Here is a 57,671-nt window from a genome sequence, read left to right on the forward strand (position 1 = left end):
ACTCAACTTACGTACTCTCGCCGTCCGTTTAAATCGCTGCCAACCATTATGTCTTTTCGCCAACATATAACATGACTAAGGCCCTCGTCACCGGTGCCTGCGGTTTTATCGGCGCGCACCTATGCCAAGCCTTGGTCAATCAGGGTTATACGATCAGAACATGTAGTCGCACGGGGAATGATGAGAACAACATCGCTTTGGATTTGGCAGCACCGGGAGCTTGCCCCCCGGAGTTGTGCGCCGGAATAGACGTAATATTTCATCTGGCCGGCAAAGCCCACGCCTTGGCGGAAAGTCGGCAGGATGAGGCCGAATACCGGCAAATCAACACCGAAGGCACGCGCAAACTGCTGGAAGCCGCACAACAGGCCGGAGTGAAAACCTTTGTGTTCTTCAGCAGCGTCAAAGCCGTCAGCCAGACTAGCCGACAAGCCATGGATGAAACGGTTAACGCCCCGGCCTCAGATCCCTACGGTTTGTCCAAATACGAAGCCGAACAACTGGTGCTGAACGGCGGCTACGTCCCGCATCCCGTGGTGTTGCGACTCAGCATGGTCTATGGCGATACCGGGAAAGGCAATCTGCCGCGCATGATCCACGCAATTCGCCGCGGCATATTCCCGCCGCTACCGGAATCCGGTAACCAGCGCTCCATGGTGCATGTCGATGATGTGGTGACATCGGCATTGTTGGCCGCAGAAAATCCCGAAGCAGCCGGGCAGGTTTATATCGTGACGGATCAACAAAGCTATTCTACCCGGCAGATTTACGACGCGATCAGAGCCGCGCTCGGCAAGCCGCCTGCTGCCTGGTCGATACCGATGCCGTTGTTAACCAGTTTAGCTAAATTGGGCGATGGCTTTGGCCGGCTGACGGGGCGACGCTTTCCTATCGATAGTGATAGCCTGGAAAAATTAACCGGTTCGGCGTGGTATTCGTCTGCTAAAATCGCCCGCGAATTGGGTTTTCAACCTCGCCAAACTCTCTGGAAAGCCCTGCCCGATATTATTCGCCATCTAAGTTAATCTAGCGTGCTACTGCTTTCTACTGTTACCTTGCTGCTCGCCGCCGTATTGACCGGCCTGATTCGCCGTTACGCCTTAACTTACAAGGTGCTGGACATTCCCAACCAACGCAGCTCACACAGCGTGCCAACCCCGCGCGGCGGCGGCTTGGCTATCGTGCTGGCCTTCAGCGTGGCGATGCTCTGGTTGTTTTTTGACCGGCAACTGACTGGCACTTCCCTGGCCTTGCTGGGCTCCACGCTATTGGTAGCCGCTATCGGCTTTTGTGACGATCACGGCGAAGTGGCCGCGCGCTGGCGTTTCTTGACGCATTTGCTGGCGGCGATCATCGCCCTGGAATTGTTGGGCGGCCTTCCCGTGGTATTGGTCCCCGCGCCATTCGACGCCCTCTTCGGGCGCTTAAGCGTCAATCCAGGCTGGTTGGGCTACCCCTTGGGCGCACTGTTTTTGGTTTGGGCCCTAAACCTGTTCAATTTCATGGACGGTACCGACGGCATTGCCGCGTCGGAAGCGCTGTTTGTATCCTCGGCATTGGCGGGCTATCTGTTTTTTATCGACCAAAGCTTATGCGGTGTTGCCTTGAGTTTGGCGGCGGCTTGCAGCGGCTTTTTGCTGTGGAATTGGCCAAAAGCGAAAATCTTCATGGGCGATGTCGGCAGTGGCTTTATCGGGCTACTACTGGGTTTGTTGATTCTACTGGCCGCACAACAGGCCGCCGTGCTGCTGTATTGCGGGCTGATTTTATTCGGTGCGTTTATCGTGGATGCCAGCTATACCCTGGCGGTTAGAATGTTCAGCAGACAAAAATGGTACGCGGCGCATTGCTCGCATACCTATCAGCATGCAGCCAAGCGTTTCGGGCATTTACCGGTGTTATTGGCAAGCTGGGCAATTAATTGCGGTTGGCTGCTGCCTGTCTCCCTATGGATATTCAAGCATCCCAGCCATGCTTTGGCCGGCGTTATCGTGGCTTATCTGCCCTTAATCTATCTGGCTTACCGGTTTAAGGCCGGCCAATCCGAGTTGGTTGTTTCGTGACTTTAATATTCCGCTCCCGCACCACCATCTTTTTGCACGATCTAGCCATGATCCCGTTGGCCTGGTTCGGCGCTTACTGGCTACGCTTTAATCTGCAAAACATCCCGGACGAATTTTTTTATTCGGCCTTATTGTTCCTGCCTTGGGTCATAGCCATCCAAGTCAGTTTATTCTGGGTGTATGGTTTATACCGCGGCGTTTGGCGGTTTTCCTCGCTGCCGGACCTGATCCGCATCGGCAAAGCGGTGTTGACCGGGATTTTTTTTATTGCCTCCGCCTTGTTTTTATACGACCGCCTGCACGGTGTACCGCGTTCGGTCGTACCGTTGTATGTGCTGATCCTGTTTTCCTTGCTCAGCATTCCGCGTCTGGTTTATCGCTTTTGGAAGGAACAGACGTTTGCGGAGCGCGTGGGTAAGCGCGCATTGATCGTCGGTGCCGGTTCCGCCGGCGAAATGCTGGTGAGGGATTTATTGACCAATGTCGATAGCGATTATGTGCCGATAGTGTTCGTCGACGACAACCATGGCAAATACAAGCGCGAAATTCGCGGCATCCGCGTTGCCGGCACGGTCGAGCAAATTCCCGAATTAATCGAACGCTGGAATATCGAAACTGTGCTGATTGCCGTGCCGTCGGCCAGCGATCAGCAAATGCGTCGTATCGTGGAAATCTGCGAAAACTGCTCGGTGGATTTTCAGACCCTACCCTCGGTTAAAGAATTGCTAAGCGGCGCGGTCACCACCGCCAATCTGCGTAGCGTTTCCATCGAAGATATTTTGGGCCGCACACCGGTAAAGCTGGATTGGCCCGGCATAAAAAACCATCTGCGCGACAAAGTTATTTTAGTCACGGGCGGTGGCGGCTCCATAGGCTCCGAACTTTGCAAGCAACTGGCCAGAGCCCAACCGCGCAAGCTGATCGTATTCGATCAGTGCGAGTTTAATTTGTACAAAGTCAATGCCGACTTGAATCGGCTGTTTCCGGAGTTATCGCACCAAGCCGTGTTGGGCGATGTCGCCGATCCCGTTGCGGTGCAGCAATTAATTGCCGGGCAAAAACCGGAAATCGTGTTTCACGCCGCCGCTTATAAACATGTGCCTTTGCTGGAAAATCAGATCCGCGAAGCGGTGCATAACAACCTGATCGGCACCAAGATCCTAGCGGAAGCGGCGATTGCCGCCGGCGTGGCGCGCTTTGTATTAATTTCCACCGATAAAGCCGTCAATCCGACCAACGTGATGGGCGCCACCAAGCGGGCGGCGGAAATCCTGTGTCAAAACCTGAATCAGACCGGCAACACCCGCTTCACCACGGTACGTTTCGGCAACGTGCTCGATTCGGCCGGCAGCGTGGTGCCGCTGTTCAGGGAACAAATCAAGGCCGGTGGCCCTATCACGGTAACGCATCCGGATATTACCCGCTACTTCATGACGATTCCGGAGGCCTGCCAGCTCATCATGCAAGCGGAAACCATAGGCCAGGGCGGCGAAGTGTTTGTATTGGATATGGGCGAACCGGTCAAAATTACTTACCTGGCGGAGCAGATGATCCGCCTGAGCGGCAAAGTCCCGAATAAAGACATTGCCATTAAGATTGTCGGCTTGCGGCCCGGCGAAAAACTCTACGAAGAATTATTCCACGATCAGGAACAATTAATGGCAACCAGCCATGCGAAATTGCGCCTGGCCAAAGCCCGACTCTACGACTCGGTGGAATGGGCTAAACAGATTGAGGATTTGCAGAAGGAGTGCAGGAGCTACGATAACCAACAGCTGTTGGCCGGTTTGAAGCAGTTGGTCCCCGAATTTACGAATACGCCGGCGGCTTAATAATAGCGCTAAGACTCACTCCCCCCCAGGCAATGTCATTGAGCTAAGCCCCCTCCTGCTGAAAAAAGCTATAGGGTTCTTAACTTTTCAGAGATCCGCCTATCCGATAGCAATACAGCTTAGTTTTGCGGCTATCGTTCAGTTCGAGCACCGATTCGGGGTGGCTATCCGGTATCGGAAAAGAGGACGAGATGAATAAGCAGCCGTCCCGCATTTCCCGCCGGACTTTTTCGCCGATTTTCGCCATCACCAGCGGCGACAGAAAGGCGAACACCACATCGAACCCGCGTAAATCCTGCTTCCAAAAACTGGATCTGCCGACCCGGACATTAGCCAGATTGCGGCAACGCCATCTTGCCAGCAGCCAGGGCAGCGGCGCTCGCTCCAAGGCCACCACAGCCATGTCCGGCCGGGCTTTTGCAAGCGGCACGACAACGGTAGCCAGACCGGCGCCAATATCGATAAACGCTTGCGCCCGTTCGCGGCTTACTATTTCGATCAGCGCCTGACTGACAGCGGAAGACGATAAGAACAACGGCACATCACCTTTCACTGTCCCCCAAAATAATAGGGTTAGCAGCAGCAACATCAGCAGATACAGCCATGCAGGTACTTGCCAGCTCAGCCCCAGTAATACGGTCGGTATAAATAGCAAATGAATCGGCAGCCACCAGACAGGCTGGCGAAAACCGCGAGAGAACAGTGCGGCCAAGCCGGCCTGAATGGCGACAGCTTGCCAAACGCTAATAGGCAGGGGGATAATTGCGCGCAAGCCCAACACAGCGGCACAGGCCATTAGCTGACTCAGCAGAGCCTTGAATAACTGCATCAGATCCTTACCGTACGTTCAGCCTAGTACTGACCGGGCCAAATCAATGCGCAGCGCCTTCCGCCCCTGTAATTTTGGTATTTTGCTGAATCGCGGGCGACATGGCCGGCAAACCGGGCACAGAGGTATCGCTGCTGCCGGGCTTATCTTCGGCGCCATCGTGCAGCACCTGATTTTCGGTCTTTTTATTCATCACTACGATGGAAATCCGCCGATTCATCGGATCGTTAGGCACGTCGCCCTTGTAAGGAATACTCGATGCCAAGCCGACCACGCGCAGCACCTTGTCTTCACTGAGTCCGCCTTGGGTTAACTCGCGGCGCGCCACATTGGCCCGGTCGCTGGATAGCTCCCAGTTGGAATAACCGGTGCGATTGCTGGGAAACGGCAATGCGTCGGTATGGCCGTTGATGGTGACTTTGTTGGGTAATTCGTTGATCACCGGCGCCAACTCGCGCAGGATGGCTTGCGCATAGGTTTCGATACCGGAACTGGCCAGTTTGAACATCGGCCGATTTTGCGCATCGATAATCTGGATTTTCAAACCTTCCGGGGTGGTTTCCAGCTTGATCTGATCTTTATATTCCGCCAACTTGTCATTGGCTTTCAGCATGTCCTCGATTTTTTCCTGCAATTTTTCCAGCTTGAGTTTTTCCTGCTCTTCCGCCAGTTTTTCAATATCCTCAGGCGTTGGCTCGGCCGGGGTATTTTCCCCTTGATGCACTTGCCCCTCGTCTTGCGATTTCAAGTCCTGGCCGCCGGCCTGAATGATGCTGGTCCGGTCGCCGGAGCCCTCACCGGGGTTACTGACAATCGCGACGCCAAACGGGTTTTGGAAGTATTCGGAAATGCCTTTTTTAGTTTTCTCGTCGGTGGAACCGAGTAACCACATCAACAGAAAGAAAGCCATCATCGCAGTCACGAAGTCGGCATAGGCAATTTTCCAGGCCCCGCCGTGGTGCCCACCGTGCCCACCCTTCTTGATTTTCTTGATGATTATAGGTTGTTCGGCCATTGTCGTTTACCTTATTTGCCGGCTTTCAATTGTTCTTCCAGCTCGGTAAAGGTCGGCCTGGCATGATGAGGAATCGCGGTACGCATGAATTCCACCGTCATGGCCGGCGAAGTACCTTTCGCGCAATTCAGCAGGCCTTTTTGCGTGCATTTATAGGCGTTGCTTTCTTCTTCCAGCCGCGCTTCCATGACCGACGCTACCGGGCCGATAAAGCCGTAAGACACCAAAATACCCAGGAAGGTACCGACCAGCGCCGCCGCGATCAGTTTGCCCAGTTCCGCCGGCGGAATACCCACCGATTCCATCGTATGTACCACCCCCATTACCGCCGCGACGATACCGAAAGCCGGCATGCCGTCACCGACTTTTTGCACGGCTTTGATCGGCTCGTTGCCTTCGGCGTGGTGTACTTCGATTTCCGCGTCCATGATGTCTTCCAGTTGGTTGACATCAACCCCGGTCAGGATCAGCCTGAGCTTGTCGCAAATGAACTCCATCAGATGGTGATCGTGGACGATTTTTTCACCGAATATCGAGCTACCCTCCGGATCGTCCACCACTTTTTCCAGGGACAACAAACCTTCCTTGCGGGCCTTCTGACTCAGCGCGTTAAAGCTCATCAGCAGCTCCATGTAGTACTCCTTGGTGTAGGTACTACCTTTCAGCGTGGCGGTTCCGCCGGCCATCGCCGCTTTACTGGTGGCCAGCGAGTTACTGGCCAGGAAGGAACCGAAGGCGGCACCGACGATGATCAGCACCTCAACCGGCTGCCAAAGCACGCCCAGATGGCCGCCGGCCATCAAAAAGCCGCCCAATACACAGCCTAAAATAATCACATAACCAATGATTACAAACATGGTTGCCTCTAAAAAACTAAAAGTTAATTATAAAAATCAAACTTACCCTGGGTTCGCTACCTTTACCGGCCGCCATGTAAGTTGCCGGATAAGTCTAGGCTATGGTTTTCAAACTCTCAGGCTAAATGCTCAGTTTTTTTTAAAACCAGCTTGCTGATAGCCGGCAGCACCACAAAAGTACACGTCATGATCCAGAAAATGCCGATAGTGATGACCAAACCCATGCTGGAGATGCCCTGATGCGGGGAAAATGCCAAACCAACAAAGCTGGAAATGGTGGTCAACGCGCCGTAGAACATGCCGCGCGCGGTACTGGATTGATAAATATTCTGATCCTCGGACAACGAATGATGCAATTTTTCAACCATATGGATGCCGTTATCGACACCCAGCCCCATTAATAAAGGCAAGGCGATAATATTGGCAAAATTGATCGGCGTGCCGGTAAACACTGTAGTTGCCATTGTGAACAAACCGGCCAACACTAAGGGTGTCATCACCAACACAGTGTCGACGATACTGCGGCGTATGAACATCAACAGCAAGGCAATCGCCACCAGGGCAATGATGATGGCTTCCTGGAAGGCACCGATCACCGCTTTCATGGATTCCCAATACATGACCGGCAAATCGGTGGCATTGGGCGCTACGGCCTGTACGTCGGTGATGAAAGCCTGCAAGTTACCGAGATCGTTCAAATCTTCCTTGGGAAAAATCTGGATACGGTATAAACCGTCTTTACTCAACCAGCGTTCCTTGATTTCCGCCGGGATACTGGTCGGTACAATTTCCTCGGCATGGAAACCGACCAGAAGCTGGTTCATGACAGTGGGCAAGGTGCCGAGCAACGAGGTTTGAATCTTCTCGATAAACACGCCGCGGTCCGGCTGGAATCTGGCTTCCAATTCCACCATCACGTCTTGCAACTGCTGTTTAAAGGTTTGCAGGGATTTGATGTCTGCCGGATTGGTTTTTTTCGGCAGATTGGCATCAATCGCGGCGATCATGCGCTTGATGGCCGGCAAGGGATCAGTACCGGTTTTCAATTGCGGGAAAAACTGGCTCTGCGGACCCAGCGTCAGCACCATATCGTCGATGATACCCAATTTGCTTTCTTGATCGTCAGGCACAAAGTCGAACAAGCTGACGGTTTTATCGACGGTTTTCAGACTCTCCAGCTTTTTCTGCGCCGCTCTGGCTTCGTCTTCGTTTTTCACCAAAACCGTCAAGGTCATCGGCGAAGTTTCGCGCTCTTTCATCAAGTCCTTGAAGGCAATCACCGACTCGGTATGCGGATCGCGCAGATTCAAGGGATTGAAATCGGTTTGCACCTGAAACACAAAGTACACGGCAACCACCGCGCCAAGCAAAGTCAACAAGGAAATCGGTTTGGCATAGTGCAACGTATAGTGAGCCAACACGTGGGTAAACTTCGATTCGCCGGGTTGTTCGCCATGTAATTGATGCACGGGCGGATTCGGCAACACCTTAAGCAGCACCGGCAGCACAGTCAGCGTAATGAATAAGCAAATGAACAAGCTGGTACCGGCCAGCAAACCCAACTCGGAAATGCCTTGGTAGTCGGTGGGAATAAAGGCATACAAACCGATGGAGGTAGTGCCGGCGCACAGAATTAAAGACGGACTGGTTGCCAACAAGGCCGAACGGATTGCCTTGCCTTTGTCGCTGCCGTAGAGGTCCAGATTGTCGCGATAACGCAGGCAAAAATGGATCGCATACTCCACGCCCAAACCAATATTGGATACCGCGAAGGCCACAGAAATCAGATTGAGTTGTTTCACCGCCACGGAGGCGAACAATCCGCAAAACACCATGCCCAAAGCCAATGTCAGCAAGGTAGCCAGCATCAACAGCCAGGAACGGTAAGCAACCAGCAAAATGCCGCAGACCAATACGATGGAAAAAATGCTGGCGGTAAAAGTACCCTCACTCATGCCAGCCATTTCATCGTGTTCCAAACCGACTTCGCCGGTCACCCAGACCTTGACGGCCGGCATGTTGGGGTCTTGAATTTTGTCAGCAGCGTGCCGGATGACATTAATCGCCGGCTCTACCGGCAAAATTTGGGTGTAGTCGAATTTCGGCGTGACGAAGATAAAGGCTTTGTCCGATTGCTCTTCGCTGATCTTGTTTTCGGCAATCAGTTTTTGCCAGGAGAGTAGGTCGGTTTCACCGTTCAGGGTCTTATGCAGCGAGTTGCTGACCTTGTCGATTAAAGACATCAGATCGATGGGCACTTCTTCGGTTTTGGTTTCTGCATTCAGCGCATCTTCGAAGATCGAGAAAAAGCCATTCAGGCTGGGGTCCTGGGAGATGCGGCCGATAAACGGCTGGGCTTGCGCCAGCGTCACCGAAAAATCCTGCAACTTATCGGTATCCAGATACAGCAGGCCATTGCGCTGAAAAAACGCATTTTCATCCGGCCGATAGACTTTGGTGAAATGTTCGGTATCCGCTCTAAGCTCCCGGCTCAAGCGTTGGGCAGCGGCCTTGGTCAACTCCGGACTGGAAGACTCGATCACCAGCAGCAAGGTATGGACTTCCTGGCCGAACTGCTGTTCGAATTTGCGGCGGTTTTGCTGAAACGGCGCTTCCGGAGCGATCAGTTCCGCCGTATCGGTGTTGACGGTTAGATGGTTGCCGGTGTATTGCGCGGCCAGATAAGCCAAGATTACCGAAGCCAGTAACACTAACCCCGGCGAATACAGCAACCAGTTGCCCCATCGAAAGGCAATATTTCCCAAACGTTTTTCCAAGGACATGCTTAAGCGCTCACGACGGTGTTAATCAAGTACACGGTGTAACTGGCGTAAATGGCCAACAAGATGCCGCCTTCAACCCGATTGATGCGGCCTTGCTCGCCTTTTCTGGCGTATCCTAAAAAGAACAGCGACACCGTTAACAAGGCCATCAGCGGCCAATCGCGATTAACGATTTCCAGTGGAATCGACATCGGCTGAATCACCCCGGCCAAACCCACCACCGCCAACGTGTTGAATAAATTGGAACCGATGATATTGCCCAAGGCCAGATCGTGCTCGCCTTTACGGGCGGCGGCAATCGACGACGCCAATTCAGGCAAGGAGGTACCGATGGCGACGATGGTCAAACCAATCACCAAATCGCTGACGCCCAAATCCTGGGCAATCGATACCGCACCCCAAACCAATAAGCGGGAGCTGATCACCAATAACAGCAAACCGGAAACCAGCCAGATGACAGCCTGAGCGCAGGACATCGCATGCTCTTCCAATTCTTCAGCAACTTCTTCGCCTAACACGTCGGTCGTCTCGGCTGTTTTACTCATCCCTTGCCGGACCATCCAGGTCATCACGCCAACGAATACCGCCAGTTCCAGCACCGCATCCATCCGCGACAGATCGCCGTCGTATACCTGACCTAGCACGAACAAAGTCACCGCGAACAGCACCGGCAGTTCTTTTTTAACGATTTGCGAATGGACGGTAATGGGACTGATCAAGGCCACCATCCCCAGAATCAAGGCAATATTGGTGATATTCGACCCGTAAGCATTGCCCAGCGCTATACCCGGATTGCCCTGCCAGGCCGACAAGACGGACACGGACAACTCCGGCGCGGAGGTGCCGAAACCGATCACCACCATACCTATTAACAACGGCGACATGCCCAGAAAACGCGCTATCGCCGCAGCTCCTTCGACAAAAATATCGGCACTCCAAACCAACACAATCAGACCGATGACTATCATCAACAGTGGCAAAGCCATAACCTACCCTTAATTTTAAAGATCAAAAAACCGAAATACTGCCCTACGTGACGCCGAATACTAATCCACCGTCCATTGCACCAGACCGCTGTAAGCACTGGCAATCACCACCACGCCAAACACAATCCGATACCAGGCAAAAATGATGAAATCGTGATGACTGATGTAACGCAGCAAACCTTTAACCGCCAGCAAGGCACTGATAAACGCCGCGACTAATCCCACCGCGAACGACAGCGCATCGCTCTCGATGTGCAGTAAGTCGCGGTGCTTGTATAAGTCGTACAGACTGGCGACGACCAAGGTGGGAATCGCCAAAAAGAAAGAAAACTCGGTAGACGCCTTACGCGACAAACCGAACAGCAAGCCGCCGATAATGGTCGCGCCGGAACGGGAGGTGCCGGGGATCAAGGCAAAAGCTTGGGCGATACCCAATTTCAAGGCATCCAGCGGACTGAGATCGTCAACATTATCGACCCGGATTTTGTGCTCGCGTTTTTCCGCCCAGATAATCACAAACGCACCAATGATAAACGCCAAGGCTACCGGCATCGGCTTGAACAGCGCGGCCTTGATATGTTTGCCAAACAACAAGCCCAGCGTCGCCAGCGGCATAAACGCAATCGCCAGATTCAACACAAATTTTTGCGCCTGCCTGTCGCTGGTCAATCCGCTCAATACCGAGCCGATCTTGGCCCGGTATTCCCAGCAAATCGCCAGGATCGCGCCGACCTGAATGACGATAGTAAACAGTTTGGCCTTGTCGTCATTAAAATTGAGCAAATCGCCGGCTAGAATTAAATGGCCGGTGCTGGAAATGGGGAGAAATTCGGTTAATCCTTCAACTACGCCGAGTATCAGGGATTTAATGATGAGGGTAATGTCCATTTTTTATCAGGCTCCGTACCAGTCAGGTACCAGGGTCGAAATCAGCATGTCGATGAAGTTGATGTAAACCAGTCGAATTTGGTAAGCCTATGAAAAAGCCATATAAGCGGGGCGGGATTATAGTCGAAATCTCAACCGTTACGTAACTTTACGCTGTAAGGCACGGCAAATCCTGGCATTTATGACCGACATGCCTGGCAGCAATTTAGGTTTGGGCGTGCTTTGCACAGCACTCGCCGGTCTGCCAGAATCGCCGGCGGCACAGGCACTGCCGTTGCAGTATTAATCCCGCTCAGTCTGGGAAGGTGTTTAATCATGGCCATTGCATATCCTCCACTGATAAGCGCTCTTTGCGATCCGGCCTGTTTCCCGCACCCGGTCAAACGGGTCACCGTACTGGAAACCCATATTTCCTGGGTGTTGCTGGCTGGCCGCTATGCTTACAAGATTAAAAAACCGGTCGATTTGGGCTTTTTGGATTTCAGCCAACTTAGCCAGCGCCACTTTTACTGTCAGGAAGAAATTCGCTTGAATCGGCGTCTGGCGCCCGGCATTTATTTGCAGGTGGCGGCTATTGGCGGGAGCCCCAAACAACCCCGAATCAACGTGGAGCCGGCGTTTGAATATGCGGTAAAAATGCGCCGCTTTGCAGCCGATAAGTTGATGGATACGTTACTGACCCAAGCGGAAGTTACGCCAACGCATATCGACAGCTTGGCCGACACTATCGCCCGGTTTCATAGGGGCTTGGCGCCGGCGAGTCCGGACTCGAACTACGGCTCTCCGGCCACCATTGAAGCGCCGGCCCGGCAAAATTTTCAGCAATTGCTTGAGTTGATGAAACCCGAAGATGCCGCATTGATCAAGCCAATGCAAGATAACTGTCGGCAGGCATTTTTGGCGGCCGAAAACCTGTTTTCGCAGCGGCAACAAGCCGGTTTTATTCGTGAATGTCACGGAGACCTGCATCTGGGCAATATCGTGCTGTTAAGAGGTCGGCCGGTCGCATTCGACGGTATCGATTTTTCGCCGGAATTGCGCTGGATAGATACGATCAGCGATGCGGCATTCCTGATCATGGACTTGCTCCATCGCGGGCGCACCGATCTGGCGTACCGGTTTTTGAACACCTATTTGCAAATCAGCGGCGATTACGCTGGCCTCGGCGTGTTGCGCTTTTATCTCAGTTACCGGGCCGCCGTGCGCGCGAAGATCGCCGGCTTTAGGTTCGCGCAAACCGGCGCAGAAACGGCCAGACAAGCATGCCTAAGTTATTTAAATTTGGCCGACAGCAGTTTAAGCCCGCGCAAACCGGCATTGCTTCTGACCCATGGCCTGCCAGGTTGCGGTAAAAGCGCGGTATCGCAATTACTATTGGAAAAACATCAGCTGATCCGCTTGCGTTCGGATGTCGAGAGAAAACGGCTGTTTGGGTTAAGCGCCCTGCAAAAAAGCAGTTCGGCAATCGATGGAGGCATATACCATCCACAAGCCGGCCAAAAAACCTACCAACATTTGCTAGACCTAGCACAAACTCTGCTTAAATTCGGGTTCCCGGTTATTGTCGATGCCGCATTTTTGCAACACGCCCAACGCCGCCCGTTCCAGTTACTGGCACAAAGCCTGGGAATTCCTTTCGTCATTGTTTCGATACAGGCTAAGGACAAGGTGCTGCAGCAACGCATACAGCGTAGACAAGAACAAGGCGGCGACCCATCGGAAGCCGACTTGAGCGTATTGGACAAAGCCAAGACAGGCGCCGAAGCATTGCAAACCGAAGAGCTGCCGTACAAACTCTTATTGACCAACAATAGCGACGGTCTGGACGAAATCGATCAACAAGCAGCTTGGCACGAGCTGGCGCGAACATTGGAATAAGCCAAGCCAGACCGGCTTTTGCCGAAACGGACGTGGTAAAACTGCGCGCTTGGACAATATTAAATTCACGGTAAATTAGGCGGAAAGGGTTGGCATTTCCTACTGTCCACGATCTTTGTTAGAATCGCGGGTGATCGCTAGATAATTAAACCAATAAAAACCACCATTTGAGCCATGAATAAAAAGAAAATTATAATATTTGCCGTCTGTTTGGCAGGCCTGCTAGCCATTCAGATTAAGTTTTTCCTGCCGTTTATGTACGACATCGCCGCTTCCGATTTATTTTTGGTGGAAAGCAAGGACGCGGCCAACCCTATGTCCATTAGCACAGACATGACCGCTATGGCGTTCGCCCACTGCAACACCTACATCAAAAACGAAGCCGACGAAGATCAAAGCCTGTCATTTGCCAGCCAACCGACCAATGCCTGGACTCTCGGCAACTACGAATATATTGTCAATGCCGACGTGGAAATCAGCGGGAAAGACAGCCCCAACGTGATGCGTCACTACGCTTGCCGGATCCAATACGGCAAAGGCGACGACACCTCCGGAGCAAGTGATTTCGAAAATTGGTCTGTCGAAGGTGTAAGCGGATTGACCGATTAAGCCGCATTCATTTCGCTAACACACCCCTCCGGCAACCGGAGGGTTTGTCTAAAACCGCTCTAAATCACGTCACCGTTTAATACTTTGTGCTGCTGCAGACTTCTTTGGCAAACAGCTTGTCTGCAATGTAACCCCTCTTTCAGGTTTTCCCGCTGCCACAAAGCCGCATGGCGGCAAGCAGATGACTTACGCTAGACGCCCTGAATCAACAAACTTATAAACCTAAGCCACTGCGCAGCACGCAGAATACCTGCCCTGAGTAAGCACATTTATCAAGAATTGAGATAAGCTTATCGCCAGCAGATAAACCGTGCACCCGCACACGCAAAGCCGCGCTGACCGTGACGCCGTTCGTTTCAAATCAAGTTCTTCGGTACCAACACATGCAAAAAACTCACTTAGCCCTGCTGTTCACCGGCCTTACGCTGACATCGTTCGCAATTGAAGCAGGCCCCGTGCAAGACGATTTCAGCACCTGGATCAGCAGTACCTATCAAACCGATTTCGGCGGCAGCCCCTATTTAGCTTTTCTGGAATTGGCACCGCGCACCAAAACCGACAATACCTTGTTTAATCAAATTATTGTCCGTCCGCTGCTCGGCTATAAGCTAACCAACAAATTGCAGCTCTGGCTAGGTTATACCTGGCAAGGCGAATACAACGAGCAAACCGACTTTGAAATGGCCACTAACGATGCGATGCAGCAGGTGCAGTGGATAGACAACTGGACGTCGCAATTGAATTTTCAGTACCGGTTTCGTCTCGAGCAACGCTTCTTTGCCCACGAAGGCGACGTCGGTCATCGTATGCGGCACCGCTTCCGTTTAGTCTATTCGATACCGGACAGCCAAGCTTATCTAATTGCGCTTGATGAGCTGTTTGTGTATTTCAATTCCATAGACGAGGGCCGGCTGGCGCGATCCGTGCAAACCGGTATCAACCAAAATCGCAGTTATGTCGGGGTGGGCTACAAAGTAACCAAAAATTTGAATGTCGATACCGGCTATCAATTGCAATACATCCATAACTACGGCTCGCCCGATGTCACCAATCACGTTTGGCTAACCAATATCAATGTCAATTTCTAAGCCAGAGAAATGCGGGGATTTTTCGCTACCACCAGCGAGGCACTGAGACCAAGCTTTGGGCTGACTCTATATGCAGCCCGACTGGGCTGCATATAGAATCCTCGGCTCTCAGCTAAAAAAGCTCAACCGGTTTTTCACTTCCACAGCAACCAAGGCATCGTAATGACGCCGCAATACCGAGTCCGTAGGACGCGGAAATAAAGTGGCTTCAATTTCGCTTTGCAGTTGCTCCAGGAAACTGGAGCTTGGCTCCGTGCTGTCAGTAGCGAGAGACTGGCCGGTCGAAGTCGCTGGCGTTTGGCCTTTAGCGGAACGAAATAGTTTGCCGAAAAAGGAAAGTTCGCAACCCTGTGACGAGTATGCGCACGCAGCGACCAGGCCGCTCAGTATGAACAATACAATGGCTTCGAACATATCAACACCTCATGACTAATAAAGAATACCGGCCAAACCAGGTTGCAAAGTCAACCAGGCCTGTGCCGGCGACTCTTGCTTAGCAATTAGAATGCCACCACCAAAAACACATAAGCCATTGTTAAATAATTAAAAAATAATTTATCAGCACCTAAAACCCTGCCGTTTTCCCAACAATTTGTCGGTAATACACCAACACGCATGACAGGCGAAGCGGCAAGCCGCGGTGCGGAATTAGATGTTTCCGGCAAAAGCCGGAATCCATGGTAACAATAATACTCTCGACTGCCCGAAAGCAGCGAGATTCGACGGCCGGATTAGTGGTTGGCTAACGCGGAGGCAAAACAGTGAAAATGTTAGGCTTGAAATATCTCCCGACGTTTGGATGTTGGTTAACGGCAATCGCGCTGTTGGTTTTTATCGAGCGCTTCAGTGTGCATTGGCACCCGTGGGATCGCGTTCTAATGAGTACCGCGCACGGCATTAGAAGTATCTTGCTGGATCGTTTTTTTGCAGCCATCACCTGGGCTGGTTCGCTGTTCATTCTGGCCCCGATAACCGCAGTGCTAAGCGGTGTTCTGGTGAGAAACAGTCGTATCAAAGAGGCAGGGTTGATGGTCTTGAGCCTAACGGGTGTTGCCCTGTTCAGCCGTATCGCCAAGCTTTGGTTCGCTCGCCCGCGGCCCGACTTTTTCCCCGTTGTGGGTGAAATCCCCTTGGACGCCTCATTCCCAAGCGCCCACACCGCGCAAATCGTTGCCTTTGCTACGGCCTTATGCTGGATGTGCAACCCCGACAAACTGGGGCTTAACTTTTACGCTTTGACCGGGTTTACGCTATTGACGGTATCCCTGGTTGCCGTCTCACGAGTCTATCTGCAAGTTCATTTCCCCTCGGATGTAATAGCTGGCGCCTTGCTGGGACTATTGTGGGTGCTGGGTTTAATTAATCTGCTGCAAAACGGCGGCATCTTCATCAGGTGAGTCATGCGAAACAAATTTCTTAATACCGGACAGAGCGGTTATCACCCGTTAAGAAAACTGAAGGTCTGTTTGTCAGGTCTGCGCTACGCGGTTGTTTATGATTTTAGTGTGGCCTATAAGGTCGTACTGTCCGTGTTGATTTTGGCCGTATGCTTTTATTTTCGCCAATGGGTGGATTTCATCTCGGTACTTACCGCCACCGGGCTGATGCTGATATGCGAAATGTTTAACACCACGATAGAGGCGCTGTGCGATTTCGTGGAAACTCGGCAAAACGAAAAAATCCGCGTCATCAAGGATATTGCCGCAGCCGCGGCCGGCATCAGCATTCTGATTTGGGCAGTGGTCATGCTCTCGGAGCTCAGCTACTTAGGGTCGTTAATCGCTTGATCCGCCGCTGATAAAGATTTCCCCGGCACCATCAAACAAATAGCTACAAGAGGCAAACGGCGCAGTGCCTTAAAAGCAAAAACCGGAGATTGCTCAATTTCACCAGCTTTAGCCCGGCTGGGGATAAATCGCCCCCACGCTAGATAAGCATGACGAATGTTAAGATACATAAATCCCTTCATATCCCTGGGTGCGGAGGGAGAGAATTTTCTGTGATGTTTATCAAGTCCCTTAACTGGGATGAAGGCGGGAGGATAATATGGGACGATTGGTTTTTATGCTGTGGCTACTGCTTGGGCTGGCACCGTTGCAAACGGCAAGGGCGTTGGACATGCAAGACGTTCCGGAGCCGTTAAAACCCTGGATCAGCTGGGTGTTGGCGGATGAAACCCAGTATCGTTGCCCGTTTATCTTCAACGATTTTCAACAAAAGCATTGCGCTTGGCCGGGCGCTCTGCACCTGAATTTACAAGCTAAGCACGGCAACTTCGTTGCCGATTGGACCGTGTATCGCCAGGATTGGATTAGCTTGCCGGGCGACACGCAACATTGGCCGCAAGTGGTCACCGTCAACAAACAAACCCAGCCGGTCGTGGAAAAAGACGGTAAGCCGGCCCTTTACTTGCCCGCCGGCCACTACCAGATCAGCGGCGAATTTTTCTGGGAAAACTTGCCGGAACAATTAGCCTTACCCGAAGCCAGCGGCTTGATTCAGCTCAGCGTCAACGATAAGCCGGTCGCGTATCCCCCCATCAAGCAAGGTGCCTTGTGGCTGAATACCGAGAACGCCGACACTGCCGACCGGGAGCAGGATAGGCTGGACCTGCAAGTATTCCGGCAGGTGCAGGACGAGGTGCCGCTGCAAGTCATTACCCGGCTGGATTTGGAAGTCTCCGGCAAGGCCCGCGAGATTGAGTTTCCTTATGCTTTACTGCCTAACTTTATCCCGGTGGCGTTGAATAGCTCGTTGCCGGCTCGCCTGGACGGTAACGGGCGGTTATTGGTGCAAGTACGGCCGGGGCGTTGGAGTATCGAAATTCATGGCCGCCACCCGCAAGCCTTGACGCAACTGGATTTGACCGTAAAGGACGAGAACTGGCCGGCGCAAGAGTTGTGGGCGTTCCAGGCCGTGCCGGTCTTGCGATTGGTGGAGATCGAGAATTTGACCGCGATAGACGGCAGTCAAACCAATCTACCCGCCGAATGGCAGCATTTGCCTACTTATCAACTCAAGCAAGGCGAGAGCATGGCATTTAAAGTCGTGCGCAGAGGTGATCCGGAGCCCGAACCGAATCAACTCAAGTTGAAGCGCACGTTGTGGTTGGATTTCGAAGGCGGCGGTTACACGGTCAGCGATAACATTACCGGTACGATGAGTCGTGATTGGCGTTTGAATGCGGTGCCCGAGCTGAGTCTGGGCCAAGTGCAACTGGACGGGCAGAGTCAATTGATTACCCAATTGGCGGATGGCAGCCAGGGGATGGAAGTGCGGCGCGGCGCCATCCAACTGAATGCCGACAGCCGGATCGAAGCCGATTTGGGTTCGATCAATGCCAGCGGCTGGCAGCAGCGATTTCAACAAGTACAGGCTGAACTGAACATTCCACCCGGCTGGCGCTTGCTGGCGGTCAGTGGCGTGGATAATGTGCCGAATAGCTGGTTGAGCTGCTGGACTTTGCTGGATTTGTTCTTGGTCTTGATCGCCGGATTGGCGGTGGGGCGCATCTGGTCGCCGCAATGGGGCGCATTTGCCTTGTTGAGTTTGACGTTGATTTGGCATGAGGCAGACGCGCCGCGCCTGATCTGGTTGAACGTGCTGGCGGTACTGGCTCTGTTACGGGTATTGCCGGTAGGTGGTTTCGCGCAATGGCTGCGATGGTATCGCAACGCCAGTTGGCTGGCGCTGCTGATGCTGACTATTCCGTTCATGATAGAGCAGATTCGTATCGGTATTTACCCGCAGCTGGAGTTGTCGGAGCAGTCTATTCAACGCCTGCATTCGATGGCGAGTGCAGCGGCACCGATGGCGATGCAAGTTGAGCAGATGACGGATTCGGCGATGGCGCCGGAACGGAGTGATTCGGGCGAAGCTGAGCGCGGAGTTTATTTTAAAAAATCGGTTGTACCTGTCTCCCCTTACGGCGGCAGCTCGGCCATTTTGCAACGGGTCGATCCGGAAGCCAATTTGCAAACCGGTCCTGGTCTGCCACACTGGGGCTGGCAGAAGGTGGATTTGAGCTGGAACGGCGCGGTTGATAGCGACCAACAAATCCGGCTGTGGTATTTGTCGCCATTTATGCTGATGTTGCTGCATTTTGCCCAGGCCCTGTTGGTGGCGGTGTTGGTGTTAAAAATGCTGGGAGCCATCGCCGCCAACTGGCGCTTGTCCCTGCCGACTTTGACCTGCCTGTTGCTGCTGCCGTTGTTGATGGCGCCCAGTGAAAAGGCCTATGCCGATCTGCCCGACGCGCCAATGCTGGAGCAACTGAAAGCCCGCCTGCTGCAAGCACCGCAATGCCTGCCCAACTGCGCGCAGATCGCCGACATGCAATTAATGGTAAAGCCGGAGATGTTGCGCATCGAACTGCAATTGCACGCTCAGCAAGATTTGGCAGTACCGTTGCCGGCCCAGCTTGAGCAATGGTTTCCGGAGCAGGTCAGCGTCGATGGCGGCGAGGCGCAAGCCTTGATCAGACAGGATGACGGCAGCTTGTGGCTGGCCGTGTCGCCTGGAGTACACAAAGTGACGATGCAGGGCCGCTATACCGCGCAGGATAAATTTAGTTTGCCGCTGCCATTGCCGCCGCAACACGCTGGTATCATTGCCGACGGCTGGCGGGTGGATGGTTTATACGAGGACGGCAAGGTGGGTCCACAACTGGAGTTCAGCCGATTGCAACCCGATAGCGGGCCGAGAAATAAATTGCAGCAAACTGCCTTGCCGGCATTCGTGCGGGTGGAAAGAACCCTGCATTTGGGCTTGGACTGGCGGGTGACCACCCGCGTCGAGCAATTGGCCGGCGCACTCAGTCCGGTGTTACTGGAGCTACCGTTGTTGCCGGGCGAAGCGGTCACCAGTCCGCAAGTGCGAATCAAGGACGGTAAAGTATTGGTGAACATGGCCGCCGGTCAAGCCACTTTGGAATGGGAGTCGGCACTGGCGAAAACCGAGCAATTGACCTTGCAAGCCGCCGACACGCCACAATGGACCGAGGTGTGGCGCGCCGATGTCAGCCCCATCTGGCATTTGCAAGCCGACGGTATTGCGGTGGTGCATCACCAGGACGGACAGGGACAGTGGCTACCAGAATGGCGGCCCTGGCCGGGCGAAAAGGTCAATCTGACTATCAGCCGACCGCAAGCGGTGGCCGGCTCAACCCTGACTATCGATAGAAGCGAATTGGCAGTCAAGCCGGGGCAACGCAGCGAAACAATCGAACTGATTTTGAGCATCCGCAGCTCCAAAGGCGGACAACACCTCGTAAAACTACCGGAGCAGGCGGAACTGCAAAGCGTGACGATAGATGGTGTCAGTCAGCCGATTCGTCAGCAAGGCGCGACGGTCAGTTTGCCGATACATCCCGGCACCCAGCAAATTGTGCTTAATTGGCAAACGGCTAAAGAACCGGGCGTACTGTTGCGCACGCCGCTGGTCGATCTTGGTGTTGCCAGCGTCAACAGCCGTATTCAATTACTGATGCCGCAGCAGCGTTGGTTGTTGTGGACCTTCGGCCCAAAATTTGGTCCCGCTGTGTTGATTTGGGGTTTGCTGATCGTACTGGCCTTATTGGCATTAGGATTGGGTAAGTTCAGCATTACTCCGTTGCGGCATTGGCAGTGGTTTTTATTATTGATCGGTCTGAGCCAACTGCATATTGCTGCCGCATTTTTAGTGGTGGGCTGGTTGTTTGCGTTGGGATTGCGCGCCGGCCATGCGCCGCAGCGGCCGCGTTGGTTCAATCTGGCGCAAATTGGCTTGGCCGGTTTGACGCTGTTGTCGCTCTTGTTAATAGCGATTGCCGTTGAGCAGGGCCTGCTGGGCGAACCGGATATGCAAATTGCCGGAAATCAATCCTCTGCAACTTTGCTGAACTGGTATCAGGATCGCAATGGCCCGCAGTTGGCTGTTGCCACCGTCGTAAGCCTGCCTTTGCTGGCCTACCGTATTCTGATGCTGGCTTGGTCTTTGTGGATGGCCGCAACGTTGTTGAATTGGCTGCGCTGGGGCTGGAACTGTTTTATCGGTGGTGGGCTTTGGAAAAAATCACAGCCCCCAGTGGCCGTGCCGAAATCAGAAGCTTGACATAGCAGATACCCCCGGCACAGCCGGGGGCTTTATTACGCGCAATGACCCTCAAAGCTTTCTCTAACCGGCTACGCTTCAACGCAATGCTTTCGCCACGCCTTGTATAAGTTCCAAGGGCGAGACTGTGTAATAAAGCCGCGTCACCAAGCTTCTAAAACCACCACTTTCCAGCCCCGATTCTCCGCCGGCCGTAAACTTACCCAGGCGGCGATCTGTCTTGACGGCTCAGATTGCCCCGCTGACTGGCTTTGGTAATAGCCCACTCCGGCGTCTTGATCGGCGATTTCAGCCGCGAGTTGGCGCAATTCCGGTATCTGATTGAAGCGTTCTTCACGGAACAAATTACGGCCAATCTCCTGTGGATCGGTATCGTAAAGCAGCAGGCCATCATCTTGCACGACCCATACTGTGCGTTTTTGGGTCTGAGTATCCTCGGCCAGCAAACCACCCAGAAAATCGGCCGGTTTGATGCGCATGGAAATAAAGCCCGGGATGGTTTTACCTTGTTTGATCGGCACCACTAACGTGATGGCGGGAAAGCCTTCCGGGGCTTGATAAATCCGGCTCAGAATCGGCACGCCCCGCTCCAAAACCATCCGGTTGTGCTCAAGTTGCGAGGTATCCGCACCCAGCGCTTGGCGATATTTGGCCGGCGCCACCGCAACGATAGTGCCGGGCGCACGGGTCGTGGCAAAACTTTCACCGCGCGGATAACGTTGCAGCAAGCTCTCCAGTAAGCCGCTGGATGCGGCTAAATCGGCGTTGCCGTGTAAGGACTCGGCGGTTTGCTGCATGCCCATGCGCATTTCGTTCAGGTTACCCAAGATGCGGTCCGCGATCTGATTGGCGGCCGTCAGGTTCTGGTTGGAAATACGGGTGACATCGGCTAGCGCACGCTCCACCTGCTGCTTTTCCTGCTTGACGAGTTCACCTTCAGCCACCGCTAAATTTCGGGCTTTATGCGCCTCCACGCCAAATTTAAAGGCCAGCCCGGCGCCGATCAAAATCGCCAGTAATACCGCCAGACTGGCCGCCAGCACGACTTTGTTGCGGGCGATGAAGCGGCGGAGCAGTTCGCCGCGCGAATAGGCATAGGCACTCACCAAGCGGCCGTCGCGATAGGCGCGCAATTCGTCGGCTAACGCAGCCGCATTCGGAAACCGTAGGGATTTGTCCTTGGATAATGCCTTGTCGCAGATGGCGATCAATTCCGGCGGCATGGGCAGCTTCGGCTCCCGCGCCGAGGGCATAGGCGCCAGCGAACTGAGTTGCGCCAATATCTCATCGGCGCTACCGCTTAGCGGCGGATGGCCGGCCAATAAATAATAGAGAATACAGCCAAGCGCAAACACATCGGAGCGCGTATCCACGACACCGAAATCGGGATTGGCTTGTTCCGGCGCCATATAGGCCGGTGTGCCGAGAATGTCGCCGATTCGGGTCAAATCGGCATCGTCGTCCGCCTGTTGTGGCAGGGCAGACGTTGGTGGCGCCAAATCGGCTTCGTTTTCCACCTTGGCCAAGCCCCAGTCCAAAACAATCGTTTCACCGAACGGGCCCAGCACGATATTGCCTGGTTTGATGTCGCGATGAATCACGCCTTTAGAGTGGGCATAAGCCACCGCTTCGCAAACGTCGATTAATCTGTCCAACAAGCCCAGGCGCCGCGACAGCGCATGCTCGGCCAACACCTCGTCATTACAGGCTTTTAGGGCTTTGGCCAGTGTATCCCCACGCACCAAGCGCATCACATAATAGGGCGCGCCGCTTTGCTTCGTTCCCAGATCGTAAACCGGCACAATCCCCGGATGTTCCAGGCGGCCGGTAATGCGAGCTTCGCGCAGAAAACGTGCGCTTAACTCGACATCATCATTCGCTGCCTGATCCAGTAATTCCTTGATCGCCACTTCGCGGCCGATGCGCTCGTCAAACCCCAACAACACCTGACCGCCGCCGCCCACGCCCACGGCGCCGCGCAAAGAATAATCATCGTTGAATTTACCGTCCTGCCCAGGGCTGTCATTCAACACCTGAGGATAGGGACGAGGCTTGATCCGGGTCAGATCGTCGTCTTTAGGTTTGATGAGGGTGGCGTCGTCTTCCGGGAACATCATCTCAGACAGCTTGGCCGTATTGTATGTCAGTGCAGAAAAATCAAGACTGCGGCGCGGGCTTGCGGTCGACATGCCCCAGATCGCGCTCGGGGGCAATTTGATCGCGCACCAATTGCTTTAACTCGGTAATTTCCGGAAACCGGCCTTGCTGCTTGCGGGACCAAACTAATTCGCCGTTGGCGCGCACCTCAAAGATACCGCCGGTATCGGGCTGCATCACCAGTTCGTCCAGTTCCTGCTCAAAAGTGCTTAACAATTCTTGCGCCATCCATGCAGCGCGCAGCAACCAGCGACATTGCGTGCAGTAGCGGATTTCGACGCGGTTCATGGCTTACAACTCGTCCCGCAGGCGTTTGTATATGCCACCGAAACTGCCGTTACTCATCAGCAACACATGGCACACGCCGCCGGCTTGGGCTTTGATGGTAGCAATAATGCTTTCCAGGTCATTGCAAATCTCGATATTGCCGGCGTATTTCAGCAGCTGGCTTAAGTCCCAACCCAGGTTGTCGGGCTGATAGACGATGGCCCGGTCGGCCTGGCCCAGGGATTCTGCGAGCGATTGCGTATGCACACCCAACCGCATCGTGTTGGAGCGCGGCTCGACGATGGCCAGGATTTTTTCGCTGCCGACTTGTTGGCGCAAGCCGTCCAATGTGGTTTTGATGGCGGTGGGATGGTGAGCGAAGTCGTCGTAAACGGTAACGCCGGCGCTTTTGACGATGACTTCCATGCGCCGTTTCACATTTTGAAACTGCTGCAAGGCTGCTATCGCATCTTTTGCGAGAATGCCGATATGCCGGGCGGCGGCGATGGCAGACAAGGCATTGTAGACGCTATGGCGACCGGTCAAAGTCCACTCGACTACTCCTTGCTCTTCACCGGCAAAACTGACGCTGAAGCTACTGCCGTCAGCTTTTGACAAGTGCGCCTGCCAATCACCTTCACCGTCGATAGCGGTTTTGACGACCGGAGTCCAGCAGCCTGTTTCCAGCACTTCGGTGACATGTTGTTCGCAAGCCGGGGCGATGATAAGGCCTTCGCTGGGTATGGTGCGCACCAGATGGTGAAACTGTTTTTTAATGGCGTCCAGGTTTTCGAAGATGTCGGCGTGATCGTATTCCAGGTTGTTCAAAATCGCGGTTCTGGGCCGGTAATGTACAAACTTGGAGCGCTTATCAAAAAAGGCACAGTCGTATTCGTCGGCTTCGATGACAAAAAAATCCGACTCGCCCAAACGGGCGGAAATGCCGAAATTTAGTGGAATGCCGCCGATCAGAAAACCCGGTTTGAAGCCGTTGTGTTCCAGCACCCAGGCCAGCATGCTGCTGGTGGTGGTCTTGCCGTGGGTACCTGCCACCGCCAACACCCATTTATGTTGCAACACGTGTTCGGCCAGCCATTGCGGACCGGATATATACGGCAAACCTAAGTTCAATACCGCTTCCACTTCCGGATTGCCGCGCGACATAGCGTTGCCGATGACCACCTGGTCCGGCTTGCAGTCCAGGTTTTCGGCTTTATAGCCGTTCATCAGCCGAATGCCTTGCTCTTCCAACTGCGTACTCATCGGTGGGTAGACGTTTTGGTCAGAGCCGCTGACGGTATAACCCAATTCGCGGGCGATCAAGGCCAAGCCGCCCATGAAGGTGCCGCAAATGCCGAGGATGTGGATGTGTAATGGCTTTTGTAATTCTGTCATTCTGATAATGGTAGCGGGGTTAATTAGTTGCAAATCCGGAAATTCGGTCGGCAGCGAATTGGATCATTTTTTGGGTTCTTCCGGCTTTTTTTCTTCCGCAGGCTTCGGTTCGCCTTCGATTTTTTCTTCGACTTTGGCTTCCGAACCTTTAGCACCCGCCGCTTCTAACAGCTTTACGATGTTTTCCCGGCCGAGTTTTTTGGCCTTGTCGAGTATTTTCACGCTCTGGCTATCGGCGGCATTGACGTTGGCGCCGGCAGCGATTAACACGCCAACGATGTCGGCATTGCCAAACATCACGGCATCCGTTAATGCGGTGGAACCTAGTTTATCCGCCAAATTGACGTCGGCACCATACGCCAGCAGCGCCTTGACAATCCTTAAATTGCCGTTAAAACTGGCTGCCATCAGCGCGGTACGGTCGGTCTCCAATTTGCCATTGACGTCCAATCCTTGGGCCAATAGCGCCTCGACGCGATCCAGCTTGCCGGTGGCTGCGGCGGCAAATAGATCTTTAGTATCTTCGGCAAGCGCCTGCACGGACCAGACGATTAGCCCGGCGCTCAGAAATCTGCGGATATTCATCGGATTGCTTGCTTGCGTTTGGGTATGAGTTGGGTTGAAATAAGGCAAATACTGATTTACATCATCTATCAATGAGCGAAAAAAACAAAGTTTTAGTTGAAGCCCAACCCTACTATATCGAGGCCCAATCGTCCCCCGAACAGAACCGCTATGTGTTCGCCTATACCATCACCATCACCAACGTCGGTTCCACGCCGGCCAAATTGCTGACTCGCCACTGGCTGATCACCGATGCCAACGGCAAGGTCCAGGAAGTCAACGGCGACGGCGTGGTGGGAGAAAACCCGCATCTTAGCCCTGGCGACTCATTCCGCTATACCAGCGCGGCGATGATAGAAACTCCGGTCGGGGTGATGCAGGGCAAATATCAAATGCAGTCGGACGCCGGCGAAAATTTTAACGCAGCCATTCCCAAATTCACTTTATCGATACCCAGAACCCTGCACTAATGGCGATTTATGCAATTGGTGACATTCAGGGCTGTTACGACGAGTTTCGTCGTTTGCTGGACCATATAAGCTTCGATCCGAATCAGGATCAACTCTGGCTGGCCGGCGACTTGGTGAACCGCGGCCCAAAATCCTTGGAAACGCTGCGCTTTGTGAAAGGCTTGGGTTCTGCGGCCGTTACCGTACTGGGCAATCATGATCTGCACTTGATTGCGACCGTGGTTTCGCTGGGCAAGGCCGGTAAAAAAGACACGCTTACCGACGTTTTAAGGGCCGAGGATTGCGAAGAGCTGATAACGTGGCTACGCCATCAAAAACTGTTCCATCACAATGACGATTTTTGCATGCTACACGCAGGCCTGCCGCCGCAGTGGGATTTTGAAACCACGCTGCGCATGGCGCGTGAAACCGAACAAGCCATGCAAAGCCCGGATCACGAACGCTTTTTCCGCTCCATGTATGGTAACAAACCCGTGGTCTGGCGCGACGATTTACTGAAAACCGAAAAGCTGCGCTTTGCGATCAATTGTTTCAGCCGGCTGCGCTATTGCACCGTCGACGGCGTGATGGATTTTGGGCCCAAAGGCGCACCCGGCAGCCAACCCGACCACTTAATGCCCTGGTTTGAAGTGCCGGGCCGCAAAAGTATCGATATGCGCATCATCTTCGGCCATTGGTCCACACTGGGCTATTTCACCGGCTATAACTGTTACTCAATAGACACCGGCTGCTTGTGGGGCGGACAATTGACGGCGCTGGAACTGTCAGAACAACCCAGACGTTTCAGCATCGACTGCGTGGCCTCGCATAATCCCAAGGCTTTTTCAGAGTAGTGAACTTTTGCCGGCGTTCCGGCATCAGTTCCCTCGCACACCAAGCACCACATCAATTTAACTCGAGATTAGACCATGCGAAAAAACCTGTTCCTCGCCATCATCCTGGCCTTGCCATTAACCGCCTTCGCTTATCCCAGCGAAAACGATTACGGCCAACCGGTGGACCACAAGCTAGAACATTTGAACAAACTGCTGCAACTCAGTCCTGAGCAAAAAACCAAACTGGAAGCGATTTTTAAAGAACAGCACGAAAAATTCCGCGCCATCCACGAAGAGTCGCACAGCCGAATGAAAGAAGTGTTAAGCCCGGAACAAATGCAAAAAATGGACGACTTGCGCAAACAACATCAAGAACAAATGCGCGAGCAAGCATCTCGTAAGCCGGCCCCATAAAAAAACGGCCTCAGCAGTAGTTGTGACTGCTGAGGCCGTTGTTTGAACCAGCGTATTTTTTAAGAGAAATTTCGACCGTAAAAAATCTCGGCCATTTCTTCCTGCAGCATGCCTTGGATTTCTTCCTGATCCTCGTCGCTGAAATTACTTTCCTTTTCGAACAGGTAATTTTCCAGTTCGGTTTCCTTCAACATCATCTTGGTGTGGAAGATATTTTCCTGATACACGTTGACGTCGATCATCTGGTACAGCTCTTTCGTGCTTTCCGCGATGTAATTCTGGATGGAATTGATTTTATGATCGATGTAATGTTTTTGCCCGGATACATCGCGGGTAAAGCCACGCACTCGGTAGTCCATGATGACGATGTCGGACTCGAAACTGTGAATCAAATAATTCAAGGCTTTCAGCGGGGAAATTTGCCCACAAGTTGACACGTCGATGTCGGCCCGGAACGTACAAATATCGGTATCCGGATGGCTTTCCGGATAAGTGTGTACGGTGATGTGGCTTTTATCCAAATGCGCCAAAACCGTTTCCGGCAACGGGCCGGGTGACTCGGAATTCATGCCGGCCGGAATGACCGCACCTTCGGAAATCAGCATCGTCACACTGGCACCTTGCGGATCGTAATCCTGATGGGCGATATTCAAAATTTGCGCGCCAATGATGTTGGCTACGTCTTTTAAAATCTGCGTCAAACGCTTGGCGTTATAGGCTTCGTCGATATATTCGATGTAGGCTTTTTCCTGCTCTTTGGGTGCATAGCAAACGTCGTAAATATTAAAACTCAACGATTTGGTCAGGTTATTAAACCCGTGTAACTGTAATTTGCTCAACCGATCAACCCTCTATAACTTCAAAATCATGACTTATTTCCACGCCCGCTTTGCCCAACATAATGGAAGCCGAGCAATATTTTTCGGCGGATAACTTCACCGCCCGTTCCACTGCGGCAACCGGCAGATTTTTACCCGTCACCTTGAAGTGCAAATGAATTTTGCTGAATACGGCCGGTACTGTGTCCACCCGTTCCGCAGTCAGTTCGGCAGTGCAATGTAGGATCTCGTGGCGGCCTTTTTGCAGAATATCCACAACGTCGAACGACGAACAGACCGCCCACACCCAACAACAGCATTTCCATGGGGCGCACCCCGAGATTACGACCGCCGTGATCCGGCGGACCGTCCATGACTACCGTATGCCCGCTGCCGGACTCGCCGACGAATAATCTGCCGTCGACCCATTTAATCGTTGCCTGCATGCTAAACCCCAACCAAATTCAAAATTGTCGCGAATTTTACAACGAACCCGTCAAATGTCTTGATTTTTTTGTAAAACTACTGCACCTTGATAGGGTAACCAATCTAGTTCACAGAATTATTACAAATTATGAGCTTTGTTAAACAAAACAAGATTTCACCCTCTGCCCTGGACGCCTTTTTACGCTTCTGCCATGTTAGGAGCTATCCAGCCAAAATCACCATAGTCCGCCCCGGCGATATAGGCGACAAGCTGTTGTTTGTGGTCGACGGCTCGGTCAGCGTCAGCGTCGAGGACGAGGAAGGCCGAGAGTTGATTTTGGCGTATTTGAACAAACACGATTTCGTCGGCGAGATCGGGGTGTTCAAAAATGCCGAAACGCGGAGCGTACTGGTGAAAACCCGCACCAAATGCCAGATGGCGGAAATCGGCTACGAGCGCTTCAAAATGCTGTTAAACGCCGAGTTGCGCGATCAGGCGGTGGAGATTTTGACGGTACTCGGTGAACAACTGTCGACACGTTTGCTGATTACCAGCCGCAAATACCGCGACCTGGCGTTTATGGACGTAGAAGGCCGTATCGCCCGCACCCTGTTGGATTTGGCCAAGGAGCCGGACGCAATTACCCATCCGGACGGCATGCAGTTGCATATCACCCGCCAGGAAATCGGCCGGATCGTCGGTTGTTCCCGCGAGATGGCAGGGCGCGTATTGAAAGAGCTGGAAGACAAGGGCTTGATCACCGCACACGGTAAAACCATCGTGGTATTCGGCACACGTTAACGCCGCGTGAAGGGCGAATTCATTCGCCCTTTGAGACACTACCGAAAAACGGCTTTACCAAACTTTGCCGAGCACCATCGACATAGGTAAACACCACCGGCACCACCAGCAGACTTAACAAAGTAGAGCTAATCAAGCCGCCAATCACCGCCACCGCCATCGGCTGACGAAAACTGGCGTCCGCCCCCCATCCCAACGCAATCGGCAACATACCGGCAATCATGGCCACCGTGGTCATGACTATAGGCCGGGCGCGTTTATGGCAGGCATCCAGCAAGGCCTCGTGCCGACTCAGCCCATGTTCGCGCATCGCCAGCAACGCATATTCCACCAGCAGGATCGAGTTTTTGGTGACGATGCCCATCAGCATGATCAAGCCTATCATCGACGGAATATTCAACTCGCCGCCGGTCAGCAACAGTGCGACAAACGCGCCGCCCATTGACAACGGTATCGCCGACAGGATGGTCAAGGGTTGAAAGAAATCCTTGAATAGCAACACCAATACGCAAAACACGCACAGCAATCCGGTCAGCATCGCCATACCAAAACTGCTGGCCAATTCGGCCATGATTTCGGCGTCGCCGGTACGAATCAATTTAACGCTGGATGGCATATTAACCACTGCCGGCAAAGTTTTGGCAGCGGCCAGTGCCTCACCCAGGGACATGCCGCCCAGTTCGGCGTTGACCGTGACATAGCGGCGACGGTCATACCTGTCCACCTGCGCCGAACCGCTGGCTAACGTTAGCTCCGCCACACTGGACAGCGGCACCAACCTATCCCCCGCCCTTACTCTTAGATTGGCTAAGACCTGCAAATCCTGCCGCGCGGCATCGGCTATCCTTACCCGAATCGCGAGTTGGCGGTTATCCAGATTCAACTTGGCCAGTTGGGCGTCGAAATCACCGCTGGTGGCAATCCGCACCGTTTCACCGATCAGCTCGGCCGTCACGCCTAGTTCGGCAGCGCGCTGCCAATCCGGCCGAATGGCGATTTCCGGCCGTTCCAGGCTGGCCGTGGAACTGATGCTGCTCAAGCTACCCATATTACGCAAATCGCGCTCTAAGGCCTGCGCGCTGGCCTTTAGGGCCGCCGCATTATCGCTGGACAGTATCAAAGACATCTTCTCGCCCGGACCACCGATGCCAATGGAAAAGCGGGCGCCGGGCACTTCGCGCAACACTGCCCGCACCACCTGTTCAATCTGCGCTTGATGCGGCCGCTGTCCTCGCTCACTCAAGGTTAAGGTCAGCGCGCCCTTACGTTGTTCGCCCGGTCTGGTCACACCGCCACCGACTATTTGACTGCTACCGACCGCGGTAAAAATGTGTTCGACACCTGCAAGCGGTTGCAGAACCGTTCGCGCCGCTTCGGCGACTCGACCGGCATCGTTTATCGAACTACCCGGCGGCAACTCGAATTGCACCGTGGTGTAACCGCGATCAGCGGGCGGCACGAATCCCGCCGGGATCAAGGGCAACAATAGGCAAGCACCCATAAAAAACAGCGTGGAGAGCAGTATCGTGGCCTGGCGATGACGCAAGGTCCACTGCACGGCTTGCAGGTAAATGGGCATGAATCTACCATCGACGCTGGCCGGATGATGGCCTTCGGTGAGCAAATTAGCCGCCAGCATCGGTGTCAGCAAGCGCGCCACCAGCAAGGATGCCAGCACCGCAACCACCGCCGTCCAGCCGAATTGCCGGAAAAACAGCCCGGAAACCCCGTTCATCAGCGCGGTAGGCATAAACACCACCACCAACGTCAAGGTGGTGGCGATCACCGCTAGCGCGATTTCATCAACCGCTTCGGCGGCGGCCTGACGGATGCTTTTGCCCATCCGCACATGCCGGGCGATGTTTTCGATTTCCACAATCGCATCGTCCACCAATATCCCGACCACGATGGCCAAGGCCAGCATGGTCAGCATGTTCATGGAAAACCCCAGCCAATGCATCACCGCGAACGTCGGCAGAATCGACAAAGGCAGAGCCGACGCCGACACCAAAGTCGCCCGCCAATCGCGCAAGAACCACCACACCACCAAGACCGCCAACAGCGCGCCTTCGTAGAGCATCATCATCGAACCTTCATACTGCTCTTGCGAATACGCCACCGAACCGGAAATCAGGGTAAAACTCAGGGACGGATCGGCTTCCCGCATCCGCGCCAAGGCCTGCTCCACATCATTGGCAATGCGGGTTTCGTCAAAACCCTTAGCCCTGTAGATGTTGAAACCGATCAACGGCTTGCCGTCCAAGGCTGCCAATTGCGTACGCTCGGCAACGGTGTCGCGGACCGTGGCGATTTGCTCCAAGCGCACCTCGCCGCCGTTGGCTATAGGCACCGGAAAGGCCGCGAGTTCGCTGGCCTGCCGCACCGTGGCCAGCGTGCGCACCGATTGCTCCGCCAAGCCCACATTACCCCGGCCGCCGGAAGACTCCTGCTGCGCCTGTTTCAAGGCTCGCGACACATCGGTTGCGGTGACGCCCAGCGAAGCCAAGCGCACCGGATCGACTTCCAGTTGTATTTCCCGCTGCACACCGCCCAGGCGTTCGAAACGGCCGACGCCGGCCACGCCCAACATGACCTTGCTGACGTTATCATCCACCTGCCAGGATAAGGCTTCCTCGTCCAGTTTGGTCGAGGCAATCGCATAGGTCAAAATCGGCGCGCCACCCACTGTCACCGCACTGATACTAGGTTGCAGCACACTGCTAGGCAAATCCGAGCGCACCCTGTCCACCGCATCCTTGGTTTCTATCAAGGCATCTGAAAGCTTTTTTTCCAGAATAAATTCGACATTGATTTGCACCAAGCCATCGGTAATCGAGGTGCGGATATGCTTCAACCCGGACAGCGTGGCAATCGAATCCTCGACTTTGCGCGCCACTTCGGTTTCAAGTTGTGCCGGCGCCGCGCCCGGTTGATTAAGTTTGACAATGACGCTGGGTAAATCCAGATCCGGCAAGCTCTGTATCGACAACTGCTGCAAGCCGCGTAGTCCGGCGAATGACAGCAAGATAAACAGTAAAATCGATGGAATGGGGCTGCGAATCGACCAAGAGGCAAAACTCATTAATCAATCCTCGTCGGCGCGATGTGCACGAGGTCACCATCATTGAGAAAGCCGGCCCCCTCCAATACCACGCGCTCTGCTTCGCCCAAACCGTGGACGATTTCAATATCCACCCCGTACTGACGGCCGGTAGCGACCGCCTGCAAACTAACCGGCGAGGTATCGGCATCGCTGTGCAGCTTCAGCACATAGTTGCGGCCATCGCGGATCACCACGCTGGCGGCCGGCACCACCAATGCCGGACGCTGACTTAACTCGATCCGACCATTAGCATACATACCGGCCCGCGCCTGACTGCCCGGCAGGATGTCGGCGTACACGACGCCCAATCGCGACTGCTCGTCCAAGGCCGGCGCCAGTTGCCGCACCCTAGCTTGGGCAACGCTGCCGTCCGGCAGGCTCAGTTGTATCGCTTGCCCCGCCTGAATTTGCGCGATTTGCCCAGCGGTCAATTCACCACGCCATTCCAGGCGATTTTGCCGAATTAACCGAAACAACTCCTGCCCGCTGCCGGCCACCGCGCCCAGGGTTGCCATTCGCGCGCTAATCGCGCCGTCATCCGGCGCCCGCACCTCGGCATAGCTTAGTTGCAACTGTTTAGCAGCCAACTGGGCCTTGATCGCATCGACCTGAATGCGGGAGGTTTCCGCTTCGGTTTCGTACCGCAACAACTCCTGTTGACTCAGCGTCGCTGCGTTTTTGAGTTTCAGCACCCGCTGTTTGTTGGTTTCGGCTTGGGCGGCGGTGGCCCGCGCCTGGGCCAGATTGGCCTGCAATTGCGCCAGATCGGCGCGCAGCATATCAGCATCGAAACGCGCCAATAGCTGACCGCGCTTGACCTGATCGCCGACATTGACATTGACTTCGATTAACCTTAATCCGGATTGCTGGGCGCCGATGACGGCTTCTTGCCAGGCCGCAATCGCCCCCGACGCTTCCAGGGTGGTTGGCCACTGCCGCCATTGCGGCACTGCCCGCGTCACCGTCAGCGCCGGCACCGTTTTTCCCGGCGCGGCAGCGCCTGGACTTTCCCGGTTTAACAACCAAACTATAAGCACCGCACAGCATGCCAGTACGGTAAAAATCCCGATAAGCAATGAACCGCGTGCCAATCCACGCTGGGAATAAAGGGTATAAAAGCTTATACGGCGGGCTAGGTGTGTCATCATGACGAAAAATCTCGGCAAACATTACTCAGCTCCAAGTCTATACGACAATTTAAAACTGAACCATCGGGTCTAGAATAAGCCAAACAGCGGCCTAGTGCTCGAAACTCAGCCGACTCGCTCGAATAAGGAAGGTTCCATGAGAAAGAAAAGTGGAGAACGTTGCCAAGCCATTCTGGATGCGGCAAAAACCCTGTTTGAAAAAGTCGGTTTCGAACAAGCGACGATGGCGGAAATCGCCGCTACTGCCGGCCACTCCAAGGCCACGCTGTACAACTATTTCAGCTCCAAGGAGCAGTTGTTTCTGGAATTGGCGCGCCGTTCCGCTGATCGCCACAGCGAGCAATTATTTTCCTTGCTGATGCCGGACTGCGGCAGTGCGCCTCTGGATACACTGCCAGACCAGGTCAACCAAGTCCTGGCACTGTTGCAACCTTCCGACGACTTGCCGGCCACTTTGCAACGTTTCGGCGAAGGCGTGATGAGCAACTTTCTGTCCTTGAAAAGTTTGGCGGCCCGACGCATGTTGATCGCAGCCGCCGCCACTCAGCCGGAAGCCGGCCGCCTGTTTTTCGAAAACGGCCCCGCCAAGGGCATGCAATTTACTGCGCAATTTTTCGCACAAGCGATGAATGCCGGCCAGTTGCGGCGTGCCGATCCGCATGTGGTGGCCGCGCACTTTCGCGGCCTGCTGGAATCGGAAGTCTACGAATCGGGCTTGTTCAACGCCCGCCGGGAATTGAAACCCAAACAAGTTAAAGCCACAGTCGAGCGCGCCGTCAGCGCGTTTATCAGAGCCTATGCGCCGACAACCACCGATTTGACTGACGATTAGCTATTGCTTGAACACTTCGCGAAACAACTGTTGCATAGCTTCCCAGGATTGTTTGTCCGCCTCGGCATCGTAAGCGATAGGCAAATTATTGGCTTTGCCCAACCTATCCGCGTCGGGGTTGGTGAAACCGTGGCGCGCGCCGGGATAGTTAACCAAACGATAATCCACGCCGGCTTGGGTCATTTCTTTATCAAACGCCGCAATGCTGTCGGCGCTGACAAACTCGTCGGCCGCGCCGTTCAAAACCAATACCCGCGATTTGACCTGCCCACGTCTTGCCGGGGTTTGCGTGGCCAGATTGCCGTGAAAACTCACTACTGCCGCCAGATCGGTACCCAAGCGCGCCATATTCAAGACTGTCGCACCGCCGAAACAATAACCTATCGCCGCAATCTTGCCCTTATCGACACTGGCTTGTTTTTGTAAAAAGGCTAAAGCCGCCGTAAAACGTAATTGCGAAACGCCCGCCCGCTCCACGACGCTGTTCATGAAGGTTGAGGCTTCGGCTGCATGCTCGCTGGATTTGCCGTCGCCGTACATATCGACCGCCAGCGCGGTATAACCCAGTTCCGCCAACATCTTCGCGCGCTGCCGGGCGTAGTCGTTCAAGCCCCACCATTCGTGAACCACCAGCACACCGGGCTGCTTGTCGCCTTTCGTATCGTCCCAAACCAGATAGCCTTTTAGCGTGGTATCGCCGGCGGTATAACTCACGGCTTGCTCCTGCAATGCCGCTTGCAAACCGGAACTGAACAATAAGGCCAAAAAGAATAAACTACGCATCATAAAAACCTCCTGTTGAAAAATGGCCTTACGTTTACACTGCTAACGGGCATTGTCAATCTCTAGGGCCTTGCGACAATAAAATTCCATCGGGGCGGCGGGTTTTACGGCAACCTAGGCCCTGTGATTTCCTTTAAACGAACGGCAAACATAAACTCCATGACGCATTCCGGCGCAAAACCTATCTGGCGACAAATCCCGAAAAGCGTTTGGGCATTGGGTTTTGTCAGTATGTTGATGGATATTTCCTCGGAAATGATCCACAGCCTGCTGCCGGTATTCATGCTCACCACTCTGCATGCCAGCAGTTTGAGCATCGGTTTAATCGAAGGCGCAGCGGAAGCGACCGCGCTGATCGTCAAGGTGTTTTCCGGAGTGCTCAGCGATTATTTGGGCAAGCGCAAAAGTCTGGCCTTGATAGGTTACAGCCTGGGAGCGTTGACCAAACCCCTGTTTGCCATCGCCGGCAGCAGCGGCATGGTTTTAAGCGCGCGACTGCTGGACCGGGTCGGCAAAGGCATACGCGGCGCACCGCGCGACGCACTGGTAGCCGACATCACTCCGCCGGAAATTCGCGGCGCGGCCTTTGGCCTCAGGCAATCGCTGGATACGGTCGGCTCATTTTTGGGACCATTGCTGGCGGTGGCGCTCATGCTCCTGTGGGCCAACGATTTTCGGGCGGTTTTTTGGGTGGCCGTGATTCCTGGCGGGTTGTCGGTGCTGATGTTGCTGTTTGGTGTGCGCGAACCCAAGCATCTGCAGCGTTCGCAACACGGCAACCCCATCAAGCGCGCCAATCTGCAACGCTTAAATGCCGACTATTGGCGGGTAGTGATGATAGGCGCGGTGTTCACGCTAGCGCGATTCAGCGAGGCCTTTTTGGTGCTGCGCGCCCAACAAAGCGGCATTCCGATTGCGCTGTTACCCTTGGCAATGGTGGCGATGAATGTTGTGTATTCGGCTACGGCTTACCCGTTTGGCCGTCTGTCCGACCGCGTATCGCACCGGAAACTGCTGGCTTGGGGGCTGTTGGTACTGATCGCCGCCGACCTAGTACTGGCCAGTAGCGCCGATTGGCGGATAGTGCTGGCCGGTGTTGGGCTTTGGGGGGTGCACATGGGCATGACTCAAGGCCTGCTGGCCAAAATGGTCGCGGACACTTCACCGGCCGACCTGCGCGGCACCGCTTACGGATTTTTCAATCTGGTCGGCGGCATCGCCATGCTGTTGGCTAGCGTCATGGCGGGGTTGCTGTGGGATAGCTACGGCGCCGAGTTTACGTTTTACGCGGGGGCCGGATTTTGTTTAATGGCCTTATGCATCCTCATCGCTCGTCGCCGGGGTAAAGCAGCTCATTGAGCGTTTATTGGATTGGAGCAGCCGCAGATTAAAACAGGAAAAATCCTCGAAAGATTTTGAAATAGGCCTACAAAGATGTAAGCTTTAGCGTACAAAAAAATCTCGTCAACGACTGCGCGTTTCAGCCGAATAAGTACTTAAAGCCTAGTTTGAAATACATCCTTCTCAGCCGTTTACAGCGTATCAATAAATACCAGCTTTGGCTGATTTCGGTTGTTCTGGCGACAATGCTCACCGAATCGATTGTGGCGGTAATGGAATGGCTGCTTAAAGGCGAAATCAGCTTCGATTATCTACTTACCGGCTTGGTCGCTTCGCTACTGGTCGCCTCTTTGATCTGCGCGATGATCATTGTTTTTTTAGACCAGTTGAGCAGTTTGAACGACGACAATATCCAATTAAGTACTATTGTCACCGCACTGCCCATTCCACTGGCGCTATTCGACGACAAGTGCAATCTGCAAATGCTGAACCCGGAATTTACCAAGGTCTTCGGGTACCGGCTCCGGGATATTCCCAACCTGTCCGCGTGGCAATTACAGGCCTTCCCCGATCCTGTTTACCGTGAAACGATTGGCGCGGAATGGCAAAAGCGCTTCGAAAATGACGACCAAGAATTTCAGCCCCTGGAAATCAAAGTTCGTTGCAAAAACGGCCTGAACAAGCACGTCATGACCACCGCTACCCGTATAGGCGGGGCCGGCAAGAAAATGCAACTGGTATTGCTCTACGATATTTCCAAACGCATCAATGCAATGAATGCGCTCGCCGAGTCGCGCAGCTTGCTGCAATCGGTGATCGAAACCATACCCATGCGGGTATTTTGGAAAGACCTGCACTCGCGCTATCTCGGCTGCAACTCGCAGTTCGCGCGAGATGGCGGTTTCACGAGAACCGAAGACCTCCTCGGTAAAGTCGATCAGCAACTATCCTGGCGAAACCAGGCTTTGCGCTACCGCGCCGATGACCGCCAGGTCATGCAATCCAATCTGCCTAAGCTGGCTTACGAAGAGCCGCAAACCACGCCTGAGGGCAAAGAGATTCTACTGAGAACATCGAAAGCGCCACTGCGCAATAGTTTGGGCAAAACCATCGGGGTATTAGGGGTATACGATGACATCACCGAGCTAAAGAAGATCGAAAACGAGTTGTGGCTGGCCAAAACCATGGTCGATAAAAGCAAGACCGCTTTCTTCTGTCTTGATCCGAAGGGCATGGTGACTTACGTCAACGATTACGCTTGTCAGTCCTTGGGCTATTCGCGGGACGAACTGGTGGGTATGGCACCCTGGGAATTCGATCCGGACCTTTTGGCCAGCGCCTGGTCAAACATCTGGCAGCGCTTGCGCGACTGCGAAATTGTCAGCCACGAAAGCCGCCATCGACGTAAGGACGGCACGATTTTCCCGGTTGAGCTCACCTGCCACTATATCGCTCACAATGGCTTGGAACTGAGTTTTACCTTCGCGCAAAATATTAGCGAACGTAAACGCCTGGACACCGAACTGCGGATTGCTGCGACCGCTTTTGAATCGCAGGAGGGCATGATGATTACCGATGCCGATGCCGTCATTTTAAAGGTGAATAAATCCTTTACCGAGATTACCGGCTACTCCAGCGAAGAGGCCATCGGTCAAAAAATGAATATCCTCAATTCCGGTATTCACGATGCGCTGTTTTTTGCCGAAATGTGGCAATCCATTGATAGCAAAGGTGTCTGGCAAGGTGAAATCTGGAATCGGCGCAAGAACGGCAATATATTTCCGGAATGGCTCACCATCAGCGCCGTGAAAAGCCCGGATGGCAAGATAACCCATTATGTCGGCACGATGATGGACATAACGGCGCGTAAAGCCATAGAGCAACACATTCATCATCTGGCCCACTTCGACGCACTGACCGACTTGCCCAATCGTACCTTGCTGATCGACCGTTTGCATCAGGCTATCGCTCAGGCCAGACGCGAACGCAGTTTGCTGGCCTTGCTCTATCTGGATCTGGATAAATTCAAGCCGGTCAACGACAGCTTCGGTCACGATGTCGGCGACTTATTGCTGAAAGAGGTGGCGAATCGTCTGGAGGCTTGCGTCAAGCGGGAAACGGATACCGTATCGCGTTTGGGCGGCGATGAGTTTGTAATTTTACTCTGCCAATTGGACCGACACTCCGCGGCCGGGCTGGTGGCCGAAAGCATCTTAAGCAGTCTGAATCAGCCGTTTGTGATTCAACAACACACGCTGGATATTTCTTCCAGTATCGGCATTGCCGTTTATCCCGATGACGGCCTGGAGGCAAATAGCCTGATGAAAAACGCCGACAATGCCATGTATCAAGCCAAATGCGCGGGGCGGGGCTGCTTTCGGTTTTTTAGTTCAACGGCTGGTGGCTAATTACCGACGGAAGCCGCCGGCCCGGACAACCACAGGCCAAGCCTTGGCTCCACCGCCAGACCGTTCACGTCGGTAAATTGAAACGGTACGGAAATCAGCTCCATACCGCGATTGATCTGCACCGCAAAATGCAAATGCGGCCCGGTCGTCAAACCGGTATTGCCGGAGTAAGCGATCAGCTGCCCGGTTGCCACCCGCATTCCTGGCGTGACTTGGGCTTTTTCCAGAGCCAAATGCGCGTACACAGCCATGGACCCGTCCTCATGCAAAATCCTGATACTGTTAGCCTTGCTGGCGTAAGCCTGGCTAGTACCATGACTGGTATAGTCATTTTCCACTTCCAGCACGATACCGCCCCGGGCTGCGTAAATCGGCGTATCAACCGGCATCATGATGTCTACCGCATAACGATTCTGTTCATCGTTATGACTGTATGGTCCATTAAAAGCTTGGGTAATTTGAAACTGTGCGCCGGCCGGCAAGGGTGGTTTATAAAGGGTTTGACTCACATAGCCGGGTAAAGGCCGCCCAACCACATAGCTATATTGCAGATTGACACTATAAAAACCGGCGCTCTGGTTGGGAATAAGCGAAAACAAGCTGCCGGACTGTCCTGATTCAACGACAAAGCGGCGCGGCAAATCCGGATTGGCGCTGACATTTTCCCGCTCACGCCAATCGACGGCCAGTTCGATAGGCCCCGGATAAGCGTTCAGCGCAAAAAAACTCGGTTGCAAATCATCGGCCGTTTTTTCCAGCCAAACGCGCTTAGGATTGGCCGCCTTTAACTGCCTGACTGCTACCGGCTGATTCGATGCGGGGGCCTGATCGGTAAAAAACCAGGTACCTTCTGCATCCTGATATTTATAAAGCTTTTTAGCTACGCCGCTACTGGACGCCAGTAACAGCGAAATCGCCAAAATACCGCGAGCAAACACTGGTCGCCACGATTATTTGCGGGTAGAACTAAAGGTGTAAGAGCGCACTACGCCTTGTGCGTCGAAACGAATCAGCAAATCCTGGGAATCGTTACCACCGAACAAAGCATATTTGTAGATCCCGTAAGTCCAGGTAGGCTTACCATCTTCCATACCGGTACGCCAAGGCGTGCCGAACATTTCGGTAATATCTTGCTTACGGGTTTGGCCGACCTTGATTTCCGGCACTCTGACGGGGGAAAACTCTTGGCCGACAGTAAAGCAACCGGTCAGTTGCGTCGTCGCAAGGCTGGCGACTAATAGAAGTGAACTAAAGCCAAAAGCGCGTGGTCCGCGTTTTGCAAGAAGATTGTTCATTGGTATTCCCTGATTGAAAAGTTGATTGATATAAACTAGCTGCTAGTGGCTTATCTTAGCCGGTTCCAGCCGCGATTCGAAAATTTTTTAGCCTCCGATAAGATGTCATCATGCCTACCGAAAACCACAATTCAGCCCTCGATAATCTGAACTTCGACAATCGCTTTATCCGCGAGTTGCCTGGTGATCCCGAACCGGATAATTTTCGGCGCCAAGTTTATGCAGCCTGCTATTCCCGGGCCAATCCGACGCCAGCGCAGCAACCCAGATTGGTCGCTTATTCCAGAGAAGTCGCGGAAGATTTGGACTTATCCGCAGAACTCTGCGAATCGGAAGATTTTTGCCAAGTATTCGCCGGCAGCCGGCTAGCAAAAGGCATGGAAGCGTATGCGATGTGCTACGGCGGCCATCAATTCGGCCATTGGGCCGGCCAACTCGGCGATGGCCGAGCCATTAACTTGGGCGAGGTGGTTAATCAGCGTAAGCAACGCTACACCTTGCAACTAAAAGGCGCGGGCGTGACGCCATATTCCCGCAGCGCCGACGGCTTGGCGGTTCTGCGTTCTTCAATACGCGAGTTTTTGTGCAGCGAAGCCATGCATCATCTCGGTGTGCCGACCACCCGCGCCTTAAGCGTGATACTTACGGGTAAACAGGTGGTGCGTGATATGTTTTACGACGGTAATCCGCAAATGGAACCGGGTGCGGTGGTGTGTCGGGTGGCGCCGTCGTTTACCCGCTTCGGCAGTTTTCAAATATTCACCGCGCGCGATGACATCGACTCGCTGAAAAAACTGGTGGATTACACCATTCGTACCGATTTTCCGGAGTTGGGCGAGCCATCGATTCCCGTCTACCTGGAATGGTTTAAACAAGTGTGCCGCAAGACGGCCGAGATGATCGTGCACTGGCAGCGGGTCGGCTTTGTGCACGGCGTGATGAATACCGACAATATGTCGATCCTGGGCTTGACCATCGATTATGGTCCTTACGGCTGGCTGGAAAACTACGATCCGGACTGGACGCCTAACACCACCGACGCCCAAGGCCGACGCTACCGCTTCGGCAATCAACCCAAAATCGCTTACTGGAATTTGGTACAACTCGCCAATGCCTTGTATCCCTTGATTATGCGCGCTGAAAGTTTGCAGCAAGCTTTATCGGCTTATACCGACACCTTCGACGCCGGCTGGCAGGCGATGATGGCCGCCAAATTGGGCCTAACAAGGTTCGAGCCCAGCGAAGACGATGCCTTGGTAAAGGAACTAACGCAGCTCATGCAAGCCGCTGAAACCGATATGACTTTGTTTTATCGGCAGCTGGCTGACGTCGATGTCAGCGCGGAAGCCAATTCGCCGGCGCAATTTTTAGCGCTGTTGCAGCGCACCAGCTACGAGCCGTTGAACGACGACCTCATGGAACAAGCTAGCCGCTGGTTCGCCATTTATCGCCTGCGCAGTCAGCGCGACGGCAGGCTACCGCTGGATCGCAGCTCAGCAATGAATGCAGTCAATCCGAAATACGTATTGCGTAATTATCTGGCGCAATTGGCTATTGACCAGGCTGAACAAGGCGATTTTTCTTTAGTTCAAGAATTGCTCGAAGTGCTGCGCCACCCTTACGCCGAACAAGCGGATAAACAGAGTTTTGCCACTAAACGGCCCGATTGGGCTAAGCAGCGCGCCGGCTGCTCCATGCTATCCTGCAGCTCCTAACGACTCGTCTCGGCAAATTTCGAACCAAGGTACTATGTCAACTTGTTCAAATTAGCTTATTATTCGGTCACAAAATCACGTTATTTATTTGGAATAAACTTCGGAGCAAAGCATGGCCAAAGAAATCGGCATCGTTAAAATCGCAACTGGCACCGTTACCGCCATTGCCGCCGACGGCAGTAAACGTATTTTGCAGGTCGGCGACCGCGTTTACCCAACCGATCTTTTGACCACTGCCGACGGCAGCACGGTGATGATACAACTTGCCAATGGCTCGTTTATTGATATGGGCGGCAACGACAGCATGCAGCTTGCTGCAGCGCTGCAGGAACAAGGCGAGCCGGCTCAGATCGCCCAGAACCCGACACCCGCCGGTCCCAGCGCGGAAGATATTCAGGCCGCCTTACTGGCTGGCGCCGATCCAACCACAATAGCTGAAGCGACTGCCGCTGGCGGTGCGCCGGCAGCAGGAGGCGCGCCTGGGGCAGGTAACGAAGGCCATGTGCCGGTTATCGTCGAATATCTCAACCCTGTAGCACCGGTCACTAACGGTTTCGATACCACCGGTCCCAATGTCGCATTTCCGCCGATTGTGCCCGAAGTTTTGATTTTGAATCCGGAGCAGGCCGCGGCAACCTCCGGTAACCTACCACCTATCGCCGTCAATGACAGCGTTACAGGCTTAGCACCCGGCAGCAGTGTTACGATCAACGTACTGGGCAACGACAATGACCCGGATGGCACGCTCAACCCCGCCAGCGTGCAAATCGTCGGCAGTAACGGACCCGGTCAACCGTTAGTCGTACCAGGCCAGGGTATTTGGACTGTCGACACGACTACAGGCTCGATTACTTTTACGCCAACCCCCGGCTTTACCGGTAATCCGACTCTGATCACCTACACCGTGGAGGACAATTTGGGCCTGGAGTCCAATCCCGCCGAGATCAGCATTGTTTACGTGCCTACTGTCACTGTCAGCGACGTTATCGTGGACGAAAGTGACGCTAGCTTACCCCCTGCCGAGACCGGCACTCTGCGTATTAACGGCCAAGCACCAACATCGGTTGTCTTGTCGGCCAGCGGGGCAACCTGGGACGCCGCTACGCAAACCCTGACAGCCAGCAACGGCTCTTATCAGGTAGTTGTGAACAATGACAGTTACACCTTTACCTTGCTAAACGCTTTGACCCACATAAACACAGGCGCACCGGAATCGCCGGCTATTGGCTTTACATTTTCCGCGACGTTAACCGATCAGGACGGAAGGGTCGCGAATACGACGTTTAGTGCGAACGTGTTTGATGATGCGCCCTTCGTCAAAAACAGCAACGGGAATTTACAAGATGCCGCAGGTCAAACATTAACGGGCTTGATTGATTACGATCTGGGTTTTGACGGCTTTGGGAGTGCCGGTGGTGTAGATTTGACAAACAATAATGGGGCGTTAACGTCTCGAGCAGACGGTATTTCTTATTTGATTGTCGATAGCAACGGCGACCAGTTACAAGAACTTTATGCTTTTGTCGATAACGGTGCCCTGACGACCACATTTGCCGACCTCAGTGCTGACCGCATGGTATTTTCGCTGCTGCCGACAGTTAACGGCGCCGTAGATGGTGCGTACAAATTGGAATTGCACGATGTTTTGGATTTGCCTGCTGCGCCGAGCACCACTCTAGATTTTGGCAGCGCCGCGCTGGCTTTCGGTGCCGGAAAAGTTGCTGTAGGGAATTCTCTGCTTGTTGAGGGCAGCAACCTGTTTATCGACTCAGCAAACAATGACGTCGGTGTGGGTGATAGATTTTTGGATGCATCGGAAGTAATAACCTACAGGTTTGGTACTGTCGGCGGTTTCGATATTACATCTCCGCAATTAGTAAACTCGGTACAACTCAATGAAGCCGATGTTGGTAGTGCTTTGGATGTTTTTAGCTGGACAGCTTATAGGGGGCTAACCCAAGTTGATACTGGAACGGTTGTATTTAGCACGCCTGCTGGAGGTGGGCTTACGGACCCGATTAATGTGGTTGGTGGATACGACAGGCTGGAAATCCAGGTTAATTTTGGCAAGCTCGCGGTGGGAGGCCTGCAATATACCAGCGTAGCGCCACAAAACCTGCAATTACAGTTTGGTTTTAGTGCAACAGATGGTGATGGCGATAGCACCGGAGTTGGTAGCTTTACCGTCGATACCGGCGCATTGCTCAATACTGGCATCAGCAGTGTGCTGCCTGATTTGCAACACCCCGATAGCGTTATTCATTAATCAAGCGCATTTCGCAACAACAAAAAGCCGGCATAAGCCGGCTTTTTGTTGTCTGGGAACCAGCTTTAATCTGCTTTGCGCTGTTTTCCGTAGCCTACCATACCAATCAGACCAGACAAAAACAGCCATGTTGCGGCTGGCAAAGGTACTGCCGAAGTCGTATACGTAATAGTGGCCTGGACAAAAGGGTTGCTGCCTTGTCCAGCATTCAAGTCCGCGGTCACGTCAGGTGACAGCGCCAAGGTGATAAGAATTTTGTTGTCCTGTGTCCAACTCTGCAATAAAGCACCCGGTAGCAGCGTGCTCCGCGACCACTCGACCAAATCGGCGTTTGTAACCGTGCTGTAGTTGTTGGCGTCGACAAAGACAGAACTAGAGTTAACGGGTGGAGCAATAGGAGCGAATTTCAGATTGCTGATCACACTTTCGAATGTAACGGCGATGTTCTCAGGATTGGCAGTAGATGCGTTGATCGAGTAATCTCCGCGCGCATGGACAGTGAAGCTGCCGGCCACTAAATCCGCCAAAGGCGCATTATCAATAGTGAAAGTAAAAACCTGTCCATCCAGGGTTTGCTGGAACTCAGTGGAGGTAAAACTGACCAGCCCAGCACTAGCTTCTATGCTTGCCGTAGAAAGAAACAAGGCAACCAAGGGTTTAACTAGTTGATTACGCATAGGGATTTCCTTAAAAATGAGTACTGACACAAATTTTACGTCATGTCGGCTTGCAAAGCCACCTGTACTTAAGGGCTGAAACTCATTAAATCCAATGCAATTCTGACCATACAATAACCTTTTGCCTGTTTCGAAAAACTAAACCGCTGCGTTTTTTGGCTACATCCAGGTTTTACCTGGATTCTAGCCGGATTTGCCGGTAGCGGATTACTAAAAAAATATGCTCAAACCAGCCATTTCGGGTATCCTTTTTAAGCTAATCCAACGTTTTCCAAGGTTCCGTAATGACCAACAATACCGATATTGCCGCCAAACACGATATTGATCCTGCTGAAACCCTAGAATGGATGGAGGCACTGCAAGCGGTGATAGAAAAAGAAGGCGGCGACCGTGCCAGTTTTCTGATTGAAACCCTGCTCAGTACCGCCAGACAAGCCGGCATGGACATTCCGTTCTCGGCTAATACGCCTTACATCAACACCATCCCGATAGATAGGCAACCCAAATTTCCCGGCAACACCGACATCGAACGCACCATCCGCTCTTACGTGCGCTGGAATGCGATGATGATGGTGTTGCGCGCCAACAAATACACCAATGTCGGCGGCCATATCGCCAGTTTCGCTTCCGCCGTCACCTTATACGATGTCGGGCAAAATCATTTCTGGAACGCCCCTTCGGACAAACACGGCGGCGACCTGATTTTCTCGCAAGGTCATTCCGCGCCCGGCACCTATGCTCATGCCTTCTTGCTCGGCCGTTTGAGCGAAGAGCAAATGGATAGCTTTAGACAAGAAGTCGGCGGCAACGGCTTATCGTCTTACCCGCACCCGTGGTTGATGCCGGACTTCTGGCAATTCCCAACCGTATCGATGGGCCTTGGCCCGATCATGGCAATCTACCAAGCCCGCTTCATGCGCTACATGCAAAACCGCGGCTTTGCCAACACCGAAGGCCGTAAAGTCTGGGCGTTCTTAGGTGACGGGGAAACCGACGAACCGGAAACCCTGGGCGCGATCGGCATGGCCGGTCGCGAAAAGCTGGATAACCTGATTTTCGTCGTCAACTGCAACCTGCAACGCCTGGACGGCCCGGTACGCGGCAACGGCAAGATCATTCAGGAGCTGGAAGCCAACTTCCGCGGTGCTAACTGGAACGTTATAAAAGTGATCTGGGGCCGGCGCTGGGACGCGATTCTGTCCCGCGACAAGGACGGTTTGGTGGTTAAGCGCATGATGGAATGCGTGGACGGCGACTACCAAACCTTCAAATCCAAGGACGGCGCCTACGTCCGGGAAAAATTCTTCAACACACCCGAACTGCAGGAACTCGTCAAGGATTACACCGACCGCGACATCTGGGAATTGAATCGCGGCGGCCACGACCCGATCAAAGTCTTCGCGGCCTTCAACGCGGCGGTCAACCATACCGGCCAACCCACCGTGGTTCTGGCTAAAACCATCAAGGGTTACGGGATGGGCGACTCAGGACAAGCGCAAAACACCAGCCATCAACAAAAGAAGATGAGCACGGAATCGATCAAATACATCCGCGACCGCTATCAATTGCCGGTCAGCGACGAAGAATTGATCAATCTGCCTTACCTGCGTTTCGCGGAAGACTCTGCGGAACTGAATTACCTGCGCCAACGCCGCGTCGATTTGGGCGGTTATCTGCCGGCTCGCCGCGCCAAGTCCTACCCGCTTGAAGTACCGGCCTTATCCGCTTTCAAAGCGCTATTGGACGGTACAGGCGAAGGCCACGAGATTTCCACGACGATGGCCTTTGTGCGCATTCTGAACATTCTGGTCAAGGACAAGCAAATCGGCAAACGCATCGTGCCTATCGTTCCTGATGAATCGCGCACCTTTGGTATGGAAGGCATGTTCCGGCAATTGGGTATCTGGTCGCAGGTTGGTCAGCTTTACACCCCGCAAGACGCCGAACAATTAATGTTCTACAAGGAAGACAAGCACGGCCAGGTGTTGCAGGAAGGTATCAATGAAGCGGGCGGCCTGTGCGACTGGATTGCAGCCGGTACCGCCTATTCAACCCACGGCGTACCGATGATTCCGTTCTTCATCTATTACTCGATGTTCGGTTTCCAACGGGTCGGTGATTTGATCTGGGCCGCGGCAGACCAACGTACCCGCGGTTTCCTGCTGGGCGGCACCGCCGGCAGAACCACTTTGAACGGCGAAGGTTTGCAGCATGAAGACGGCCACAGCCATCTGATGTCCGCCACCGTACCGAACTGCTATTCCTACGACCCGACCTTCGCCTGCGAATTGGCGGTGATCATTCAGGACGGTTTACGCCGGATGTATGTCGAGCAGGAAGACATCTTTTACTACATCACCTTGATGAACGAAAACTACGACCAGCCGGCCATGCCGGAAGGCGCGGAGGCCGACATCCTGAAAGGCATGTATTTGTTCAAAAAAGGCCCGAACAGCAAAAAACCGCGGGTGCAATTGCTAGGCTCCGGCACCATCTTTATCGAAGTCATTGAAGCCGCCAAACTGCTGCACGATGATTGGGGCGTGGACGCCGACATCTGGAGCTGCCCAAGCTTTACCGAGCTGGCTCGCGACGGCCAAACCTGCGAGCGCTGGAACCGTTTGCATCCGACCGAAAAGCCGCGCATCACGCATATCGAACACTGCCTGGATAGCACCAAGGGTCCGATCATCGCCGCTACCGATTACATGCGCGCATTTGCCGAACAAATTCGCCCTTGGGTGAATCGCTCTTACACGGTGTTGGGTACTGACGGTTTCGGCCGCTCGGACACCCGCGCCAAGCTGCGTAGCTTCTTCGAAGTGGACAGATACCACGTTGCCGTTGCCGCCTTGCACAGCCTGGCGCAAGCCGGCGAGTTCGACGCCGCCAAGGTCGAGGTAGCCATTGCTAAATACAACATCAACCCTGACGCAACCGCCCCTTGGTTGATCTAACGGAAAGCGACATATGAGTTCTGTAATTGAAATAAAGGTCCCCGACGTCGGCAATGTCCCTGAAATCGACATCGTCGAGGTGCTGATCAAACCCGGCGATGTGGTCGCTGTTGAACAAACTTTGGCTGTGATGGAAACCGATAAAGCCACGATGGATTTACCGTCCAGCGCGGCCGGCACCATCAAAACCATCCATATCAAACCCGGCGATAAAGTCTCCGAGGGCACGCTGATCGCCACGCTGGAAGTAGGCGACGCCGCCCCCGCAGCTCCCGCCGAACCAGCACCGGCAGTAACGCCTGCACCTATCGAAGAAGCCCCAGCTCCGATTGCGGAAGCCCCAAAAGTAGAACCCGCTCAACCTGCCGCAGCGCCAGCTGCGCCGGTCGTAACAAGTAACGAAGGGTTTAAAGCCCACGCCACACCCAGCGTCAGACTATTTGCCCGCGAATTGGGGGTGGACCTGAGCAAGATCCAAACCGGCAGCGGCCGTAAAGGCCGTATCCTGCAAGAGGATGTGAAAAACTTCGTTAAGCAAGTCATGGCCTCCGGCGGATCAACCGGTGGTGGCGCAGGTATTCCGGCTATTCCTGCCGTTGATTTCACCCAATTCGGCGAAATCGAGGAAAAACCGCTCAGCAAAATCAAGCGTCTGACCGGCCAAAATCTGACTCGCGTCTGGTTGAATTTGCCATTGGTAACGTATCACGACGAAGTGGCCATCGACACGATGGAAGACTTCCGCAAGTCGGTCAACGCCGGCCTGGCCAAGGATGCTGTCAAAGTTACCGGCCTGATTTTCATCATGAAGGCCTTGGTCGCCGCGATGCAGAAATATCCGGCGTTCAACAGCTCACTGTCACCGGAAGGCGACAAGCTGTATTTCAAGAAATACTTCCATATCGGCATCGCCGTGGACACCCCGAATGGTTTGGTCGTACCGGTGATTCGCGATGTCGATAAAAAAGGCATTTTCCAACTGTCCGCCGAACTGGCCGAAAAAAGCGAATTAGCCAGAACCGGCAAATTGAAACCGGCCGATATGCAGGGCGGCTGCATGACCATCTCCAGCCTGGGCGGCATCGGCGGCACCGCGTTTACGCCTATCGTCAACGCCCCGGAAGTAGCAATTTTGGGCGTGACCCGCTCCAAGGTACAACCGGTGTGGAACGGCAAGGAATTCGAACCGAAACTGATGCTGCCGCTGGACATCACCTACGACCACCGCGTCATAGACGGCGCCGAGGGCGCGCGTTTCATGGAAGCATTGAAATCTTATCTGGGCGATATTCGCCGGCTGTTATTGTAGGAGTAGGGATATGAGCAATTCTGTCACGCATGCCGAAGTGTTAGTTCTTGGCGGCGGCCCCGGCGGTTACACCGCTGCCTTCCGTGCCGCTGATTTGGGCAAACAAGTGGTATTGGTCGAACGCTATCCGGTTCTGGGCGGTGTTTGCTTAAATGTTGGCTGCATTCCTTCCAAAGCCCTCCTCCATACAGCCCAAGTGATTCATGAAGCGGAAGCGATGGCGGAACACGGCGTCAGTTTAGGCAAGCCAAACATTGACTTGGACCAAATTCGTGCCTGGAAACAAAGCGTCAGCCAAAGCCTGAATCAAGGTTTGGGCAAATTGGCCAAGCAACGCAAAGTCACCGTAATCAATGGCGTGGGTAAATTTGCCTCGGCCAACAGCTTAACGGTGACCAGTGAGGCCGGCGTGCAAACCGTTACTTTCGACAATGCCATCATCGCCGCCGGCTCGCAGCCAACTAAAATCCCCAGTTTTCCGCACGACGACCCTCGGGTTTGGGATTCCACCGACGCGCTGGAACTGAAATCGGTACCGGAAAAATTATTGATCGTCGGCGGCGGTATTATCGGCCTGGAGATGGCAACTGTTTACCATGCACTGGGTTCGAAAATCAGTGTCGTGGAATTGATGGATCAGATTATCCCCGGCTGCGACAAAGATTTGGTCACGCCGCTGCAACGCAAAATCAAAAAGCAGTATGAAAACCTGTGGCTACAAACCAGCGTTAAGGCGATGGAAGCTACCGATGCCGGCATTAAAGTCACGATGGAGGGCAAAGGAGCACCGGAATCCGAAGTGTTCGATGCCGTCTTAGTGGCGGTGGGCCGCCGTCCCAACGGCAAACTGATCGACGCCGATAAGGCGGGTGTCAATGTTGATGAACGTGGCTTCATCCCGGTGGACAAGCAAGGCCGCACCAACGTCAGCAATATTTTTGCGATCGGCGACATCGTCGGCAATCCGATGCTGGCCCACAAAGCCACGCACGAAGGCAAAATCGCCGCCGAAGTCATTGCCGGGCACAAAGCCGGTTTCGACGCACTAACCATTCCTTCGGTCGCTTACACCGATCCGGAAGTAGCTTGGATGGGCCTAACCGAAACCCAGGCGCAGCAGCAAGGCGTGGAATTCAACAAAGCCGTATTCCCATGGGCCGCCAGTGGCCGATCTTTGGCGCTGGGCCGTAGCGAAGGTATTACCAAAATCCTCACCGACAAAACCACCGGCCGTATTCTCGGTGCCGGCTTTACCGGGCCAGGTGCGGGCGAATTAGTGGCAGAAGCTGTGTTGGCTTTGGAAATGGGTGCAGATGCGACAGACATTAGCCTCAGCATCCACCCGCATCCCACTTTATCGGAAACCTTTGCGTTTGCGGCGGAAATGATAGAGGGGACGATTACCGACCTGTATGTAAAGAAATAGTGCTTATTTTGCTAAACGCAAAATTCGTGAGTGAGTTAAACGTCAGCCTGCCATTTTTTGGTGAGAACGCCGACATCATATAGAAGGAACAGCGAGTGGAAAAATTTGTCTTTGGGGCTGGCGAAGATGACAGAAAAAGGTTGCTGAACTTCGTTGATGCTCTGCAGCTGTTTTTAGAGAAGGTGATAAATAACGGCGAGTATTTTCAGCCGAAATTTCGCGACGATTATAAAAAAACCTGGATCGAGCTTAATCCGAATTTTTCGGCGTTAAAAGACGGCTTGCAACGTGCTGAAACCCACACCTTGTTAGCGCAAGGCTTATTGGGAACCCAGCTAAATCTAAAGCTCGCCGTCATCAATCATTTTTTAGGCGAGTTTTTGCTGTACGGAATAGAAATTATCGGCGGCCACAAACTGCTTGAAAGACTTTTAGGTGTTGTCAGCAAATTACTGGCAAACATGGCAACCGCAGTGGGCACCGGCTTAGCCATTCAGAGCTTCGTAGATTTTCTTGTTGCCATGATCAAGGAAGACAGCTAGTGATTGTTCGCTTAGGCAATGCCTAAGCGAACGAAACCCGAACCACTAAAACGCTATTCAAGCGGCTTTCTTAACTTCTACGCCTCTAGCCAACAAGCCATCTCGACCTTTCTCCGCCAAAGCCAGGATTTGATAAGCCAAATCTTCGGCGATATTCAATTGCTTTAAAGAAGCGGACAAATGCTCCATCACGATGTCGTAATGGAAATCTTCAGGACCGAGCTTGATCAAAAAACTATGAGCCGGCGTTAACAACGTGATGCTTCTTATCTCTTGCCCGCCAACGATATCCAGCAGGAAGGCAAAATCGTTACCGGTAACCAAACTCGGTTTGGCGTTGGTGCGGGCAAACGCTGCCGTAAAATACCCATCCAATGCCTCTAATACTCTCTCATCGGCACTATTGAAACTATTGAAGTAAGCTTTCAAATAGGCTTTTAGCGCATCAGCCTGCTCGGCAGACCGGGCGGGTAAAGAAGAAGCGGTTAATCCGATAGTCGTCCAGCATTTTTGCATAAAACACATCGACTATTTTACCCATCAGGACGTGGTCGCTGAGAGCGGCGCGCAAGGCATGGATATGAGGTGCTACAGTTGCGTTCATATTTTTCTCCGGATGATAGTTTTAATATACATCCCGAGCTTTCCAGTCGCGGTGTTTTTGTCAACCTTTTAACCGGATTAACGCTATACAAAAGCCATACACGCAACTTTACAAATACTAACCAGCTGACAAAGCGCCTAAAGCCCAAACGGCACTATTTTTTCGGCACATAGCCTTCCGGCAACTCGAAACCACCGGCAAACAAAAATTTCTCGCGCTCTGCTTCCAATATTTTTTTCGCAGCCGGATCGAAACTGGACAGCCGCTGCTCGTTAATTATCATGGTTTGCATCGCTAACCAGTCCTTCCAGGCCTGTTTCGACACATGCTCAAAAATGCGTTGGCCGTTGACACCCGGAAACGGTGGCGCATCCAGACCCTCAGCCTCAACGCCCAGTTTTACGCATTTAATCATTCTCGTCATTTTGATCCTCTGTGACATGTTGTTGCAGCAGACGCTTGATCGGCGCCGGCAAACCTAAAGTAGTAATCTCGGCGGTTTTATACCAAACCGCCCGCTCGCCTTCCATCACATTGTTTATGGGGTTTTCCAACTTTGCCAGGATCGGTGTGTAATCCAGATGATAATGCGAGAAACTGTGGCGCTGGTCTGGCAAAGTCTGCAAGGCGTGCATTTGGTAATGGCGTTGCAGACACCAATCTTGCAAAGCCTGCGGATCATCAAATTCCGGCAGACTCCATAGCCCACCCCAAATACCGGTCGGCGGCCGCCTTTCCAGTAAAATCCGGTTTTCCTTGTCTAGCAACAGCAAAAAATATAATTGTTTGACCGGTACGTCCTTGCGAGGCTTGGGGCCTGGTAACTGTTTTACTAAGGCCAACTGCCTAGCCTGACAGCCTTCTGCAACGGGGCAGATCTCGCATAGCGGCTTACTGCGGGTGCAGAGCGTAGCGCCCAAATCCATCATTGCCTGGGTGTAGTCGCCGGTTCTTTGCGTCGGCGTATAGCGCTGACTAATTTGCCAAAGCTGCGCAGCCACTTTATTGTCACCTGGCCAGCCATGCACGGCATGAAACCGCGCCAACACGCGCTTGACGTTGCCGTCCAATATGGGCTGGCTTTGCCCGCAAGCGATGCTGAGTATCGCCCCCGCAGTGGAGCGGCCGATGCCAGGCAAGGCACTTAGCTCTGCGACGGTTTGCGGGAATACGCCGGCATTGCCGGCAACGATTTGCGCGGTTTTGTACAGATTTCTGGCGCGCGCATAATAGCCAAGCCCGGACCAGTGTTGTAAGACTTCGTCCAGTTCTGCGCTTGCCAGGCTTTGTACCGTCGGAAATCTGGCGACGAAGCGATTGAAATATGCAATCACGCTGACTACTTGCGTTTGCTGCAACATAATCTCCGACACCCACACTCGATAAGGATTAATGTCCAGTTGCCATGGCAAATCCTTGCGGCCATGACTATCAAACCAATTAAAGAGTTTTTGTTGGAATTGTTCGGGGGACATGTCGCTTGGGGGGAAGGGAAAAATCAATTAGGCATAGCCACCGAATAGTACCGTAAAGGATTTAGATAAGGCAAAAGCCGTTTTGCGCCTGTGATATCCGAGCCGGAAATAGCCAGACAATGCTTGAGTACCCTGCCAGGTTGTTTAGCAAGGAAGATTATCCGCTTTTTTGTGTGATATTCTTTATTTAAGGAATCAAGCCCGTCCAACGAGCTAAATGATTGATCAAATTCAGTCCCCTACAAACAGGAGTTGCAATGCTTATGTTTTCTCTGATTTCCTCATCTAGCAACGCATGGCAGCGGGCCGCCCAGCTATTCATCACCATTGCCAGCATCCTGACAATAGGCCAGCTAATTGCACTAGTACCGGTAATGACGGAATTGGAAGTGGCCGGCGTATTCAAGGCCGCGGCAATAGTCTGGTTTTTCGCCAGGCTGGCAGCATTAATCTTGTTTTATTTTTTTGCCGGCTACGTGATAAAGGCCATTCCCAACAGCGGCGGTGCGTTGTCATTTGCCAAAGGTATCGCCGAGCCGCTAACCGCTCTGTTGATTTTGATTACCGTACAGGCATTGTTTTGGGAGTTATTGGCGCCGTTCGTCGATAGCTTGGGTAGAACGATTTACCATAGTAGCGCGATCATTCTGATTGTAAGCGTCAGCATTTGGTTTGTGTTCAGGGCCTATAGCCATGCGACTTACCTGATCGATACCATTGCCAAGCTGGTTAAAATGTTATCAAGGCTTCTCCCCCAGCAAAACCCGGCCTGTCAGCAATGCGGCGCCGACATTAGCGCAAATACTCATTTTTGTAATGCCTGCGGACATAAAACCCAATCATCCAATACATGTCCCGCATGCGAAGCGAAGGTTTCGGTTGATCAACAATATTGCCAAAATTGCGGATCGAAGCTTGGCAGTACAACAGTTACGAACAGCTGAGGAAAGCTAGATTAAGCTGAAGTCGCTATTCTAATTCGATAGCTTAACCACACAGCAAAAATCGCCGTTGAGTTGATAGGCTCCAAGCCGCCATGGTCAGCACAATTGGCGGCGACCTGTTCCAACTTATTGCATACCAAAGGCAATAGCCTTATGAACCAGCCCGCACTAGCGGCAAGGCTGGTACCAAATTAAATTTGCCAGCTTTTTGAGTTTTGGCAGATCACTCGGAAAGGCGCTTGGCTAATCGCTGATAAGCTTCCTTCAACTCCTCTCCAACGATTTTAGCCTTGGCGATGTACTCTTCGGAAGTCTCTATCGATTCGTCGGCAATTTCAGCGGCTTTACTTTTAATCTGCAACCACTGTTTTTCCGCTTCTGCAAATTCATCCTTGGCATCCATTGAAGCCAGATGCAACTTCAGTTGCAATTCCTCGCGAACCGAATCCAGATTAACGAGCAAACTTTCAAATTCGTTTTTTAATGACATGCCCCACCTCTTTGCTTGATTAAAATTACAAAGGCTTTTGGACCATTGCGGACAATTAAAGTTTAGTCTGCTGAATGCTTTGCTAGAAGCTTTTAAAAGCAATCCAGTGCGTTGAAATGAAACGGGGGGAAGAACGAAAGTGGAAACCGCGGTTGACTTCCACTCTATCTAACAAAAAAGCCGTAGGTACCAATTGGCAACTACGGCTTAATCTTTAAACGATGGTTACTTCTTCGGCTTGTGGGCCTTTAGGGCCGCGGCCCAATTTGAACTGTACATGCTGACCTTCGTCCAGCGTTCTGTAGCTGTTGTTTGGGTTCAGAATGTTTTTGAAATGTACGAAAACGTCAGGGCCTTGTTTTTGTTCGATAAAGCCGAAGCCTTTGTCTGCGTTAAACCATTTTACGACGCCAGTTGTCATTGTAGACATAATAAGTCCTATTAAAATTTAGATAATGCCTTAGCTAAAGTAAGGCGGGTCACGCTGGTAAATGTGGAAATTACTTAATGAAAAACTAGGACGAAGGACTACTGAAGAGACATCGAGCTGGTAGACAAAGGGTAAATCGTATTTTCTAGCTGACTTGCATTCTAGGCTGATTCGACTGATTGTCAATTTAAATCGTAAAATCCAAAATTAAGATACTTCAGGACTTATCTTCGCTATTCGGCGATTTGCGGGATTCCTCATGCTCAGCATAAACCTTTAACTACCAATGAATGCTTCATTAAAGCGATGCATCAGGCAGCAATATTTGTTTGATGTTGGCGCGGCGATTTTGTTTTTCGGGGCGCTAACCCAGCAAGCTGAATTAAGACAAGCCGCGACAATTGCCGTTAGTGAACTAGCGGCGCAGGGCTACAAGATACCTAGCGAGGATGATCCGGTGCGGGTGTTTCCCGCGTTGACCAATGGAGGATTTAGCGGCCGCCATGCCGGCGGCTGGCGGCCCGGCAGTATTTATCTGCGGCAACAACCGCAAGGCGGGCTGAGCGAGGCGGTATATCTGCGTCACGAACTATTTCACGAAGCCAGTCATCGCAGCTGTGGCGGCCGCTTACCGGCTTGGGCTGAAGAAGCGGGGGCGATGTATTTTAGCGGCGAATTGGCGAGCCTAGCACCTGGAGACTGGCCCGGATCGCTTGAACTGCAACGCATCAAAAACCGGGTTAGGCAAGGCGCCGAGTTAGATAGCAATGACCGCGAGGCATTGGCCCGAATCTTGGTCAATACCGGCTGGCCGAACGAACCGTGTGCCGTGTCGGCAAAATTAAATGAAATGCTCGGTCAGGCATTTGATGATGCGGGGGATAGCTCCTTTCTGTTGATGAGCCTGCTGTCCGGGCGGATATTGGTAAGCGGCGGCGACCAAGTCAGCCGCTTACCCCCGGGTTCCTTGTTGAAAATTCCCTATGCGGCGGCATTGGCGCAAGCCGATCCGGATTTGCTAGGTACAGAACTGGCGGCGAGCGATACCGAAAAGCTTTTGCGGCGCCGCGAGCAATTTCAAGGCGAACGCTATCGTCTGTTATTGTCGCCCATTAAAGACCAAAAACTTCCGGCGCAAACTGAACCATCGGACCTGCAGACCTGGCGATCTTACCTGGGAGAACGTAACGCCGACGGCGATTTTGCTTTACAGACCAACTTGCCCGAACTGGCACTAACAATGCGGGCGGCCTTGCTATCGAAGCCGGAATATTTTCGCGGCCTGAGTCAAAACGGTATCCTGCCCAACTCCACCTTGGCGGGGCAACGCGAAACCGATAAAAAATTGTTGCGCCAACTTCAAGTTCTAGCAAAAACCGGCACGGTATCGACTGTTGACGGCCACCCCTTGGCAGGCCACTTAATGCTAGCCTGGCCAGCTACGCACCCGGTATTTCTGGCGATATTTCGGCAACGCGGCGTCAGTGGCGCAGCAATATTAAGCAAAGCTGCCGCCTTCCTAAGCACTTGGCAACGCGACTATCCCAGCCGCTTTGCGGCAGTTAGGGTTAGTTTGTTAAGCTCTACCAATCCTGCCAGCTGGAATGCGGAAGCGGAGTGTCCGCTGGTCGCGGACCAATACCGGCGTTTTACAATTTGCGGACAATTTAGAATCACTTCGACCGCGCGGGCCAGCCGATCAGAGCGGATTGTAAAAGGTGTTCTACGACAAACTGATGAACACGGAGTAACCGTGCTGGAAACTGATGTCGACAGCTATGTCGATGGCGTATTGGCTGCCGAGGCCCAAAATTTAGCAGGCAGTGCACGCGACGCGATGCGGGCCGTGATTGCCTGGAACGGCAGTCACGGCAGCCATAGGCACAATGAATCAAGCTCACTTTGCGACACCACGCATTGCATGGTCTATCTCGGCGAGTCGCCTGAGGACAAGCCGCGACGCAGCAGCCACACGGATATTGCGTTACTGACGCTTTTGGACCAACTGGCGGCCAAATCCGGACTGAACTGGTTGCCGTTTGCCAACGGCGGTGATCAGCACTGGCAACGGCAGCTCTCAAGCGCCGAGCTAAGCCGGGCATTTGCGGAAAATCAAATTCTGGATATTCGCCGCGAACGGCGCAAAGACGGCGAGTTGTTTATCCGCTTATTTTATCCGACCAGCGAAGAGCTGCTCCGTTGCGAGATTTTTCGGAATACCCTGAAGCTACCTTCTTGCCCTGACTCGGTAATAGCTGCCGATGGTCAAATCTGGCAATTTGCAGGCATAGGCGCCGGGCACGGCCTGGGTTTATCCATCGCCAGAGCTCAGGCATTGGCGGAGGGCGGTCGAACGGCGGAACAGATTTTGCGGGATGCTTACGGATCAAGCCGTTAGGTCAGGCGCTTCAGCCAGACCTAACGTATTATGCCGCCGAGTTCGATCAAGTGATGACGTCAGGCTCGGTTCTGCCGGTACGTTTTTTGACTTCGCAGAGCTGCTCGGCAATCTCTATTAATTCCGCCAGCGCGACTTGGGCATCCTGATCGTGCTTGCTGACATCACGCTCGTAGCGTTCCAAATAAATACGCAAAGTAGCGCCGACCGTGCCCGTACCGGACAGCCGGAACACGATGCGCGAGCCGTTCACAAAGCCAATGCGAATACCTTGGTTGCTGCTGACGCTACCGTCGACCGGATCGGTGTAACTGAATTCGTCGGCAAATTTAACTTCGTAATCACCCCAGCTTTTACCAGGCAAGCTGCTTAACTGGCTACGCAAATGCTCGACAATGCCATTGGCGATCTCCGAATCGACCGCTTCGTAATCGTGGCGACAATAAATGTCGCGACCATATTTTTGCCAGTGTTCATGGACA

52 protein-coding genes and 1 pseudogene (2 of these 53 running past the window's edge) are annotated in these 57,671 nt (G+C 53.3%); 25 read left to right on the plus strand and 28 right to left on the minus strand.

Features of this window, described 5'->3' with window-relative positions:
- The 4 genes from ACH5Y9_RS19720 to ACH5Y9_RS19735 form a co-directional block, all read left to right on the plus strand.
- Position 1: a 1-nt sliver of a DUF411 domain-containing protein gene (locus tag ACH5Y9_RS19720; protein ID WP_033158213.1), read on the plus strand. Its footprint begins 458 nt before the window's first position; only 1 of the gene's 459 nt is visible here; its start codon lies beyond the left edge, outside the window; its stop codon straddles the left edge of the window (only 1 of its three bases is visible, at position 1).
- A gap of 70 nt (positions 2-71) precedes the next feature.
- Complete coding sequence (locus tag ACH5Y9_RS19725; protein ID WP_445367281.1) at positions 72-1,025, plus strand: NAD-dependent epimerase/dehydratase family protein; 954 nt, start codon at positions 72-74, stop codon at positions 1,023-1,025.
- A gap of 6 nt (positions 1,026-1,031) precedes the next feature.
- On the plus strand, positions 1,032-2,063 hold the full coding sequence (locus ACH5Y9_RS19730) for an MraY family glycosyltransferase (protein ID WP_445367282.1): 1,032 nt from the start codon (positions 1,032-1,034) through the stop codon (positions 2,061-2,063).
- On the plus strand, positions 2,060-3,895 hold the full coding sequence (locus ACH5Y9_RS19735; RefSeq protein ID WP_445367283.1) for a polysaccharide biosynthesis protein: 1,836 nt from the start codon (positions 2,060-2,062) through the stop codon (positions 3,893-3,895). Before ACH5Y9_RS19730 ends, ACH5Y9_RS19735 begins: the two co-directional genes overlap by 4 nt.
- 79 nt (positions 3,896-3,974) lie before the next feature.
- On the opposite strand, the gene ACH5Y9_RS19740 is transcribed toward ACH5Y9_RS19735, so the two are convergent.
- From ACH5Y9_RS19740 to ACH5Y9_RS19765, 6 genes are all read right to left on the minus strand, one after another.
- Positions 3,975-4,724, minus strand: a complete 750-nt coding sequence (locus ACH5Y9_RS19740; RefSeq protein WP_445367284.1) for a hypothetical protein — start codon at positions 4,722-4,724, stop codon at positions 3,975-3,977.
- Between the two features lie 43 nt (positions 4,725-4,767).
- Entirely contained in the window at positions 4,768-5,739 is a 972-nt protein-coding gene (motB, locus tag ACH5Y9_RS19745) for a flagellar motor protein MotB (RefSeq protein ID WP_205451625.1), read from the minus strand.
- Between the two features lie 11 nt (positions 5,740-5,750).
- Complete coding sequence (motA, locus tag ACH5Y9_RS19750; protein ID WP_033158218.1) at positions 5,751-6,596, minus strand: flagellar motor stator protein MotA; 846 nt, start codon at positions 6,594-6,596, stop codon at positions 5,751-5,753.
- A 116-nt stretch (positions 6,597-6,712) separates the two neighbouring features.
- Positions 6,713-9,379 carry an MMPL family transporter gene (locus ACH5Y9_RS19755; protein ID WP_445367285.1) on the minus strand — a complete coding sequence of 889 codons (2,667 nt, stop codon included), beginning with the start codon at positions 9,377-9,379 and terminating at the stop codon, positions 6,713-6,715.
- A 2-nt stretch (positions 9,380-9,381) separates the two neighbouring features.
- A complete protein-coding gene (locus ACH5Y9_RS19760; protein WP_445367286.1) occupies positions 9,382-10,365 on the minus strand; it encodes a calcium/sodium antiporter in 984 nt (327 codons plus the stop codon).
- A gap of 60 nt (positions 10,366-10,425) precedes the next feature.
- Positions 10,426-11,253 (minus strand): undecaprenyl-diphosphate phosphatase, encoded by an 828-nt coding sequence (locus ACH5Y9_RS19765; protein WP_101053967.1) that lies wholly within the window; start codon positions 11,251-11,253, stop codon positions 10,426-10,428.
- A 315-nt stretch (positions 11,254-11,568) separates the two neighbouring features.
- Here ACH5Y9_RS19765 and ACH5Y9_RS19770 point away from each other — a divergent pair, with 315 nt between their 5' ends.
- The 3 genes from ACH5Y9_RS19770 to ACH5Y9_RS19780 all read left to right on the plus strand — a co-directional run bounded on the left by ACH5Y9_RS19770 (position 11,569) and on the right by ACH5Y9_RS19780 (position 14,828).
- On the plus strand, positions 11,569-13,131 hold the full coding sequence (locus tag ACH5Y9_RS19770; protein ID WP_445367287.1) for a bifunctional aminoglycoside phosphotransferase/ATP-binding protein: 1,563 nt from the start codon (positions 11,569-11,571) through the stop codon (positions 13,129-13,131).
- A gap of 174 nt (positions 13,132-13,305) precedes the next feature.
- Positions 13,306-13,740, plus strand: a complete 435-nt coding sequence (locus ACH5Y9_RS19775) for a hypothetical protein (RefSeq protein ID WP_033158222.1) — start codon at positions 13,306-13,308, stop codon at positions 13,738-13,740.
- Between the two features lie 383 nt (positions 13,741-14,123).
- The gene (locus ACH5Y9_RS19780) at positions 14,124-14,828 is read left to right on the plus strand and encodes a DUF2490 domain-containing protein (protein WP_445367288.1); all 705 of its coding nucleotides are present in this window, start codon (positions 14,124-14,126) and stop codon (positions 14,826-14,828) included.
- A 108-nt stretch (positions 14,829-14,936) separates the two neighbouring features.
- On the opposite strand, the gene ACH5Y9_RS19785 is transcribed toward ACH5Y9_RS19780, so the two are convergent.
- Positions 14,937-15,242, minus strand: a complete 306-nt coding sequence (locus tag ACH5Y9_RS19785; RefSeq protein WP_445367289.1) for a hypothetical protein — start codon at positions 15,240-15,242, stop codon at positions 14,937-14,939.
- An 86-nt stretch (positions 15,243-15,328) separates the two neighbouring features.
- Positions 15,329-15,493: a hypothetical protein gene (locus tag ACH5Y9_RS19790; protein ID WP_445367290.1), complete on the minus strand. Its 165-nt coding sequence runs from the start codon at positions 15,491-15,493 to the stop codon at positions 15,329-15,331.
- 213 nt (positions 15,494-15,706) lie between these two features.
- Here ACH5Y9_RS19790 and ACH5Y9_RS19795 point away from each other — a divergent pair, with 213 nt between their 5' ends.
- The gene (locus tag ACH5Y9_RS19795) at positions 15,707-16,225 is read left to right on the plus strand and encodes a phosphatase PAP2 family protein (RefSeq protein WP_445367291.1); all 519 of its coding nucleotides are present in this window, start codon (positions 15,707-15,709) and stop codon (positions 16,223-16,225) included.
- Between the two features lie 3 nt (positions 16,226-16,228).
- Positions 16,229-16,615 carry a diacylglycerol kinase gene (locus ACH5Y9_RS19800; protein WP_101053955.1) on the plus strand — a complete coding sequence of 129 codons (387 nt, stop codon included), beginning with the start codon at positions 16,229-16,231 and terminating at the stop codon, positions 16,613-16,615.
- Here the strand turns inward: ACH5Y9_RS19800 and ACH5Y9_RS19805 are convergent.
- Positions 16,591-16,785, minus strand: a complete 195-nt coding sequence (locus tag ACH5Y9_RS19805) for a hypothetical protein (protein ID WP_445367292.1) — start codon at positions 16,783-16,785, stop codon at positions 16,591-16,593. The genes ACH5Y9_RS19800 and ACH5Y9_RS19805 overlap by 25 nt on opposite strands.
- Positions 16,786-16,874: 89 nt before the next feature.
- On the opposite strand from ACH5Y9_RS19805, the gene ACH5Y9_RS19810 reads away from it, so the two are divergent.
- A complete protein-coding gene (locus tag ACH5Y9_RS19810; protein WP_445367293.1) occupies positions 16,875-20,918 on the plus strand; it encodes a hypothetical protein in 4,044 nt (1,347 codons plus the stop codon).
- A gap of 143 nt (positions 20,919-21,061) precedes the next feature.
- On the opposite strand, the gene ACH5Y9_RS19815 is transcribed toward ACH5Y9_RS19810, so the two are convergent.
- The 4 genes from ACH5Y9_RS19815 to ACH5Y9_RS19830 all read right to left on the minus strand — a co-directional run bounded on the left by ACH5Y9_RS19815 (position 21,062) and on the right by ACH5Y9_RS19830 (position 25,322).
- On the minus strand, positions 21,062-23,107 hold the full coding sequence (locus tag ACH5Y9_RS19815) for a serine/threonine protein kinase (RefSeq protein ID WP_445367294.1): 2,046 nt from the start codon (positions 23,105-23,107) through the stop codon (positions 21,062-21,064).
- Complete coding sequence (locus tag ACH5Y9_RS19820; protein ID WP_445367295.1) at positions 23,076-23,363, minus strand: SelT/SelW/SelH family protein; 288 nt, start codon at positions 23,361-23,363, stop codon at positions 23,076-23,078. Before ACH5Y9_RS19820 ends, ACH5Y9_RS19815 begins: the two co-directional genes overlap by 32 nt.
- Positions 23,364-23,366: 3 nt before the next feature.
- A complete protein-coding gene (mpl, locus tag ACH5Y9_RS19825) occupies positions 23,367-24,737 on the minus strand; it encodes a UDP-N-acetylmuramate:L-alanyl-gamma-D-glutamyl-meso-diaminopimelate ligase (protein ID WP_445367296.1) in 1,371 nt (456 codons plus the stop codon).
- 63 nt (positions 24,738-24,800) lie between these two features.
- Positions 24,801-25,322 carry an ankyrin repeat domain-containing protein gene (locus ACH5Y9_RS19830; protein ID WP_445367297.1) on the minus strand — a complete coding sequence of 174 codons (522 nt, stop codon included), beginning with the start codon at positions 25,320-25,322 and terminating at the stop codon, positions 24,801-24,803.
- A gap of 71 nt (positions 25,323-25,393) precedes the next feature.
- Between ACH5Y9_RS19830 and apaG the strand changes: the two genes are divergently transcribed.
- The 3 genes from apaG to ACH5Y9_RS19845 all read left to right on the plus strand — a co-directional run bounded on the left by apaG (position 25,394) and on the right by ACH5Y9_RS19845 (position 27,000).
- Entirely contained in the window at positions 25,394-25,771 is a 378-nt protein-coding gene (gene apaG / locus ACH5Y9_RS19835) for a Co2+/Mg2+ efflux protein ApaG (RefSeq protein WP_020484295.1), read from the plus strand.
- Positions 25,771-26,604, plus strand: a complete 834-nt coding sequence (locus ACH5Y9_RS19840) for a symmetrical bis(5'-nucleosyl)-tetraphosphatase (RefSeq protein WP_445367298.1) — start codon at positions 25,771-25,773, stop codon at positions 26,602-26,604. The genes apaG and ACH5Y9_RS19840 overlap by 1 nt, the downstream gene beginning before the upstream one ends.
- Before the next feature lie 75 nt (positions 26,605-26,679).
- Positions 26,680-27,000 (plus strand): periplasmic heavy metal sensor, encoded by a 321-nt coding sequence (locus tag ACH5Y9_RS19845; RefSeq protein WP_445367299.1) that lies wholly within the window; start codon positions 26,680-26,682, stop codon positions 26,998-27,000.
- 59 nt (positions 27,001-27,059) lie between these two features.
- Here ACH5Y9_RS19845 and speD read toward each other — a convergent pair whose 3' ends face one another.
- Together speD and ACH5Y9_RS19855 are read right to left on the minus strand one after the other, a co-directional pair.
- The gene (gene speD, locus ACH5Y9_RS19850) at positions 27,060-27,839 is read right to left on the minus strand and encodes an adenosylmethionine decarboxylase (RefSeq protein WP_033158233.1); all 780 of its coding nucleotides are present in this window, start codon (positions 27,837-27,839) and stop codon (positions 27,060-27,062) included.
- A 4-nt stretch (positions 27,840-27,843) separates the two neighbouring features.
- Positions 27,844-28,264, minus strand: a pseudogene (locus ACH5Y9_RS19855) (OsmC family protein).
- Between the two features lie 128 nt (positions 28,265-28,392).
- Here ACH5Y9_RS19855 and crp point away from each other — a divergent pair.
- Positions 28,393-29,046, plus strand: coding sequence for a cAMP-activated global transcriptional regulator CRP (gene crp, locus ACH5Y9_RS19860; RefSeq protein ID WP_033158235.1), 654 nt, complete (start codon positions 28,393-28,395; stop codon positions 29,044-29,046).
- 19 nt (positions 29,047-29,065) lie between these two features.
- Here crp and ACH5Y9_RS19865 read toward each other — a convergent pair whose 3' ends face one another.
- Both ACH5Y9_RS19865 and ACH5Y9_RS19870 read right to left on the minus strand, forming a co-directional pair.
- On the minus strand, positions 29,066-32,128 hold the full coding sequence (locus tag ACH5Y9_RS19865) for an efflux RND transporter permease subunit (RefSeq protein ID WP_445367300.1): 3,063 nt from the start codon (positions 32,126-32,128) through the stop codon (positions 29,066-29,068).
- The gene (locus ACH5Y9_RS19870) at positions 32,128-33,297 is read right to left on the minus strand and encodes an efflux RND transporter periplasmic adaptor subunit (protein ID WP_445367301.1); all 1,170 of its coding nucleotides are present in this window, start codon (positions 33,295-33,297) and stop codon (positions 32,128-32,130) included. Before ACH5Y9_RS19870 ends, ACH5Y9_RS19865 begins: the two co-directional genes overlap by 1 nt.
- Positions 33,298-33,433: 136 nt before the next feature.
- Here ACH5Y9_RS19870 and ACH5Y9_RS19875 point away from each other — a divergent pair, with 136 nt between their 5' ends.
- Positions 33,434-34,129 (plus strand): TetR/AcrR family transcriptional regulator, encoded by a 696-nt coding sequence (locus ACH5Y9_RS19875; protein WP_445367302.1) that lies wholly within the window; start codon positions 33,434-33,436, stop codon positions 34,127-34,129.
- Here the strand turns inward: ACH5Y9_RS19875 and ACH5Y9_RS19880 are convergent, their stop codons facing one another.
- Positions 34,130-34,915, minus strand: coding sequence for a dienelactone hydrolase family protein (locus ACH5Y9_RS19880; protein WP_445367303.1), 786 nt, complete (start codon positions 34,913-34,915; stop codon positions 34,130-34,132).
- A 156-nt stretch (positions 34,916-35,071) separates the two neighbouring features.
- On the opposite strand from ACH5Y9_RS19880, the gene ACH5Y9_RS19885 reads away from it, so the two are divergent.
- Positions 35,072-36,271: an MFS transporter gene (locus ACH5Y9_RS19885; RefSeq protein WP_101053926.1), complete on the plus strand. Its 1,200-nt coding sequence runs from the start codon at positions 35,072-35,074 to the stop codon at positions 36,269-36,271.
- 149 nt (positions 36,272-36,420) lie between these two features.
- Positions 36,421-38,661, plus strand: coding sequence for a PAS domain S-box protein (locus ACH5Y9_RS19890; RefSeq protein ID WP_445367304.1), 2,241 nt, complete (start codon positions 36,421-36,423; stop codon positions 38,659-38,661).
- Here ACH5Y9_RS19890 and ACH5Y9_RS19895 read toward each other — a convergent pair.
- Together ACH5Y9_RS19895 and bamE are read right to left on the minus strand one after the other, a co-directional pair.
- Positions 38,658-39,599 (minus strand): peptidoglycan DD-metalloendopeptidase family protein, encoded by a 942-nt coding sequence (locus ACH5Y9_RS19895; RefSeq protein ID WP_319961090.1) that lies wholly within the window; start codon positions 39,597-39,599, stop codon positions 38,658-38,660. The genes ACH5Y9_RS19890 and ACH5Y9_RS19895 overlap by 4 nt on opposite strands.
- Before the next feature lie 12 nt (positions 39,600-39,611).
- The gene (bamE, locus tag ACH5Y9_RS19900; RefSeq protein WP_319961089.1) at positions 39,612-39,956 is read right to left on the minus strand and encodes an outer membrane protein assembly factor BamE domain-containing protein; all 345 of its coding nucleotides are present in this window, start codon (positions 39,954-39,956) and stop codon (positions 39,612-39,614) included.
- A gap of 110 nt (positions 39,957-40,066) precedes the next feature.
- Between bamE and ACH5Y9_RS19905 the strand changes: the two genes are divergently transcribed.
- Positions 40,067-41,671 (plus strand): protein adenylyltransferase SelO, encoded by a 1,605-nt coding sequence (locus ACH5Y9_RS19905; protein ID WP_445367305.1) that lies wholly within the window; start codon positions 40,067-40,069, stop codon positions 41,669-41,671.
- Between the two features lie 112 nt (positions 41,672-41,783).
- A complete protein-coding gene (locus ACH5Y9_RS19910) occupies positions 41,784-43,937 on the plus strand; it encodes a retention module-containing protein (RefSeq protein WP_445367306.1) in 2,154 nt (717 codons plus the stop codon).
- Between the two features lie 65 nt (positions 43,938-44,002).
- Here the strand turns inward: ACH5Y9_RS19910 and ACH5Y9_RS19915 are convergent, their stop codons facing one another.
- Positions 44,003-44,614 carry a VPLPA-CTERM sorting domain-containing protein gene (locus tag ACH5Y9_RS19915; protein WP_445367307.1) on the minus strand — a complete coding sequence of 204 codons (612 nt, stop codon included), beginning with the start codon at positions 44,612-44,614 and terminating at the stop codon, positions 44,003-44,005.
- Between the two features lie 284 nt (positions 44,615-44,898).
- Here ACH5Y9_RS19915 and aceE point away from each other — a divergent pair, with 284 nt between their 5' ends.
- From aceE to ACH5Y9_RS19935, 4 genes are all read left to right on the plus strand, one after another.
- Positions 44,899-47,571 (plus strand): pyruvate dehydrogenase (acetyl-transferring), homodimeric type, encoded by a 2,673-nt coding sequence (gene aceE, locus ACH5Y9_RS19920; RefSeq protein ID WP_445367308.1) that lies wholly within the window; start codon positions 44,899-44,901, stop codon positions 47,569-47,571.
- Positions 47,572-47,584: 13 nt separating this feature from the next.
- Positions 47,585-48,880, plus strand: coding sequence for a dihydrolipoyllysine-residue acetyltransferase (gene aceF / locus ACH5Y9_RS19925; RefSeq protein WP_445367309.1), 1,296 nt, complete (start codon positions 47,585-47,587; stop codon positions 48,878-48,880).
- A gap of 10 nt (positions 48,881-48,890) precedes the next feature.
- Complete coding sequence (gene lpdA, locus ACH5Y9_RS19930) at positions 48,891-50,306, plus strand: dihydrolipoyl dehydrogenase (protein ID WP_445367310.1); 1,416 nt, start codon at positions 48,891-48,893, stop codon at positions 50,304-50,306.
- Positions 50,307-50,401: 95 nt separating this feature from the next.
- Positions 50,402-50,848, plus strand: a complete 447-nt coding sequence (locus ACH5Y9_RS19935; protein ID WP_445367311.1) for a hypothetical protein — start codon at positions 50,402-50,404, stop codon at positions 50,846-50,848.
- 57 nt (positions 50,849-50,905) lie between these two features.
- Here ACH5Y9_RS19935 and ACH5Y9_RS19940 read toward each other — a convergent pair whose 3' ends face one another.
- The 4 genes from ACH5Y9_RS19940 to mutY form a co-directional block, all read right to left on the minus strand.
- Positions 50,906-51,277, minus strand: a complete 372-nt coding sequence (locus ACH5Y9_RS19940) for a hypothetical protein (RefSeq protein WP_445367312.1) — start codon at positions 51,275-51,277, stop codon at positions 50,906-50,908.
- Positions 51,278-51,293: 16 nt separating this feature from the next.
- Positions 51,294-51,452 carry a hypothetical protein gene (locus tag ACH5Y9_RS19945; RefSeq protein WP_445367313.1) on the minus strand — a complete coding sequence of 53 codons (159 nt, stop codon included), beginning with the start codon at positions 51,450-51,452 and terminating at the stop codon, positions 51,294-51,296.
- Between the two features lie 154 nt (positions 51,453-51,606).
- Complete coding sequence (locus tag ACH5Y9_RS19950; RefSeq protein ID WP_205451726.1) at positions 51,607-51,876, minus strand: oxidative damage protection protein; 270 nt, start codon at positions 51,874-51,876, stop codon at positions 51,607-51,609.
- Positions 51,860-52,927, minus strand: a complete 1,068-nt coding sequence (gene mutY / locus ACH5Y9_RS19955; protein ID WP_445367314.1) for an A/G-specific adenine glycosylase — start codon at positions 52,925-52,927, stop codon at positions 51,860-51,862. Before mutY ends, ACH5Y9_RS19950 begins: the two co-directional genes overlap by 17 nt.
- Before the next feature lie 257 nt (positions 52,928-53,184).
- On the opposite strand from mutY, the gene ACH5Y9_RS19960 reads away from it, so the two are divergent.
- Positions 53,185-53,871 (plus strand): zinc ribbon domain-containing protein, encoded by a 687-nt coding sequence (locus ACH5Y9_RS19960; protein ID WP_445367315.1) that lies wholly within the window; start codon positions 53,185-53,187, stop codon positions 53,869-53,871.
- 223 nt (positions 53,872-54,094) lie between these two features.
- On the opposite strand, the gene ACH5Y9_RS19965 is transcribed toward ACH5Y9_RS19960, so the two are convergent.
- Together ACH5Y9_RS19965 and ACH5Y9_RS19970 are read right to left on the minus strand one after the other, a co-directional pair.
- A complete protein-coding gene (locus tag ACH5Y9_RS19965; RefSeq protein ID WP_445367316.1) occupies positions 54,095-54,361 on the minus strand; it encodes a hypothetical protein in 267 nt (88 codons plus the stop codon).
- 214 nt (positions 54,362-54,575) lie between these two features.
- The gene (locus ACH5Y9_RS19970) at positions 54,576-54,782 is read right to left on the minus strand and encodes a cold-shock protein (RefSeq protein ID WP_033158255.1); all 207 of its coding nucleotides are present in this window, start codon (positions 54,780-54,782) and stop codon (positions 54,576-54,578) included.
- Positions 54,783-55,077: 295 nt separating this feature from the next.
- Between ACH5Y9_RS19970 and ACH5Y9_RS19975 the strand changes: the two genes are divergently transcribed.
- Entirely contained in the window at positions 55,078-57,189 is a 2,112-nt protein-coding gene (locus tag ACH5Y9_RS19975; protein WP_445367317.1) for a hypothetical protein, read from the plus strand.
- A gap of 46 nt (positions 57,190-57,235) precedes the next feature.
- On the opposite strand, the gene ACH5Y9_RS19980 is transcribed toward ACH5Y9_RS19975, so the two are convergent.
- Positions 57,236-57,671 carry the 3' end of an alpha-D-glucose phosphate-specific phosphoglucomutase gene (locus tag ACH5Y9_RS19980; RefSeq protein ID WP_205451733.1) on the minus strand. Its footprint extends 1,199 nt past the window's final position, so 436 of the gene's 1,635 nt are visible here — the last part of the coding sequence; the start codon falls outside the window, past its right edge — the gene reads right to left on this strand; it ends in the stop codon at positions 57,236-57,238.

The sequence above is a fragment of the Methylomonas sp. BW4-1 genome (assembly GCF_052474385.1).

Excerpts from the sequence above, each read along its gene's own strand:
- ACH5Y9_RS19725 (WP_445367281.1), top strand. The coding sequence starts at position 72 with ATGACTAAGGCCCTCGTCACCGGTGCCTGCGGTTTTATCGGCGCGCAC.
- ACH5Y9_RS19740 (WP_445367284.1), bottom strand. The coding sequence starts at position 4,724 with ATGCAGTTATTCAAGGCTCTGCTGAGTCAGCTAATGGCCTGTGCCGCT.
- motB (WP_205451625.1), bottom strand. The coding sequence starts at position 5,739 with ATGGCCGAACAACCTATAATCATCAAGAAAATCAAGAAGGGTGGGCAC.
- motA (WP_033158218.1), bottom strand. The coding sequence starts at position 6,596 with ATGTTTGTAATCATTGGTTATGTGATTATTTTAGGCTGTGTATTGGGC.
- ACH5Y9_RS19755 (WP_445367285.1), bottom strand. The coding sequence starts at position 9,379 with ATGTCCTTGGAAAAACGTTTGGGAAATATTGCCTTTCGATGGGGCAAC.
- ACH5Y9_RS19760 (WP_445367286.1), bottom strand. The coding sequence starts at position 10,365 with ATGGCTTTGCCACTGTTGATGATAGTCATCGGTCTGATTGTGTTGGTT.
- ACH5Y9_RS19765 (WP_101053967.1), bottom strand. The coding sequence starts at position 11,253 with ATGGACATTACCCTCATCATTAAATCCCTGATACTCGGCGTAGTTGAA.
- ACH5Y9_RS19770 (WP_445367287.1), top strand. The coding sequence starts at position 11,569 with ATGGCCATTGCATATCCTCCACTGATAAGCGCTCTTTGCGATCCGGCC.
- ACH5Y9_RS19775 (WP_033158222.1), top strand. The coding sequence starts at position 13,306 with ATGAATAAAAAGAAAATTATAATATTTGCCGTCTGTTTGGCAGGCCTG.
- ACH5Y9_RS19780 (WP_445367288.1), top strand. The coding sequence starts at position 14,124 with ATGCAAAAAACTCACTTAGCCCTGCTGTTCACCGGCCTTACGCTGACA.
- ACH5Y9_RS19785 (WP_445367289.1), bottom strand. The coding sequence starts at position 15,242 with ATGTTCGAAGCCATTGTATTGTTCATACTGAGCGGCCTGGTCGCTGCG.
- ACH5Y9_RS19795 (WP_445367291.1), top strand. The coding sequence starts at position 15,707 with ATGAGTACCGCGCACGGCATTAGAAGTATCTTGCTGGATCGTTTTTTT.
- ACH5Y9_RS19800 (WP_101053955.1), top strand. The coding sequence starts at position 16,229 with ATGCGAAACAAATTTCTTAATACCGGACAGAGCGGTTATCACCCGTTA.
- ACH5Y9_RS19805 (WP_445367292.1), bottom strand. The coding sequence starts at position 16,785 with ATGTATCTTAACATTCGTCATGCTTATCTAGCGTGGGGGCGATTTATC.
- ACH5Y9_RS19810 (WP_445367293.1), top strand. The coding sequence starts at position 16,875 with ATGGGACGATTGGTTTTTATGCTGTGGCTACTGCTTGGGCTGGCACCG.
- ACH5Y9_RS19815 (WP_445367294.1), bottom strand. The coding sequence starts at position 23,107 with ATGTCGACCGCAAGCCCGCGCCGCAGTCTTGATTTTTCTGCACTGACA.
- ACH5Y9_RS19820 (WP_445367295.1), bottom strand. The coding sequence starts at position 23,363 with ATGAACCGCGTCGAAATCCGCTACTGCACGCAATGTCGCTGGTTGCTG.
- mpl (WP_445367296.1), bottom strand. The coding sequence starts at position 24,737 with ATGACAGAATTACAAAAGCCATTACACATCCACATCCTCGGCATTTGC.
- ACH5Y9_RS19830 (WP_445367297.1), bottom strand. The coding sequence starts at position 25,322 with ATGAATATCCGCAGATTTCTGAGCGCCGGGCTAATCGTCTGGTCCGTG.
- apaG (WP_020484295.1), top strand. The coding sequence starts at position 25,394 with ATGAGCGAAAAAAACAAAGTTTTAGTTGAAGCCCAACCCTACTATATC.
- ACH5Y9_RS19840 (WP_445367298.1), top strand. The coding sequence starts at position 25,771 with ATGGCGATTTATGCAATTGGTGACATTCAGGGCTGTTACGACGAGTTT.
- ACH5Y9_RS19845 (WP_445367299.1), top strand. The coding sequence starts at position 26,680 with ATGCGAAAAAACCTGTTCCTCGCCATCATCCTGGCCTTGCCATTAACC.
- crp (WP_033158235.1), top strand. The coding sequence starts at position 28,393 with ATGAGCTTTGTTAAACAAAACAAGATTTCACCCTCTGCCCTGGACGCC.
- ACH5Y9_RS19865 (WP_445367300.1), bottom strand. The coding sequence starts at position 32,128 with ATGAGTTTTGCCTCTTGGTCGATTCGCAGCCCCATTCCATCGATTTTA.
- ACH5Y9_RS19870 (WP_445367301.1), bottom strand. The coding sequence starts at position 33,297 with ATGATGACACACCTAGCCCGCCGTATAAGCTTTTATACCCTTTATTCC.
- ACH5Y9_RS19875 (WP_445367302.1), top strand. The coding sequence starts at position 33,434 with ATGAGAAAGAAAAGTGGAGAACGTTGCCAAGCCATTCTGGATGCGGCA.
- ACH5Y9_RS19880 (WP_445367303.1), bottom strand. The coding sequence starts at position 34,915 with ATGATGCGTAGTTTATTCTTTTTGGCCTTATTGTTCAGTTCCGGTTTG.
- ACH5Y9_RS19885 (WP_101053926.1), top strand. The coding sequence starts at position 35,072 with ATGACGCATTCCGGCGCAAAACCTATCTGGCGACAAATCCCGAAAAGC.
- bamE (WP_319961089.1), bottom strand. The coding sequence starts at position 39,956 with ATGAACAATCTTCTTGCAAAACGCGGACCACGCGCTTTTGGCTTTAGT.
- ACH5Y9_RS19905 (WP_445367305.1), top strand. The coding sequence starts at position 40,067 with ATGCCTACCGAAAACCACAATTCAGCCCTCGATAATCTGAACTTCGAC.
- ACH5Y9_RS19910 (WP_445367306.1), top strand. The coding sequence starts at position 41,784 with ATGGCCAAAGAAATCGGCATCGTTAAAATCGCAACTGGCACCGTTACC.
- ACH5Y9_RS19915 (WP_445367307.1), bottom strand. The coding sequence starts at position 44,614 with ATGCGTAATCAACTAGTTAAACCCTTGGTTGCCTTGTTTCTTTCTACG.
- aceE (WP_445367308.1), top strand. The coding sequence starts at position 44,899 with ATGACCAACAATACCGATATTGCCGCCAAACACGATATTGATCCTGCT.
- aceF (WP_445367309.1), top strand. The coding sequence starts at position 47,585 with ATGAGTTCTGTAATTGAAATAAAGGTCCCCGACGTCGGCAATGTCCCT.
- lpdA (WP_445367310.1), top strand. The coding sequence starts at position 48,891 with ATGAGCAATTCTGTCACGCATGCCGAAGTGTTAGTTCTTGGCGGCGGC.
- ACH5Y9_RS19945 (WP_445367313.1), bottom strand. The coding sequence starts at position 51,452 with ATGAACGCAACTGTAGCACCTCATATCCATGCCTTGCGCGCCGCTCTC.
- ACH5Y9_RS19950 (WP_205451726.1), bottom strand. The coding sequence starts at position 51,876 with ATGACGAGAATGATTAAATGCGTAAAACTGGGCGTTGAGGCTGAGGGT.
- mutY (WP_445367314.1), bottom strand. The coding sequence starts at position 52,927 with ATGTCCCCCGAACAATTCCAACAAAAACTCTTTAATTGGTTTGATAGT.
- ACH5Y9_RS19960 (WP_445367315.1), top strand. The coding sequence starts at position 53,185 with ATGCTTATGTTTTCTCTGATTTCCTCATCTAGCAACGCATGGCAGCGG.
- ACH5Y9_RS19965 (WP_445367316.1), bottom strand. The coding sequence starts at position 54,361 with ATGTCATTAAAAAACGAATTTGAAAGTTTGCTCGTTAATCTGGATTCG.
- ACH5Y9_RS19970 (WP_033158255.1), bottom strand. The coding sequence starts at position 54,782 with ATGACAACTGGCGTCGTAAAATGGTTTAACGCAGACAAAGGCTTCGGC.
- ACH5Y9_RS19975 (WP_445367317.1), top strand. The coding sequence starts at position 55,078 with ATGAATGCTTCATTAAAGCGATGCATCAGGCAGCAATATTTGTTTGAT.